The sequence below is a fragment of the Thiohalophilus sp. genome (assembly GCF_046483665.1).
Taxonomy (GTDB): Bacteria; Pseudomonadota; Gammaproteobacteria; order UBA6429; family Thiohalophilaceae; genus Thiohalophilus.
The window spans coordinates 1-56,004 of sequence record NZ_JAWOCR010000022.1; the positions used below are offsets into that span (position 1 = coordinate 1).

The following is a 56,004-nucleotide window of genomic DNA, read 5'->3' on the forward strand; positions in this document are numbered from 1 at the left end:
ATGGATTATTCCGCGTCGGGCGGAACCTGAAGCCAGAAGGTAACCGGCCCGTCATTGACAAGGCTGACCTGCATATCCGCGCCAAAACGTCCCGCGGCGACCGGGGCATGTTGCTGTCGGGCCTGTGCCAGCAACAGGTTGAACAGCCGCTCACCCTCGTCAGGCGCCGCGGCCCGACTGAAACTCGGGCGCATCCCCTTGCGGGTATCCGCCGCGAGGGTGAATTGCGGCACCAGCAGCAGGCCACCACCGGTATCGCGCAATCCCAGATTCATTTTACCCTGCGCATCGGCAAATATCCGGTAGCCAAGCAGGCGTTGCAAAAGCCGCTCGGCCCGGGGCTCGGTGTCACCCTGCTCAATACCGATTAACGCCAGCAGACCGGGACCAATCTCGCCGGTCAGCTCCTCCCGGACATGCACCGCGGCCGTGGTCACACGCTGGATCAGGGCAATCATGCCGGGGCAAGTTCGTCGGCCATGTTGCGGGTTGCCCGCACCAGGGCATCGACCATGCCCGGTTCCGAGGCCGCATGGCCGGCATCGGCAATGATCGACAACTCGGCACGCGGCCAGGCGCGATGCAACTGCCAGGCACTTTCCAGCGGACAGATCATGTCATAACGACCGTGCACGATATAGCCGGGGATGTCCTTGAGACGCCCGGCATCCTCCAGGATCTGGTTATCGCGCAAAAACGCGTTATGCATGAAATAGTGGGCTTCAATCCGGGCCAGGCTGAGTGCGGTATGGGTATCCCCGAAATGGTTCAGCACCCCTTTGCTGGGTCGCAGCGTCGCCGCGCGCCCTTCCCACAACGACCAGGACTTGGCCGCTGTCAGCCGGGCAATATCGTCATTGCCGGTCAGGCGCTGGTAATAGGCGCCCAGCATGTCGTTACGTTCCTCCGGTGGAATCGGCCGCAGATACTCTTCCCAGTAATCGGGAAATATGCGGTGCGCACCGTATTGATAAAACCACTGGATTTCCTCAGATCGGCACAAAAATATACCGCGCAGAATGAGTCCCAGCACCCGTTCGGGATGGGCTTCGGCGTAAACCAGGGAGAGGGTTGAACCCCAGGAACCGCCGAACAGGACCCACTGTTCGATGCCAAGATACTCGCGCAGCGCCTCCATGTCCGCCATCAGTGCCTGGGTGGTGTTGTTTTCCAGCGACGCGTGCGGGGTGGAATGTCCCGCACCGCGCTGGTCGAACAATATGATGCGGTATTTTTCCGGATCAAAAAATTGCCGATGATAGGCCTCACATCCGGAACCCGGCCCACCGTGGACGAACAGCACGGGAATGCCCTCGGGACTGCCGCACTCCTCCACATGCAGGATGTGCGGTGCCTCGACGGCAAAGCTGTGCGTTACATAGGGCTTGATCGCCGGATAGAGGTTCTCCACTCGGTCGTCCTAGTCCTTCACCGGTTCGCCCCGATAGCCCATGGCGGCGGCAATGCCGGCCAGAGCCAGACCGATCAGGATCAGAAACGGACCAATCCCGGTGTTCAGGATCGTATTGGCCCAGCCCAGACCAAAGACAGTCCCCAGATAGAGCATGCCCGAATGCAGCAGCGCGCCGGCAATGAAAATCCAGCTGATCACCTGCTTGAAGATGACATTCACCGCCAGAAAACCGAGCACCACGCCGACGGCAATATTCAGCAACGATTCAAGGTTGCCGTGGGCGTGCGCACCGCCCTTGATGCCGTCGATCTCACTTTCCAGGTTCAGCAACTTGTTGATCGACAGGACGCCGGCTGTATTGGCCTTCGCAATTTCTTCGCCGCTGAGTGGTTCCAGCATCTCCTCGAAATCATTGGTCTGCAGCTGCTGCAGACGGCCAACAGAGGTCTGTTTGTCCTGTACCGCCGCGCCATAGGCGTCATATTTGTCAACCATGACAAGGCCCAGTGCCGCGGTAAAAACCAGATAAATAAAACCGAAAACGATATTCTTTTTACCAACCATGACCGCCTCCTTGTGCTACTTGCTTTTTATTGATGGGGATCCATCATAAAGCCTTCACCAGACGGCGCCAAGGTGTCACAAGGGGAAATACGGCTTAACTGCCGGGGCGACGTCGACGATCGACAAAAATCCGGCTGCCCTGAAGTGCTTTGGCCTCCCGCTTGGCAGCGGTGGCCATGGCGGCAACATCATGGTGAGAATAGCAATACTCGATGTCCGGCGAGACCAGCCCGATAGAGACGGTCAGCAAGGGAAAGAAACTTTCCTGGCCCTGTCGATTCCGGGCCCGAATTCCTGCGGCTTGCTGGTCATCCGCACTGTAAAAGCGGGGTACCCGGCTGTGAAAATCCTGCTGGATATTACTGCAGATCTTTTGCCAGTCGTCGCTTTGCAGAATCAGAATAAAGTCATCACCGCCGATATGGCCGACAAAATCCTGCTTTGCATCGGTCTGCTCCACCATCACCGTAGCCAGACATTGCAATACCTCATCGCCCGCCGCATAACCGTAAACATCATTGAATGGCTTGAAGTTATCCAGATCACAATAGGCCACCGCAAATGTAGCTTTTTGCCTGATCAGATCGTCCAGTAGTTCGTAGATGGGAACGTTACCGGGCAACAGTGTCAGTGGATTGGCATAACGGGCATTGCGGATCTGAAGATCCGTAATTTTACGCAACAGATCGACAACCCGCCCGATACCCAGCAACTTCTTACCATCTGTAATGATAAAATCGTCTTCCAGACGAACCTGCATGCTGTCAGTGACAAGCTGGCTGACTTCCTCTATCCGCATGTTCTGTTCCACCACAACCGGATCCTGGTCCATAAACCGGGCAATCGGTTTGCGTCCATATAATTCCCTGCCATACCGACTTGAAGCATATATATCCATTAGTTTAGACCGACGCACCATGCCGACAGGGTGGTTCTGTTCATCGATAATCGGCAGGGAATGCAGACTCGAAGTAGAGTGGAACAGGTCTACTACCTGATCCAGACTTGCGGATGGTGGCAGGGATGGGACATTACGCAAAATACTGGCCACGGTTTCGGAGAGCCGGGCAATTCCCATCCGTACAGCCCCACCCCGAACACAATCACACAACAGGTGTTCAATACTGGTCACCGGGTTTGGCGCGGGCCGGGCGAAATAATATCCTTGCCCGAGAATAATTCCCATATCACAAATTGTTCGATACTCTTCCTGGGTTTCGATACCTTCGGCAATCACCTCGCACTCCAGCCCCCGGGCAATATCCAGAATCGAGCGAACAAACTCTTTTTTGACCGGGTCCTCGTTAATTCCCTGTATAAAGTGGCGATCAATCTTGACGTAGTCGGGACGCAATTCGGACCACATGCGCAGACCCGCATAACCCGCCCCGAAATCGTCAATTGCAATCTCAAAACCCATGGAACGATAGTAATGCAGCGCTTCACGTAACAGTTCGTAATCATCCAGCGGATGTTGTTCGGTCAGCTCGATGACTACCGATTCGGGACTGATACCCAGCCGCCGCAGGCTAGCCAGCGTCTTACCATGCGGATGGTCCGCATCGAGTAGCACGGCAGGTGCACAGTTGATAAACAGCTTGCCCCTGAGCATCAGCCGATGGAACTGTTCGATAATGAACTGCCGGCAGGCCAGATCCAGCTCGCTCAAATGTCCCCATTGGCTGGCGAATTCAAACAGCGACTGTGGGTTGTGAAACACACTGGCCGAGGGCCCCCGAATCAGTCCTTCATGACCGATAATACGTTGTTGCTCCAGATCGATAATCGGCTGATACAACGAGGCAAAGCGGGATTGCTCCACAATTTCGACAAACTCCGCCAGCAGGGCAGGTTCCGGTTTGAGGGCAGAAGAATCGGTTGAGGTGGCAGAAACAGGCATCAGCAATCTGGTCGGGTGAACCACGCCCCGGTACGGGGCGTGCAAAATCTCACGCTAACTCTAGATTGCCGGTATGACAGCCGGATGACAGCAGACCAGGAAGACTTCTGGAATACACCGCACCCGGGATTGGCAGGTACCCCGCAGGTGCGGGCGTACCCGGCTCACTTCATTTAGCTGGCGCGTGCCGCCTTTTTGCGCTCGTGCTCCTTGAGGAACTTCTTGCGCAGACGGATATGATTGGGGGTCACCTCCACCAGCTCATCGTCGTCGATGAACTCCAGCGCCTGCTCCAGGGTGAGCTTGATGGGCGGGGTCAGCACGATATTCTCGTCCGTACCTGCTGCACGCACGTTGGTGAGCTGTTTGGCCTTGAGGGGATTGACCACCAGGTCGTTATCGCGTGAGTGGATGCCGATGATCATGCCTTCGTACACATCCGTCCCGTGGCCGATGAACATCCGTCCGCGCTCCTGCAGGTTATACAGGGCATAGGCAAGCGCCTTGCCGTTGGCGTTAGCAATCAGCACGCCGTTGTTGCGCTGGCCAAAATCACCTGTGCGTAGCGGACCATAGTGATCGAAGACGCTGTAGAGCAGCCCGGTACCCTGGGTGGCGGTAAGAAACTCGGTTCGAAAACCGATCAGCCCGCGTGAGGGAATCATAAAGTCGAGCCGCACCCGGCCCTTGCCGTCGGGTGTCATGTTGGTCAGTTCGGCGCCACGCTGGCCAAGTTTTTCCATCACGCCACCCTGATGCTGCTCCTCCACATCCACGGTCAGCTGCTCGTAAGGCTCATGACGCTGGCCGTCTACCTCGCGGTAGATGACCTCGGGACGGGAGACACCCAGCTCGTACCCTTCGCGGCGCATGTTCTCGATCAGGATCGACAAATGCAGCTCGCCGCGACCGGAGACCCGGAACTTGTCCGGATCCGCGGTCGGCTCGACGCGCAGGGCAACATTGTGGATCAGCTCCCGTTCCAGGCGTTCCTGGATCTGGCGCGAGGTGACGAACTTGCCGTCCTGTCCGGCGAAGGGCGAGTTGTTGACCACGAACATCACGCTCACGGTGGGCTCGTCCACCAGCAGGGCCGGCAGGGCTTCCACATTAGACGGATCACACAGGGTGTCGGAGATATTCATGCCGTCGATACCGGTGATGGCGACAATGTCCCCGGCCTGCGCCTCGGGCACCTCGTGGCGCTCCAGGCCCAGAAAGCCCAGCACCTGCTGAACCCGGCCGTTCCGCCGCTTGCCGTGACGATCCACAATTACGACATTAGTATTGGTACGCAGCTTGCCGCGGGTGATACGGCCGATGCCAATGACACCGACATAACTGTTGTAGTCGAGCTGGCTGATCTGCATCTGCAGCGGAGCGTCGGGATCCACATCAGGGAAACTGACCCGATCAACGATGGTCTGGAACAGCGGGGTCATATCGCCGTCGCGCACGTCGGACTCCAGACCGGCATAGCCGTTCAGCGCCGAGGCATAGACCACCGGGAAATCGAGCTGCTCATCAGAGGCGCCCAGGCGATCGAACAGATCGAAGGTCTGATCCAGCACCCAGTCGGGACGGGCACCGGGGCGGTCGATCTTGTTAATAACCACGATCGGCTTGAGGCCGCGGGCCAGGGCCTTCTCGGTGACAAAGCGGGTCTGGGGCATGGGTCCATCCACCGCATCCACCAGCAGCAGTACCGAGTCGACCATCGACAGCACCCGTTCTACCTCGCCGCCGAAGTCGGCATGCCCGGGGGTGTCGACGATGTTAATGCGATATTCGCCCCACTTGATAGCGGTGTTCTTGGCCAGGATGGTGATGCCGCGCTCTTTTTCCAGATCGTTGGAGTCCATGATCCGCTCCTGCACCTCGCCGCGGCTCTCCAGCGTGCCGGACTGGGCCAGCAATTTGTCCACCAGGGTGGTTTTGCCATGGTCAACGTGGGCAATAATGGCGATGTTGCGCAGATTCTCGATCACAAAAGTTCTCCAACGGGGTCGGCAAAAAGGGCGCATTATACGGGAACTGGACGAAAAACAGGCAAGATATTTCAGTCTCCCGGCAGGATTCCATCGCAACGGGAAAAGTCGCGCCAGAGCGGCGCGAGGTTTAATCCCCGAAATCACTGAAAACACTGAGAATAAGCACCAGCTTGGGCTCTTCGCCCGCCGGGCCGAGGGAACGAGGGAAGGCGGCTCAGCCGCTAGCGGAATGCTGTTCTTCGGGGGGGATCTGCTCCAGCCGGTAGCCCTGGTGGTAGATGGAACTCAGCCGCCAGCCCTGCTCGGGAAACAGTTCGAGTTTTTTGCGAATCCGGCTTATATGGGTATCCACAGTGCGGGTATTGAGACTGGCATCATATCCCCAGACCGAGGAGAGAATATGGTCACGGGAAAGCATGCGCCCGACATTATGGAAAAGGAGGATCACCAGCTTGAACTCCTTCTCGGTCAATTTCACCGGCTCGCCGTAGCGAGTGATCACACGGGAGTCCGGATCGATTGTAAATTCATTGAGGGTCAGCGCATCCTGCTGGGACGACTTGTTCGAGCGGCGTGTGACAGCATTGATGCGGGCCAGTAACACCGGCTGATGAATCGGTTTGACCAGGTAGTCATCTGCGCCCTGGTTAAGCATTCTGACCATATCCTCTTGGGAATCACGGGCGGTCACGAAAATGATAGGCGTATCCCAGTCAGGCTGACGCTTCAGGCGCGCAAGTACCTCTTCGCCGGACAGATTTGGCAAAAACCAGTCCAGCAGTACCACATCGAAGCTCTCGTGTCTGGCCCGACGGAGAAAATCCTGCCCTTCCTGATAGCCAAGGCATTCATGCCCGGCCTCTTCCAGCCACAGAGAAAGCAGTTCTGCCATAGCCGAATCGTCTTCTACCAGCGCGATACGCACGGTTACCCAACCCCCACAGACGCCAAGATTAATCCGAACTATTCTTTAATTTATATCCCGGCAATTGCTTGCCTGATAGATTCAATCACTTATTTTGTATGTATATAACAGATTTACACTGCCGTGCCAATGTTGGCTTGCTGCAACGACCACATACCCCGTAATCTGACAAACATTAACTTTTGCCCGCATTTTTACCCTCTCGATACGAATGACCGGGGACAGCGGTCAGGTATGGTCTATACTCTCTTCTCCTCATGCGGGAGGAATCGAACGACGGCCTTAAACAGCACGCGGGCCGGGTTCTCCGGCAGGTCGGTATCGGCATCACACATGCTTTCAATAATGTTATCATTGGTCTGTTGTCCGAATAGTTCGGGCTGCACTATTTTTACATGTTACCTGTCGTGACGCTTTCGCTATCTGTTGCTCTGCATCCTGACCTATACCCGTACAGGGAAAGACCCAAATAACTCGTCATGAGTCTCGGCCGCAAACTTTTCCTCGGATTTATCAGCGCTTCGCTGTTCGGTATAACCCTGTTTGGCTATATTACCTACCAGGCCACCCGCACTGCCCAGCTGGATGAACTCAAACACTCCACTTCCACCAGCGCCAGACAACTGGCCGTCATGGTCACCGGTCTGGAACTTGACGAGATGCACTCCCTCCTCGACCGGCTCCATCGGCACCTGCCAGATTATGCTCTGCTGGTTATCGACCGACAGGAAAACATCCAGTTCAGGTTTGTAAAACAGAAAATCGATACCCAAACGCTTCGATATATTATTGATAGTGGCATTGGTGAAGGCCACATAAATACCAACGAGCATTACGTCCTCTGGTCCAGACAGGCTATATCGGATAGCCCTCTCTTCCTTTACGTGTTACGCCGATTCGAAAAAAACAATTTTAACGCTCTTTTGAAAAGCTCGGGTCTCTCGCTGGCCATTGCCAGTCTTATTTTACTGTTACTGGCATTATGGGGGGCAATGATCCTGACCTCGCTTTACCTGCGACTTGAGCGCCAGCGTCAGGAACTGAAACACCAGACTCTGCATGACGACCTGACCGGCTTGCCGAATCGGACTTTTCTGGTGGAACAGACCGAGCAACGCCTGAAACGGAATCTGCCCGAAGGCGAGTGTATTGCACTGGTCATTATTGATATAAACCGTTTCAAGGAAATTAATGACACGCTCGGTCATTATGCCGGCGACACTTTACTTTGCCTGATAGCCGGTCGTCTGCGCGACGTAATCCGATCCGACGACATCCTGGCACGTATCGTCAGTGATGAATTTGCCTTGCTGCTTGACGGCGTGTCACAACAGGCCGTGCTGGCCACCACCACGCGAGTCCAGGAAAGCATGAGCAAGGGTTTTTTACTCGAAGGACATGAGTTTTATCTGGGTGCCAGTATCGGCGTGGCGTTTTATCCTGACCATGCTCTGGACGCAATCAATCTCATTAGCCAGGGAGAGATGGCTATGTATGCGGCCAAGCGTATTGGCACCGGCATCGCAATTTATGATGAGACGCACAACACCAGCACGCTCGAACAACTCAAACTGGTCAACGATTTGCGCACCGATCTGGAAAACAGGAATATACAACTCTATTTCCAGCCCAAGGTGAATCTCAACAGCGAACGTTCAGTCAGTCTGGAAGCCCTGGCTCGCTGGGAACACCCCGACCATGGTTACATCGCTACCAGTCGGTTCATTCATATCGCCGAAAATACCGGTTTGATCAATCCGTTGACCTGGTGGGTCATGGAAGAGGCACTGCGCGTCAGCCGTTTGTTACAAGAACAGGGACTCGATCTGAAAATGGCGATCAACCTGTCGGTCTGGAATTTGCAAGACCCTGAGATCGTCGAGCATTTACGTCGGTTGCTCGAACAGTACCGGGTGGAACCTTCGCGCATCATACTCGAGATTACCGAAACCGCCATGATGGTCAATCATAAACGCGCTCTACATACCCTGCACCAGCTGCATGATCTCGGGATTCGCTTCTCGATTGATGATTTTGGAACCGGTTATTCATCCATGGCCTATCTCAAGCGCCTGCCCATCAGTGAGGTCAAAATTGACAAGAGCTTTATCAAGTCAATGGACAGACAACCGAGCGACTCATCCATGGTACGTGCGATTATCGATCTGTCTCACGATCTGGGGCTGACAGTGGTCGGCGAAGGGGTCGAAAACCGCGAAGTTGCCGATTTGTTGCGCGAGCTCGGCTGCGATCAGGCGCAGGGCAGTTACTATTCCGACGCCCTGCCGTTCGATGAATTACTCACCTGGCTGGCGCGGGAGCATCAGCACAATCAGCAGTAACAGTACCAGATACTAAGTACCGGACACTGGAGGTATTCAGGCGGATTTGTGCTTGCGCCGCTGGCGCACCGCGCTGGCCAGTTCCCGGAGCAGTTCCTCACTCTCTTCCCAGCCGATACAGGCATCGGTGATGCTCTGGCCATAGACCAGAGACTTGTCATCCTCGACATCCTGACGCCCGCCAATCAAATGGCTCTCGATCATTGCTCCCATAATACGCTGATCGCCGGCGGCAATTTGCCCGGCGACATCACGGCCTACATCGAGCTGACGCATATGCTGCTTCTGACTGTTGGCGTGACTGAAGTCGATCATCACTTTCTCTTCCAGGCCGGCTTCACGCAGCTCGTGGCAGGCCGCATCGATACTGGCGGTATCGTAATTGGGCTGTTTGCCGCCGCGCAGAATGATATGACAATCCTCATTGCCGGTGGTGGCGAAAATAGCCGAATGACCTGCTTTGGTCAGTGACAGAAAATTATGTGGCTGGCTGGCGGCGCGAATCGCATCAATGGCGATCTGGAGCGTCCCGTCAGTGCCGTTTTTGAAACCGACCGGTGAGGAGAGGCCAGAGGCCAGCTCACGGTGTACCTGACTTTCGGTCGTACGGGCGCCGATTGCGCCCCAGCTGACCATATCGGCAATGTACTGCGGCGTAATCAGATCCAGAAACTCAGTGCCGGCCGGTACACCCAGGTTGTTCACATCCAGCAGCAGCTTGCGCGCCAGGTGCAACCCCTTGTTGATGTTGAAGCTTTCGTCCAGGTCCGGATCGTTGATAAGACCTTTCCAGCCGACGGTAGTGCGTGGCTTCTCGAAATAGACCCGCATGACGATGAGCAGATCTTCACCCAGTTGCTCGCGCATCGCCTTCAGCCGCCCGGCGTATTCGACCGCTGCTTCCGGATCATGGACCGAACAGGGACCGATGATCACCAGAATGCGGTCGTCGCGAGCCCGCAGGATGTTATGGATCGCGGTGCGGGTCTCGAATATGAGTTTCGAGGCGGCATCGGTCATCGGACAGTCGCCATGCAGCTGCACTGGCGGAATGACCTCCTTGAGCGCGGTAATACGCAGGTCGTCGGTTTTGTATTTCATATTCATAACTGCCAATTCTAACTTAATCGGGGAACAAAATGTTCATCTCATAGGCCGGATCCGCGGCTTCCTTCCACTGGCGTGCGAGCCGGGGCAGAACAGAAAAACCACCGAAGACATCGACTCAGGAGCCGCCTCACTGAATGACAGGCGTATCCTCCGGGTGTTTTCGGTGACTGTTCAGTGTTGCCGGTGATTCCCTCCCCGGACGAAGACTAATCGGCGCCCAGGTGTCGTCGCATGAAGTCGGCTGCACGCTGGATGGCATCCTTCGAGGCCAGATCATCGGCGAAGGTGCGCACACTTTCGGGACGAAAATCAAATCCCCGCCCGACACCGGGATAAACAATCAGTTGCGCAGGTTTGCCGTCTTTTTGCAGGGACTCCAGGCTGCTTTCGATGACCCGCCGGCGCTGATACTGTTCCTCCTCGCCGATAAAGACCAGCACGGGAATTTCCAGCTGCTCGACCTCCTCGGCAAACCCGTAGACCTGTAGCGGCTCCGGCGCATTGGGATCCTGCAGGTGCGGATAATAGGAAACATAACAGGCCACATCCGATTTCTGACGCCCGAAAGTAGTTGCCACCTTCAGTGTGTAATATCCGCCACGGGTATGGGAATAAAGGCAGATCCGGTCACTGCTGATATCCTTGCGCGCCAGCAGGGCGTCGACGCCGCGGTTAACATCCGCCTCCAGCTCATAGTCATGTTCGATGGGGTGGGTGCCGATAAAATGAGCCTGATAAATATCCGGCGCCAGCACTACGAACCCCCGGGCCGCCAGCCGCTTGACATGACGTCGGATCAGCTCATCCAGCCCGCGCCGGCCGTGCTGAAACAATACCGCCGGGAACTTGCCGGCCTGTTTCGGTCGCGCCAGCATGGCGGGGATCGTCACCCCATCGCTTGTATAGCTGTGCTCTTCAACCACAACCTCGTAATTGCGCGGCGCCTCGATCACTCCCTCGTTCCACCAGGCCTCGCTCCACCACAGTTCCTTATCGATCTGTGGCTCCTCATGCGCCCCGGCTGTCTGCACGAGAGCCATTAATATCAGGCCTGTTAAATACCGCATTACATCTTCTCCACGTCTCAATTCTATTCTCATAAAGCGGGTGATCTTAGCGCGCCGGGTAACCAAGGTAAACGGTTCTTATGTTCTGGAAAGATATTAACGCAGAGGCGCAAAGATGCAGAGTATTTATTCTGGTTGCAGGATTAGCTGTTACACAACAAAACTGATAGTAGGCGATATATTGCCGATTACCTTATAGTTTGTATAAATATCTTTCTAACATTTTTGCTCTTTTCTTTGCGTTCTCTGCGCCTTTGTTGCGCTATGTACAGGGATGTACAAGTGTCGCGGGAGGCAGGATGCCGGGAGCGACCCTCTGCGTTAGATTTGAATATCAGAAAAAGCACGACAGTTCATTTAAGATCGAAGCGGTTACGGCGCTGGACAAGTTCGTCGTTTTCCTCGAGTTCGTTCAGGTAGGTCGTAAAATCCGGCGGGATAATATTCTCGGCCTGGATTTTTTTCTGCAGTCTTTCGGCGTGTTTAATCACCGGTTTGTAAATCTTCATTACCCGGACATTGGAAAGCCATTTGAGCGCGTCCAGCGCCCCGGGGCGGGACGTTGTCGCCAGTTTATGAAACAGTTGCATGACATTCCGCGAGTTGACATCGATACCGCCCATGTGTCCGTAGGAATGTTCCTGCGGGGGAAAGATAGGTGCAATGATACGCAGTAGCTGGGCATCCATCATCGGAGTAAATTCAACACCGGTATCCGCACCTGTCGCGCCGACACGCATCATAAAATCGAGCAGGGGTAAGACTTTCTGTTTTTCCCGGCCAATAAAATTGGCCAGGTGCTGCGCGAATTCTTCCGGGGAGAGTAAAAATGCCATCGACAGCCAGTAGAGACGCCGTGTTTCATCTTTCAAACCATTCTCATCGTTAAGCAGATCACGTGCAACCTGTAATATCTCGTCATGGTCCACATACTTCAGGGTGGCGAAGACCAGTTCCCTGAAGGTCTTCAACTTGCAATTTTTCCAGTGGATCAATACCGGTAACAGAACTTCGCGGTTCAGGTCGGCATATTTTGAATCGGCCATGATGATACGCAAGCCGGGTAGCATCTGGGCATTATTGTTGATCAGTCCCTGCCAGAAACCGTTAAGCGCAGGTGCCGAAATAGACGCATCAGTCAGCAAACTGTCAAACCATTCATCCTGGTGATCGGTTTGATTGGCGAAGTGAAAGCAGACTGCCGATTGCAACACCAATGGAGGAAGTTGCTCTACTTTGTCAGGCTCGGTCTGCATCAGCCTGTCGAGACCGGCCAGCACCACATAGCCGGCGGGAGAGCTTTCCTCTTTAGCCAGCTGTTCTCCGATTTCATAGGGAGTCGGGATATCATTGCGTTCGAGTGCGGCAACAAAACCGGATAACACGGCTTCGCTGACTTGCTGGTTGGCGAGCATGGCAACCTTGTCCGCAGGAGCAATGGCATCCTCTATTTCGTAAAACATACCAAGATAGGCGCGGGCAAAAGGTTCCAGCACCTGCATGTCCGCACCATTGCGCAGGGTATCGAGTTGCCCGAGCAGTCGCTCGTCATTCTCCTTGCGGGCCTGCTCGAAGGTATAATCAGAATCACTCATTTAAATCGCCACAATCGCTGAAAGTTGCCAGGTCACGAAACAACTATTATAGATAGCGACGCGGCAACATGACAGCCCGTCACGCCGATAGCGAGAATGGCCCTCTTTCTATCAGGGAAATAAATTCTTCTATGCGTATCGGCTTGCTGAATAAAAAGCCCTGTACGCTGTGCGCTCCGTAGGTGCGCAGAAATTCAAGTTGTCCCTGTCGTTCGACTCCTTCACCGACGACTTCCAGCTTCAAACTCTCTGCCATGGCAATGATTGCCTGGCATAATTGCTGATCGCCATTATTGGACTCAACGTCGCGAATAAAACTGCGATCGATCTTGATCTCGGTAAACGGAAAACGTTTCAAATAACTCAATGAGGAGTAACCGGTACCAAAATCATCCAGCGACAGGGATATTCCCATCTGGCGCAATTCACCCAGTACCTCGACCGTATGATTATCCTCTTCCAGTAACAATGACTCGGTAATTTCGATTTTTATCTGGTTTGGCGCCACAGCATGCTCGCGCAATATATCTGCCAGATGCCGGGCAAAATCCTGATTGCGAATTTGACGCGAGGAAATGTTAATTGCCACTCCGGCATCACCAAACCCGTGTTCGGCCATGGCAGCCAGATCGCGACAAACCTGATGGATGGCCCAGTCGCCTATCTCCACGATCTGGCCACTCTCTTCCGCCAGCGGAATAAACTGGGCTGGCGAGACAGACCCCATTTCCGGACTCTCCCAGCGCATCAGGGCTTCGGCACCGGTAATATAGCCGTTTTTAACATCCACTTTCGGCTGGTAAACCATATATAACTCGTCATTGGACAATGCCCGCCGCAAGCGGTATTCCATGGCCAGGCGTTCGGCAGCCCGCTCATTCATTCCTTCGGTATAGAATCGATAGGTATTCTTGCCGGTTTGCTTGGCCAGGTACATCGCCGCATCGGCATTGCTCAACAGGGTATCCACGCTCGCCCCATCATCCGGATAACCGGCAATACCGATGCTGGCAGTAATCAGAAACTCACGATCTTCCACGTAAACGGGTTTTGCCAGACGGGTGAATATCTTGCTAACGAGTCGTTCCACATCCGTCAACTGCATCAGCCCGGGGATAATAATCAAAAACTCATCGCCTCCCCAGCGGGCTATGGTGTCACTCTTTCGCACACAATTTTCCAGGCTGTGTGCCATGCGAATCAGAACCCGATCGCCAAATTTATGCCCCAGCGTGTCATTGATATCCTTGAAGTTATCCATATCCACAAACAATACAGCGGTATGCATATTAAATCGTCGGGAATGGTTGATCGCCTGCTCCAACCGATCAAGGGCCAGCATCCGGTTGGGGAAATCCGTCAGGGGATCATAATAAGCGTTATGAACCAGTTCGGCCTCGGCCTGTTTTTTTCGGGTAATGTTGTGCATGACATGCACCATCGCCCTGGTTTCTGACTGATAGTCAAAAGGGGTCAGGGTAATCTCCCGGTACTCACCGCTTTCGGGATAATAAATCTCGACATTCTCCAGTGGCGTACCGAAAATGATATTATGACATATCGCACATTCGTCTTTTGGCATTCTGCGCGGATGAAAAATTTCATGGCAGTCCTGTTCCAGCATCTCCTGCCGGGGCCGACCGGCCTCCTTTTCAGCCGCTTTATTCACCTGGATGATGCGTCCACCGCTATCGAGCACAATGGCAGGATCGGGGACAGCATCGTAGGTACTCGAGGCGCGGGTCAATACCTGATAAGGCTCGCTCAGGCTGGTACGAACCACTGCCATAAAGATAAGCCAGTAGGAAAGAAACTTGAGAATATGTCCGACGAGGATCGGCAGACTGACAAGATCCATATACAGGGTAAAAACCAGTTCGGCTGCGATGGTGCAAATGATCGAAGCGATCATAAGACGATAGATATGCCTGTCCAGAAACAGGCTATAGTGCGTTAGCACGGCGATCGCGCCAAGCAGCAAGCCGACAATCAGGTACTCACTGACAATTTTGGCCGGGGTCAGCCCGACTCCGTCCACAAACATGACCGGCAGGTGTTCCTGGAGCACCAGATAAATCACCACGACCGAGACACCGCCAAACACCAGCTGCAGTGACCGTTTCGGTAGCCGGTAACTGAAAAACAATGGCGCAGTCAGCAGCAGGATCGCCTCCAGATAGCGGGTCACAATCCAGAACTGGATGCTGGTATTGCCGCTCTCCAGCGCCAGCACTCCCATTCCCGAGTAACTCAGGGTATGCATCAGATCCAGCACCCCGATCCAGAGATACCCGGTACCCAGATACATCAGAAAATGGTTGCGCGAAAACCCGTAGGTATACCAGGCAACCATTGCCAGCACGATAGCCACCATCACGGCAAACAGCTCGGCCAGGGTATGAAAGAGCAGGAAATTATAGCGGCTGACGATCACCAGCACGGCAATCAGCAACAGGGGCACGAGCCAGCCCTGTATAGCCAGTATCTTATGGAGCGTGGGGAACCGGCTTCGAAGAAGGGAGGTGAATATCACAGTTGTTATTGTAACCGTTATTGCCTGTGTTGAAATAATAACGGCAGATACTTGATATTTCTTGAATAATTTCCCGGCAGAGCGGCAACGGGGAGAACCCGTAAAAATGTTCCACGCCCCTCTTTCGGGCGTGGTAAACAATTGGCAAGGGTCAGACAGCTCGCGGCAGGGCAACCTGCTGACCGCTGGAGGCCCAGGCAATCATCCCCCCGCGCAGGTTATATACACGATCGAAGCCCTGCTGCTGCAGATACATACAGACCTGGGCCGAGCGTGCGCCGCTGCGGCAAACCACCACCAGCTCGCGGTCTTTTTCCAGTTCATTGAGGCGCACCGGGACGGTCGCCATCGGCAGGGGATCCGCACCAGGGACCGTCCCGCCGTTGATTTCATTCATTTCACGCACATCAATAATGCGAAACCCTTCGGGCTTGCCTGCGTACCATTGGGCCAGTTCAGAGGCATCGATTTCCTTGATATTCCAGTGCATGCATTTCTCCGATTTTGTCATCTATGAAGATAGTATATTAGTACTTTCTTATATTTCAACCCCGATTGTTCCGGAATATGACCCGATTCTGATTGGGGTTCAGGTCCCGCTCTGTCTTCGGAACCGGACCGCAGAGGCAGCAGAGTCGTGTAGGATCGAGCTCATTGTTCAAATTTGACCAGGCCATGCCGCTGATCGCCGACACAATCCCCGGGAGACTGCTTGATGCCGTCGAGGCCCTGCAGCAACAGGCCCGCAATGCGAATCAGCGGGCCCTGGTCATCGCTGCCGGCCCCCCGGCCTGGAGCCGGCCACTGGCCAATCACCTCTGGTTGCAAACGCCCGCCGGGCAGCGCCTGTGGCTCGGCGAAACTTCCGGCCAGGCGGAGCAGCTGGCCCCGCGGCGCGCCGGACTGCTGCTCGGTCAGGAACGTCAGCTGGTCATCCTGGACACCCATGAAGGCTTCTCCGCCGATGCTTTCGGTGCCATCAGCGGGACACTGACAGGCGGGGGGGTGATGCTGATGCGGGTGCCGCCTCTGGCCGACTGGTCCACTCAGACGGCGGCCAATCCCTTTGCCTCTGACGATTCCCGTTTTATTCGCCACCTGATCCGTCATATCCAGCGTGATCCTGCTCCGCTGTTGATCGAGGCGCCGGATCGACTGCGCCCCGGCAAGCATGCCTACCCCGCCAGCGGGCCCCGTCCTGCGCTCTCACCCTGCCGCACTCGCGATCAGCAGGACGCGGTGGCAGCTTTGCTCAACCTGGCCAACCAGTCGTCCCCCGACCCGCTGGTCATTACCGCCGATCGGGGCCGGGGCAAATCGGCAGCGCTGGGTATCGCCGCCGCCCGGTTGTTGCAACAACGCCAGGGTTACCGCATCGGGGTCTGCGCGCCACGACCGGCGGCCTGCGAGGCCCTGTTTGAGCGCGTCCGTGCCCTGCTGCCAGAAGCCCGGTCAGCACGCAATCGCCTCGAGTATGCCGATGGAAAACTGCAATTTCTGGCGGCTGACGCGCTGCTGGCGCATCAGCCCCCGCTGGATATGCTGTTGATTGATGAGGCCGCGGCTTTGCCGGTGGCCGTGCTGGAAAAGCTGCTACGCGCCTATCCCCGCACGGCCTTTGCCAGTACCGTACATGGTTATGAGGGCACCGGGCGCGGTTTCAGTCTGCGCTTTGCCCGGGTGCTCGATCAGCTCGCCCCCGGCTGGCAGGCGCAGCAACTGACTCAACCGATTCGCTGGGAGGCCGGCGATCCGCTGGAGCAATTTGTCTTCGACGCTTTGTTGATGAACGCCGAGCCCGCCGATCCGGACCCGGATATCACCCCGGCCGATTGCCGGTTTGTCGAACTGGATCGCGCTGTGCTGATCGACTCACCCCGTTATCTGCGCCAGCTGTTCGGCCTGCTGGTGCTGGCCCATTACCGCACCCGACCCGAGGATCTTTACCGCCTGCTGGATGCCCCCGAGCTGCGTCTGTTTGCCCTGGAGCAGAACGGGCAGCCACTGGCGGTGGCCGTACTGGCTCACGAAGGCGGCTTCGATGCTGTCACCGCCGGGGCCATCTATCAGGGCCGGCGCCGACCGCGCGGTCACTTGCTGGCCCAGAGTCTGGCGTTTCATGCCGGCGTACCTGATGCGGCCCGCTATCAGTACGGGCGCATCCTGCGCATCGGCGTGCACCCGTTGTTGCAGCGCCGGGGGCTGGGCAGCGCACTGCTCGATAAACTGCTGCACACGCTCGTGCATGAAGCCAGCCTCGATGCCATTGGCGCCAGCTTCAGTGCCGGCGCGGAATTACTGGCGTTCTGGCAGCGAGCCGGATTGCAGCCGGTACGTATCGGTCTGACCCGCGAACACACCAGCGGCCTGCCGTCGTTACTGGTTTTAAAACCGCTGACCCACGCCGGCCAGGCCGTCTTCACGCGCGCCCGTCAGCGGCTGGAACAACACTGGCCCGCACTGCATGACAGCGTGTTGCGGGATCTCGATCCGGCCCTGGTGACGCAACTGGATCTGCCTGTCTTTTCACCGTCAGAGCGGGAGTTGAATAACGCAGACCGCGAAGACATCGATTCCTTCGTTCACGGCCAGCGGGGTTACGAAGTTTGCGCCTGGCCGATTGAAAAACTGATTGCCCGCGTACAGGAGAACCCTGATTTGTTTGGCCGGCTGAATAGCGCTGACCAACAACTGCTGATACACAAGGTGGTCAACAAATGTGACTGGCCGACACTCTGTCGCACGTTTAAGCTGGAGGGGCAAAAGGCCGCCCGCCGGCAATTACGCCAGGCCGTCCGCCGGGTCTGGCAACAATGGCAACAGGAGCATTCATGAATCAGGAAGAAGAGATCATGCAGATGATCAATCTGCTGGCCGGCGCTGCCCAGGCCGGGGCGCAGGGAGTGCTGGCCCAGGCCGCCTTCAACCTGATGCGTGCCTCCGAGGCGGTGGTCAAGGCGCGCAAACTTCAGATGGATGAAACGTTCCAGCAGGCGGTCATGGATCAATTACTGTCTGCCCGCCAGACCCTTTTCCAGGCCCTGGAACTGCCCGATGCTATGAACGAGGCTCGCCAGGACATCATCAACACTGGCCGGGTTACCTACAACCCCGAGAAATAGGCCAGTCACGAGTGCGCATGCACTCGCACTGATATACACGTTTTAGCGCGCGCTGATTTAGGCTAAGCTGCAGGCGCGTTTTCTTGGCGAACCAGGATCATGAGCCGCATACTCTGTACGGGCATTGCCACGCTGGACATCATCAATCAGGTCGATCACTATCCGGCCGAGGACGAAGAGTTACGCGCCACGGCGCAGTTCGTCCGCTGCGGCGGCAATGCCGCCAATACTGCCTGTGTCATCAGCCAGTTCGACCACCAGGTCGAGTTGCTGGCGACCCTGGGGAAAGATGCGGCCGGGCAAATGATTTGCCAGGAGCTACAACATTCCGAGGTGAATACCCGACACCTCGTTACTCTTTCGCAGGGGCGCACTCCCACTTCCTGTATCACTCTCAATCAGCACAATGGCTCACGCACGATTGTCCATTACCGGGAGCTGCCCGAGTTGCGGCCCGGGGATTTTCCGCTTGATGAAGTGGAACGTTATGACTGGTTTCATTTTGAAGGGCGCAACATCGAGAATCTGGGGGACATACTCGAGCAGCTCGACGGACAGCGGATTGATCAACCGGTGTCGATCGAAATCGAAAAACCTCGCCCCGGCATCGAACAGTTATACCCTTATGCGGATCTGCTGCTGTTTTCGCGCGCATTTGCCAGAGCCTGTGACTATACTTGCGCGGACGCGCTGTTCGACGATCTGCGCCGGCACAATACAAGCGCGGTCCTGATTTGCGCCTGGGGTGATGAAGGCGCCTTCGCCTGCGACGCGCAGGGTCAGCGTTATCATGCATCGGCTTTGCCCCTGACGCCGGTGGTTGACACCCTGGGTGCCGGCGACACATTCAATGCCGGAGTGATTCTGGCATTGCTCGAAGGTCGGCCGCTCGACAGTGCATTAACTGCAGCCTGTGAACTGGCCGGGCGCAAGGTGGGTCAAATCGGTTTGGCCAACCTCAACTCGTCACAGGAGATTAAAAGCCCATGAAGTTCAGTCTGCTAGCGGTGGGACAACAGTTTGACTATGAGGGTGAGAGGTATATCAAGTCCACGCCGCTCATCGCCCATCAGGTGGATACCGGCGAGCAACGTTTGATACCGCGCTCGGCCAATGTTGTCAGCACTGACACACCTGCCGTGGCGCCAACACCGGCCAATACCCGGATTGAAGCGGACCAGCTGCAGGCCGCCTTTGCCGAACTGGAACACGCTCTTCACCAGCAGCTCGGGGAGGAGGCGCGTTTTGTCCTGGCCTTCGAACAGGCCCGGCAACGGTTTTTCGAACGCCTGGGACTGACGGCAGCCGTGTCGCCACGGCCAAAGGATCATTCTTCCTCGTAGTAATAATCATCCAGCAAGCGGCGCAGGCGCATCATTTCCATGTGCTCTTCGAGTTTTTTTCGCGCGCTATGACTGTAACGCGCGCGGGAGCTCTCATTATCAAAAATTTCGCTGGCACTCAGTTCGTCGTCCAGCAACGCGTCGTCTTTATCCAGCATACCTTCACCCTGTACAACATACATAGCGGTTAACCTCCAGCAGGACACCGGACCTGAATGCCGGCTTCGTCCCGATTTATCTGCGCTATTTAGTGCCCGCCAGGAGCTTCGTAAAGCAAAATAAATTAATTGACACCATCAAAATTTTGAATTGATATTGGCGCTATGACACCCCGCCCGGGGTCAGCGCGGGATTCCCGACCGGTACCGAATCGATGGATATTCACGACTTCGCCACCTTCCTGGAGGTTAGCCGCACGCGCCATTTCGGCCAGGCCGCCAGAAACCTGTGCATCACCCAGTCCACAGTCAGCGCCCGGATTCGCCAGCTGGAACAACAGCTGGGCACACCGCTGTTTATTCGCGAACGCAACAACATTCAGCTGACTCCGGCCGGGGAAAAAATGCTCGGCTATGCCGAAATGATCACCACGGCCTGGAATCGGGCCCGACAGGAGGTCGGTATCACCCAGGCCGGGAAACTGCCGTTGAGTATCGGCGGCATTGTCAGTTTGTGGGATATCCTGTTACAACAGTGGATACAGCAACTGCACCAACAACACAACGAACTCGCCCTGCAGGGCGAGACCCACGGCAACGAAGTGCTGATCCGCCGTATTCTGAATAACACCCTGGATATTGCCGTAGTTTTCGATGCGCCACAAAACGATACGCTCGTTGTGCATGAGATTGCCGTCATCAAACTCATGATGGTTGCTTCACGGCCGGGCAGCGCAGCCGACAACCTGTTAGAGAATTACATTCTGGTCGACTGGGGTACCTCGTTTTTGACCCGTCACGCCCGGGAATTGCCCGAACAACCCACGCCGACTCTGCGCATCGGTCAGGGCCGCATTGCCCTGGATTTCATATTGAACTGTGGGGGCAGCGCTTATCTGGCCGAGCAGATGGTGCAACCTTATCTGGACACAGGACGTCTGCATCGTATCGAAGACGCTCCGGTGATCGAGCGCAGTGCCTACGCGCTTTACAACACCCAGAACGAAAAGTCGGAACTGATTGAACAACTTCTTGAGGAGTGGTGAGCATTGCTCGCAACTGACTGGAATCTCTGAACGCGCGAAAGTCACCGAAAACCCCGCACTCCTGTCAGTAACTGTTTTATTTGTCGGTGTTTTCGCTGACTTCAGTGCTTTCGCTGGTAACCTCTGTCCTTTCCTGCTACTGCCGCGTGAAACAACCGTTTACCGTTATCAGCTACTTATTCAGTAATGACGCAGCCACGATCTGCGCGCCATCCGGCGCCTGACGCGACTGTTATCAGATGGCAATCCTTTGTTAGACTTGTGACTGAATCAGGGTGCGTCCATACAGCTATCCCTAATTTAATTAGCTACAATTTAATTTCAGGACAAGGTTATGAGCGAGCAAGATATCGACATCGAGAATCTGCGCATGAATACCGACGAGCTTTATCGTGAAGAGGTCTTCACCGATCAGCAGGTTGGCACGCTGCGGCGCCTGACGCCGGTAACCTCCGACGGCAGCGACGACGCTTCCCGGTCCGTACGCTATCTCGGCCAGTCACAGATGATGACGCCAATGGGCGCCCTGCCGCTGAATTTTGAAATCGAGGCCGAATCCCTGCAACAGGCTCTCGCCGGCTATGCTGAAGCCGCCAGGCAGGCGGTGGAACGCACGCTGGAAGAGCTCAAGGAGTTGCGTCGCGAAGCGGCCTCGCAAATCGTTGTCCCCGAGACCGGCGGCGGACCGGCGGGCCCCGCTGGCGGCATGGGTGGCCCCGGCGCAATGCCCGGCGGCGGTTTCAAGCTGCCCTGAATCTGAATCGTTTCAAAGCCGGATCGTTCCCGGGTCTATTCCAGTCCGGCCAGATAAGCGACCACTACCTCGATATTCTCATCACTCAGGCGACCGGCAATGGATTCCATGATCGGACTGCGCCGCACATCTTCGCCATCCTGCTGTTCGCCTCGCTCATTGGCGCGAAAGCGTTCCAGCGTCAGGTGTAAATATTCCGGCCGCTGGCCCGCCAGCCGGGCATACTCGGCACTGCCATGGCCCTGTTCTCCATGACAACTCATACAACGTTGCGTGTAAATCCGCTGTCCCCGTGCGGCCAGGCTTTTATTCTGCGGCCGCGGCTGTACTGTCTGATCGGCGTAATAAATCGCCAGATTCACCTTGTCATCCAGGGTAAAATTTTTCGCCAGCGAGTTCATGACAAAGTTTTTTCGCTCACCCCGGGCGAACTTGCCGATCTGATCCAGCAGATAGACCGGGTTCTGACCCGCCAGGTTCGGTACATCCGGTTTAACGCTGTTACCGTCATTGCCGTGGCAATAACTGCATAACAGCGCCCGATTGCGCCCGGCCTGCATCGCCTGTTGCCTGGCTCCCGGATCGTCCAGTTGCTGCTCGATGATCAACATCAGTCCCTTGACCTCATCCTCCACCGCGATCGACGGCGATGCCAGCATCCCCAGTACAATCAACAGGCCAAGTCCCTTCGTCAGTTTCCGATACACCATTTTCCCTCGTTAAAATACTTGGTGACAACAACACGACATTACTGCGCCACGATACGTCCTGTATCGATGCGTCGCCAGGATTGCTTCAGGGAAAATCAAGCGGGATTGATCCAGATCAACTCCGGCAAGGTTCTGCGATATAGCAGGAATAATTTAACCGTCTGCTGCGCCAGTCGGTCCTTTAATACGGGCAGGCGGGAAGGATGTCCCGCCAGAAGTGGAACAGTTCAACCCTGGTCGTGACGATCGCAGGGCGCCCGATATTTATCCGGAACGTTCTCCGGACAGGCACCGCACAACTCGTTACCGGGGACGGCAAAGTCGATCTTGCGTGGATAGGGCAGTTCCATGTTATCCATCATCTCAACAAACTCTTCCAGACTCTTGTTGCTGCCCAAACGGGGATTGCGGATTTTTTCCTGGGCAATGGTGGTGACAAAACGCCCCTCGTAATCATGGCAGGGATAAACCAGCGTCTCATCCGGCAGGGTAAAGAATTTATCATGAATACTGCGATACAGTGTTGCCGCGTCGCCGGACTGAAAATCAGTGCGCCCGCAGGCCTCGATCAACAGGGCATCGCCACTGAACAGCATTTTTTGAGTACCGTTATCGATCAGATAGGCATGATGGTGATCGGTATGTCCCGGCGTATACAGGGGATGAATTTCGATATTGCCCAGACGAAACAGCTCGCCTTCGCGAACACCGATATCGGTACACGGTAACTGGTCGATCGCCGGGCCGACAATCTGGCTTCCGGTCAGTTCCTTGAGACGCTTGGCACCCGTCAGGTGATCAGCATGCACATGCGTGTCGAGCGTAAAATCCAGCTCCAGCCCCAGCTCGTTTAACATTTTCAGATCCCGTTCCACCGTATCCAGTACCGGATCGATGAGCGCGGTTTTACCGCTATCTGGACAATGCAACAGGTAAGTGTAGGTGGAGGAATCCGGTTCAATGACCTGGCGAAATAACATAACGGCTCCTTTAAAAACAGGCAGGTTTATTAACCCTGCTCAAATCATGCACAGATATTTACCTCATCCGCCTTTTCAGGGTGAGGGCATATCACCCCGTTTTTCTTCGGCGGCAATCCGTTGGACCACCCGTTCATTCAGTTGTTTCAATATCCGGGGTCGGCCCGGCGTGACATGCTCCCCCGCCAACCATTCCAGTTCGTACGGTTCGCGTAACGCACCATGCAGGGCAACCACACTGGCCGGGGGATAGGCATTATCGCCACGGGAACTGATGACCACCACCGGCCGGGGAGCGATTTTCCCCAACCAGCGCTCCGGCTTCAAATCTTCGCTGGCCGTCAGCACACCAAGTATCCCGGCCACGAGCACACGGGCCGGTTCAAAGGTGATCTGCTTGCGCAAGCGATATTCATACACCGCGCGCGGGTCAGCCGCTCCCTGCACCAGCCAGACTCGACGAAAGCGCTCTTCCAGTGCCCCTGCCGTTCCCGCAAAGAAGGCCCCGAGACTGACGCCCACCAGCTCCATCCGCTCGGAATCGACGTAAGACTGCCGGGCCAGGTAATCAAGGGCCAGTAACAGCGCCGGGGTGGTATCCAGTATGGCCCGCTGAATCTCGTCGAAATGCCACAAAACTTCCCAGCCAGCCAGATCCTCCGGTCCCTGATAGGGATAGGAGATGGCCGCGACGACCATGTCGCCAGTGTCCTGAACCAGCTCCGCGGCCTGGCGGCCGGTACCGGCCCCGCCCAGCAATAACATCAGGGGTCGTTCGCCATTATCCGTCCGCGGTCGACGCACCGTCATCTCAACCTGTAATTCGCTGCTCGAGGTCAGCGTCAGGTGCTTATAGCGTGACTCGTCCGTCTGCCACTGACGGGTGATCTGCACCTGTTCGACCTCACCGCGACGATCGATAAACCGCTCACTGGGATCCCCGCGTACGGGCCAGCCAAGCCATACCAACGGTGACACCACGATAATAATCAGCAGCGCGACGAACAGCCATTTTCCCCGGCCACGGCGATCTCGGTGCCATAAACCACGTTGGGCAAAACTCATACACTGTAACCGTGTTGTTCTGTTAAAGGGCACCCTCGGCGCCGGCCTGCATGATATCCATCAGCGCATCACGCACACGAGTAGCCTCGGCTTTGAGTTCTTCTGTCAGGGTTGCGCCGTTGAGCATCATGTCGAGATTCATCATCACCAGCCAGCCCTGGCCTTTTTCATCTTCAACCAGCGCAATCCGGCATGGCAAATAGGCGGCAAAATTGATATTTGCTTCCACCATGCGCTGCGCGGTCAGTGCATCACAAAACTGGAAAATCTCCATCCGCCGGGCTTTTTTACCCATGGCTTCGACCTGTCTGGACAGTGGCAATTCAGCGACCAGATTCATGTTATGCCTGTTGGCACGCAGTTTCATCGAATCGACTGCATCACTCATCGTGACCCCTTCCTGCAGGGGCATTTTTACTACGGTCTGTTCCAGCTTGATATCGGGCAGCGAGGCTGCCTGCACAGCACCTGAAGCCATCAGGCCGACAGTTAATAATAAGAGAATCATGTTTTTCATTTGCTGGCTCCTTTGTCCGTATAGCAATACAGCTTTTAATAACATTACCTTATGCTAAACCTCTCGTCATCTTCACCCGTTGTTCCTTCTCAAAAAAACCTTTTCAACTCCGGGTTTATGGTCTAGATTGTAAACATGTTATGCCTGTGATTTCTTGCCCTGTCTTAATTGACTGAATCTTATAAGGAGGTAACACATGCCCCACTTGCCCTTGCCTGCGACTCTATTGTTAGGCGTCGCCGCACTTTTCGTTTCAACCACGGCACCCGGCGCCGAGATCAGCCAGGGTGCCATGTTGAGCAATTCCTGTGCCGCCTGTCACGGCACTGATGGCAATAGCCCAGGCTCCATGCCCAGTCTGCACGGAAAATCGGCGGATTTCATCGAACGAGCATTAAAAGATTTCCACTCCGGTAAGCGCGACTCGACAGTGATGGGTCGCCATGCCAGCGGCTACAGCGACGAAGAAATCGCGCAGATTGCCGAATATTTTGCCGGTCTGAAATAAATTCCAGGGAGTTGCCATTATGAATCGTGTTAATCGTAGACAGTTTATCCAGTTGCTCGGCGGGGCCGGTGTGCTGGCATCCTCATTCGGCCTGACCGCCTGCTCCAAACAACCCACGGCCTCCGGCCGGGTCGTCATTATTGGCGGGGGGTTTGGCGGCGCGACCTGTGCCAAATATCTGCAACGTTTCGACCCTGACCTGGATATCACCCTGGTCGAACCCAAGCAAAAATTTGTCACCTGCCCCTTCAGTAACCTTGTACTGAGCGGAATGCGTGATTTGAACAGTATCAGCCATGATTATAATGCTCATGAACAACGCGGTATCAAGGTCGTTCATGCCATGGCCCGTGAAATTGATCCCGCCGGAAATAAAGTTGTTCTGGATGACGGAAAACAACTTGAATACGATCGACTGGTAGTATCCCCCGGTATTGATTTTCGCTGGGAAGATGTCGAGGGTATGAGTGCAGCGGAGAGCGATAGCATCCCGCACGCCTGGAACGGTGGTCCGCAAACAACCGCTTTACGCAAACAGCTGACCGCCATGTCCGATGGTGACACGGTCATTATCGCACCGCCGGCCAATCCGTTTCGTTGTCCTCCCGGACCGTATGAACGTGCCAGCCTGATCGCCAACTATCTGAAACAGAACAAGCCCAAATCCAAGGTACTGATCCTGGATGCAAAAACCAAGTTTTCCAAGCAGCCGTTATTCATGCAGGGCTGGGAAGAACTTTACGGCGATATGATCGAGTGGGTCAGTGGAGATGCCGGAGGTCGTATCATACGCGTCGATGCTGCCGGAAAGACACTTTATAACGAGCTGGGTGAAGGACATTCCGGCAGCGTGATTAACTTTATCCCGCCGCAGAAAGCCGGCAAAATTGCGCACGATGCCGGGCTGGTCGATAAAACCGGCTGGTGCCCGGTAGATCAGCGTACCTTCGAGTCCACTCTACACGCGAATGTACATGTAATCGGTGATGCTTCCATCGCCGGCAGCATGCCTAAATCCGGGTTTGCCGCCAATAGCCAGGGCAAGGTCTGTGCTGCGGCTATTGTATCGGCTCTGCATGGTAACCGCATGCCCGAGCCATCGTATGTGAATACCTGCTACAGTCTGGTCGGACCGGACTATGGTATCTCTGTAGCGGCGGTCTACCGCTATTCTGACGAAAAGGGTATTCATGGTGTAAAAGGTGCCGGCGGCGTCAGCCCCAAAGATGTGGGCCCGGACTTCCGCCAACAGGAAGCTCGTTACACGCGTGGCTGGTACGACAGTATCGCCATGGATACCTGGGGTTAGAAACAGGGGCTGGGTTCCAGAGGCCAGATTCCGGTCTCCTGGAACCTGGCGCCCTGACTACTCTCCGGCTTAATGCCGCTGCCAAAGTAACTTTGAAATCGCTCAGAGCTCAGAACTTTTGTACTCTGCCAACTGCCATCTGCAAACTACGCTCCCCTCGATAACACCAGCACCTGATACGGCTCCATAATCAGCTCCTGGGTGGCCGTGATGGTATGCCCGCCGAACAGGTCGACCATGGTTTTACGCAACCCCAGCAATCGCAAACGCCTGGCCTCCAGACGTTGTTCATGTTCACTGAAATTGGCCAGCACAAACAGACTGTATTGACCATTATTGCGAAAGAAACTCAAGACATGCGCATTACCGCTATCGGTAAATTCGGTTTCGGCATGACTGAAAGCCGGATTTTGCTGGCGCAGCTGGATCAGGCGCAAAATCCCCTGATAGATCCTTGCTGTTACCGAATTGCTCTGCCTGCGTTTTTCGGCCAGTCCCCAGTCGAAGTGGGATCGATGTAGCCAGCGAGTATCCCCCAACTTGGCACTGTCCTGACCGTAGTCGTAATTGTTCAGCGTTCCGAGCTCATCTCCGATATATAATAAAGGTATGCCTCCCAGCATGATAATCACACCATGCAGTAACAGGATTCGCTGAATCGCCAGCTCGATTTCCGCCTGATTCTGTTCCGCCAGCGCTTTTTCCAATCCGCACAACGATGCACAGGTACCGGATATACGCGCATCACCGGTCTGTTTGTTTTCCTGAAACGGCGCGCCACTGGCAAAGCTGCCGGGATAACGACCTGTATAAAAATTGGTTAAAAACCGCCGGTGCTCGGCCGGTTCGAACCCGGAAGCGATAATATCCTCATCAGAAAACGCCCAGCCGATATCATCGTGGCTACGAACATAGTTGACCCAGGCACACCCTGCCGGAATATTGAAATCATCCTGCATCGCCCGCAGCAATGCTCGTATGTCACGGGTAGCAAGAGCCTCCCACAACAATGCCATCAGCTGCGGATGATAGGACAGTGGGCATTCTTCCTCGTCTATATACTTTTTTACCTCGTCAGGATGAACGATGGCCTCGGACTTGAATACCATCGCCGGTGCCGCGATACTGACAATAGCATTGAAGGCCTGTATCACCCAGTGAGCTTCCGGGAGATTCTGACAATCGGTTCCCAACCGTTTCCATAAAAAAGCGACCGCATCAAGACGTAATATCTCGACCCCCTGATTGGCAAGAAACAGCATCTCCTCCAGCATCCGGGTAAACAATACCGGGTTCTCGTAATTGAGATCCCACTGGTAATTGTTAAATGTCGTCCAGACCCACTTTTTAATCCGGTTGCGATAGGTAAATGCGCCAGGATGATCTTCGGGAAAGATTTCGCCCATGCTGCGCTCATAGGCATCCGGCAGGGCGCGATCGGGATATATACGATAATAGGCCTGATATTCGGGATCGCCGGCCAAAGCCGCCTGTGCCCACTCATGCTCGTCCGAGGTATGGTTAAAAATGAAATCCAGCACCAACGATATCCCATGGTGGCGTAATTCAGTAGCCAATGCCTGAAGATCGTCCATACTGCCCAGGGAAGGATGAACCTCACGATAACTGCTGATGGCATAACCACCGTCATTATCCCCTTCGGGCATTTGGAATAACGGCATCAGATGCAGATAGGTGATTCCCAGTTCGGTCAGATAAGGAATCCGGTCTCGCAACCGCTGCAGATCACCGGCGAACAGGTCCACATAGCACATGGCACCGACCATGCGATTGGAAAGATACCACTCACGATTTATCTCACGCATGGCATCCAGTGCCCGAAGCTCGTCCGGACGTGCCAGCCACATATGTGTGGTTGACTTCAGGATTTTTTCCAGATGATAAAAGAAATCGTAATTATGGCCGTACAGGCGGTAAAGTCTCTCGAACAGACGCGGGAAATGACGTTTCAGTCGTTCAAGATAACCTTCCCATTCGGCGCTATCCACCTGCTCGCGAAATGCGGCCTCCAGACGCGGCAGCAGACGCTCGAGCGTGGTACGACTCTCCTTTTTCAACCATAGCGGGTCTATATCGTCGGTCATCATGACAGGCTTCTTTGCTTAAGCGACTCGGGCAGGATCAACTATATGCCACTGCGGGCCATATTTAAACATTCAGGGGATTTTGCCGATAGAATTGCGCAAGTTGTTGATACACTGCCGGATATGTTTGATGGACAAGCCGGGGCTGCTCGAAAAAGACCTCGCTCAAAACAGCAAAAAACTCTGCCGGTGCAGTGGCCGCATAATGATCGATAACGATTGATTTGCCATGCGCTATGCGATGTTGCAGGTCCGCATAGGCGGCACTGAAAGCTTTGCTCCATTGTGGTGCTGACATTCCCCTGTGCAGAGGCGGCATGCCATTGGCCACGCCGTTCTGCATATCCAGCTTGTGAGCAAACTCATGTATCACCAGGTTATGCCCGTCAATAATACCCCCATCCAACGATTCCTCAGCTGATAACACCACCGGTCCTCGTTCCCAGGACTCGCCGCTCAGAGGTTTTCTCACTTCGTGGACGACACCGTATTCATCCATCTCGGTATGTATCGGTGTAAACCCTGCGGGATATATAATCACAGAGACCCAACCGTCGTACCAGTCCAGCCCCAGATTCAGAATCGGCAAACAGGCTTGCAGGGCGATAACCAGCTTTAGTTCAGTGGTAATATTCAGACCACCTGCACTCTCAAGTGATTTGTGATGCAAAAACAGCGTTGCCATTCTCTTCAGCCTGTGCAGATCCTCCTGACTCAGCCTTTCGAAAAAAGCCAGGCGCGACAACGCCTGTTGCCAGTCCGCGTCGGTATATGGCGAACGACTAAGGATGCGTTTTTCACGCCACTTATGAAGAAAATCCAGCACTGTTCTTCAGGACAGGATGCCACGGGTTTCGAGTATTTGTTGCGTCAATTCCGAAGGTGAGAATATATAATCATCCTGATATTCCTGGTTGAACTCTTCTGCATTGTTCAACTCGATGACCCCGCCAGTCGTTTTGAAAGCGACAATATTATAGTCGAGCTCGTGCAATATGCGGATTATCGCATCAATACGTTTTTTACGTTCCTCGAACTCACCAATATCACTATGCAGGTTCAATACTTCACAGAAAACAAACGGTCGATAATCCTTGAGAACTCCCTTGATGCCGTCGACCACCTCATATTCGGCCCCTTCGACATCAATTTTTATCATGGAAATTTCTGACAGCGGCAGGCGACGAATAAATTCCTCTCCCTGTACGGTTACCATTTCAAACGAATAACCGAGCTTTTCATTTTTACGCATGAATTTATGCATGGAAGCGCGTTTTTCGCCCAGCTTCCTCGCATAGAGCGTGCGCATGGAGTTTTCATTTGAAATGGCCACAGGATAAAAACGGCTGTTTTCAAAACCATTCAAACGGATAAGTTCCTGCACGTAGAAATTGCATACCGGGTTGGGTTCAAAACCAAAATATTCCCGTTGCTGATCGATAACTCTCAGTTTGACCAGGAAGACACCCACGTTACCGCCAATATCCAGCACCGCGCCCGGCTTCAGCCCCGTCAACAATTCCATGCAGTGGGACATCCACATTTCCCCTTCGGTCAGATAGCCTCGCCCCATGCCGTATATTAACGGCACATGCAGTTTCATCCCCAGATAATTGACCGACGTTTTACGACGACAGAGCCTGGAGAGTGCGACATTAACCTCGCGCCTGAATTTCTTTACAATTCCCATTGACCGCTGTTTTGTTATTTAATCCGACGGCTAAAATACCATACTTGTCTGCCATATCCCTAACCCGACAGAGTTCTAACGAACGCCATTCGCGACTGATGGTGGGTACAAACGATTACCCTGTCAGCTGCCTGAGGGGTCGTCTGCGACAATCCGGTTTCCTGTCCCGTCGGCTATGCTGTCACCTCTGCAGTGAACAGCTGCAGAACCCTGATAATCGGGCCCGGCTTCACAGCCAGATGCCGGGGCATCTCAAACTCACCGGATTGCGCGGCCCTTGCCTTGCAGGCAGTTTTGACACCCCGGGTCGCCGCAAAATAATGTCCGTTATCATTAAAAAAGCCAGTGCATCGCTGCACTGGCTTTTTGTCTGCCGGGAATGTCTGTCCCGTTTAGTCGGCATCATAGCCGAGGCTCTGGCCCAGCCAGCGTTCGACTTCGGCCACGGACATGCCTTTGCGTTTGGCATAATCCTCGACCTGATCGCGGTTGATCTTGCCGACCCCGAAGTAGCTGGATTCGGGGTGACTGAAGTACCAGCCACTGACTGAGGCCGCCGGCCACATGGCCATGGAGTCTGTCAGCTTGACGCCAGTATGGGTCTCGGCATCCAGTAATTCCCACAGCTTCAGCTTCTCGGTATGTTCCGGGCAGGCCGGATAGCCAGGTGCCGGACGGATTCCCTGGTACTCTTCGCGCACCAGTTTGTTGCTGTCGAAGTTTTCGCTCTTCAGACCATAATCCGGTGTCCAGCCATTGGGCTCGTAACCCCAGTTAATATGCCGCATGCGATCGTGCATGTGTTCGGCAAAAGCCTCGGCCAGCCGATCGGCCAGCGCCTTGAGCATAATCGAACGATAATCGTCGTTCTCCTTCTCGAAGCGCTCAACATGCTCGTCAATGCCGAGTCCTGTGGTTACGACAAAACCACCGATATAATCCGGCTTGCCAATGTCTTTGGGCGCAATGAAATCGGCCAGACAACGGTTGGGTTTGCCCGGCGGACGCTGGGTCTGCTGACGCAGGTGATTCAGGGTCAATCTCACTTTATTGCGTGAATCATCCTCGTAGAGCTCGATGTCGTCATCGTTGATGCTGTTCGCGGGCCACAGGCCAACGATGGCTTTGGCTTTGAGCCAGCGCTCCTCGATAATCTGATCCAGCATCTGCCGGGCATCCTCGAACAGCTTCTTCGCCTCGGCGCCCTTCTCCGGATCGTCCAGGATCTTGGGATAGGACCCCTTCATCTCCCAGGTATGGAAGAACGGTGTCCAGTCAATGTACGGGCGCAGGAACTCCAGAGGCATATCATCAAACACCTGGATACCCGGCTGCTCGGGAATAGGCGGCGTGTAGTCGGACCAGTCGATCTTGGTCTTGTTGACACGCGCCTGCTCCAGCGTGATCCAGTTGGTCTTGGCGCGGCGACCCGCGTGATTCTCGCGGACCTTGTCATACTCGGCACGCAAATCCGTGACGAATTTTTCCCGATGCAGTTCGCTGATCAGATTCTGCGCCACACCCACGGCCCGTGAGGCGTCTTTTACCCACACAGTCGGTGCATGATAATGCTGCTCGATCTTCACCGCGGTATGCGCCTTGGAGGTGGTGGCGCCGCCAATCATCAGCGGGACATCGAAACCATTACGTTCCATCTCCTTGGCCATATGCACCATCTCATCCAGCGACGGGGTAATCAGGCCGGACAGACCAACAATATCGACGTTTTCTTCTTTGGCTTTTTTAAGAATGTCGTTGGCCGGCACCATAACACCCATATCGACGACTTCGAAGTTGTTACACTGCAACACTACGCCGACGATATTCTTGCCAATGTCATGCACGTCGCCTTTCACCGTAGCCATCAGCACCTTGGCATCGGCCTTGGCACCTTCTTCCTTCTCGGCTTCGATGTAGGGGAACAGGTAGGCCACAGCCTTTTTCATAACACGGGCCGATTTGACCACCTGCGGCAGGAACATCTTGCCGTCGCCGAACAGATCGCCGACCACATTCATGCCGTCCATCAACGGGCCTTCGATCACTTCCAGCGGCTTGTCGAACGCCTGACGCGCCTCTTCGGTATCTTCATCCACATAGGCGTCGATACCCTTGACCAGGGCGTGTTCCAGTCGCTTGGCCACCGGCCAGCTGCGCCATTCCAGATCTTCTTCCTTCTTGGCGCTGCTGCCGTCGCCCTTGTACTTGTCGGCCAGGTCCAGCAGGCGTTCGGTGGAATCGTCACGGCGATTGAGCACTACATCTTCCACCGCCTCGCGCAACTCTTCAGGCAGATCATCGTAAACCGCCAGCTGACCGGCGTTAACGATACCCATGTCCATGCCCGCCTTGATGGCGTGATACAGGAACACCGCATGGATCGCCTCACGCACCGGGTTGTTACCGCGGAATGAGAATGACACATTGGAGACACCGCCGCTGATCAGCGCATAGGGCAGTTTCTGTTTTATCTCGCGGGTCGCCTCAATGAAGTCAACGCCGTAGTTGTTGTGCTCCTCAATACCGGTAGCGATGGCAAAGATATTGGGATCGAAGATGATATCTTCAGGCGGGAAACCAATCTGCTCGGTGAGGATCTTGTAGGCCCGCTCGCAGATCTCGACCTTGCGTTCCCTGGTGTCGGCCTGACCGGTTTCATCGAAGGCCATGACCACCACGGCGGCACCGTAACGGCGACACAGTTCGGCCTGGCGAATAAACTCTTCCTCACCTTCCTTCATGGAGATGGAATTCACCACCCCCTTGCCCTGAACACACTTGAGGCCAGCCTCAATGATATGCCACTTGGAAGAGTCAATCATGACCGGCACGCGAGAGATGTCCGGCTCGCTGGCGATCAGGTTGAGAAAGGTGACCATGGCATTCTCGCCATCGAGCATGCCTTCATCCATGTTGACGTCGATGATCTGGGCGCCGTTTTCTACTTGCTCGCGCGCCACATCCAGTGCCGTGTCGTACTGCTCTTCAAGGATCAGACGCTTGAACTTGGCCGAGCCGGTGACGTTGGTACGCTCACCGACGTTGACGAATAGCGAATCCTTGTCGATATTACACGGCTCGAGGCCACTCAGGCGGGTCGTGTGATCGTCTTCGGGTAACTTGCGTGGCTCATAGGGCGTTACGGCTTCGGCAATCGCCTGGATGTGCCCCGGTGTGGTGCCGCAGCAACCACCGATGATATTCAGAAAACCGCTCCTGGCCCATTCTTCTATCTGTGATGCCATCTCTTCAGGTGACTCATCGTACTCCCCGAATTCATTCGGCAAACCGGCGTTGGGATGCGCATTAACGTGACAGGTCGCGATGCCGCTCAGCTCTTCAATATGCTGGCGCAATTCACCGGCACCCAGGGCACAGTTGAAGCCGAAACTGATCGGCTTGATGTGGCGCAGCGAGTTATAAAACGCTTCGACTGTCTGACCGGAAAGCGTACGCCCGGAAGCGTCGGTAATGGTCCCGGAGATCATTACCGGCAGGCGCTTGTCTTCCTTCTCGGCAAAATAGCTCTCGATAGCAAACAACGCCGCTTTGGCATTGAGGGTATCGAAAATCGTTTCCACCAGGATCAGATCCACGCCACCGTCAACCAGACCACCCAGGGCTTCGGTATAGGATTCGACCAGCTGATCAAAATTAATATTACGGAAACCGGGATTGTTCACATCCGGGGAAATACTTGCGGTGCGATTGGTTGGTCCCAGTACACCAGCGACAAAACGCGGTTTATCCGCTGTTGCCACGGCTTCGCAGGCTTCGCGCGCCACTTCGGCGGAGACCTTGTTCATCTCGTAGGACAACGCTTCCATGTGATAGTCGGCCATGGAAATGGAGTTGGCATTAAAGGTGTTGGTCTCGACAATGTCGGCACCGGCCTCGAGATAAGCGATGTGAATATCGCGAATGATCTTGGGCTGGGTCAGTGACAACAGGTCGTTGTTGCCTTTGAGATCCGATTGCCAGTCGGCGAACCGATCGCCGCGATAATCTTTTTCTTCGAGTTTATAGGTCTGGATCAGGCTGCCCATGGCGCCGTCCAGGACAAGGATACGTTGCTTTAAAGCTTCTTCAAATTGACTCATAACTTATTTCTTTTAGCCGTTATTAATTGACTGATATGCGTGAAAAAAACGGGGAGTACGCGGATAAAGAGCAGATGATTATACCAGAAACAGCGTCATCCGCCTATTTCCCACGATAATGGTATGGGTGCTGACAGAGCCAGAGCGCGAAAACCGCTTGATTATGCGCATTGCAGCGCCGGTCAGGCGGTAGCCGAAAACGAAAAATTAAACTCTGTCTGCTCAGGCTGTCAGTCTGATCAGGATGAGCAGTTCTCGATACAACAACAACAACGAGACCAGTATCAGTAACATGCCGAACATCCGTGCGGATTTGCCTTTCAATATCCGCACAGTGAACGGTGATCGTGTACCGGCTGGTGGAACACGCAGCGAGGCAATGATTCGCCAGCCATACCAGAGAAAGAACAGAATCGGTAGCAAACGCCAGATACTGTAGACATAGCCGGTCAGGATCTTCTTCTCGTCAGCCAGTTCCATCACCTGATAAGGGTTGGCCGATCCGGGGTCGGGCACCAGCAAAAAATCGATCAGCGGCTCCAGCAAAACCGCTATCAGAAAATAAGCGGCAATCACCAGGGCCAGGTTCAGCCGCAATGATTTGTCGCCGGATTCAAATTCGGGCTCGGGGCGTTGCTCCTGCATCCTGACAACATAACATATTGCCCCGCTTTGGCCGTAGCGAAAACCCGACAAAACGGGTCATATAATGGTGATGGCGGCAAACACCGGTTACACTGGCGGGGTTATGTCCAGAAGCGTACCGATTGTCGAAGATAGCCGTAACCACCCTGCGCCACTGCTCAAGGTACCCAAGGCCATCCTGCGACCGGTGGGTCGGGCAATTGCCGACTTTGGCATGATCCGCGAGGGGGATCGGGTTTTACTCGGACTCTCCGGCGGCAAGGATTCCCTGTCGCTATTACATATTCTGCGCCATTTGCAGCGCCACGCGCCCATCCGGTTCGAGCTGGGAGCCCTGACCGTGGACCCGCAGATCGAAGGCTTTCATCCCGAAACGCTCAAGGAGTACCTGGCCCAACTGGGCATTCCGTACTTCTTTGAAAGCCAGCCAATCGCCGAGAATGCCAAAAGCCAGATGAAAAACGATTCCTTCTGTGCCTACTGCTCGCGCATCAAACGCGGCATGATGTACTCCACCTGCCGGCGCGAGGGTTACAACGTACTGGCCCTGGCCCAGCACCTGGACGATCTGGCAGAAAGCTTTCTGATGTCGGCCTTTCGCGGGGGCCAGCTACGCACGATGAAGGCCAGCTACACCAATCGCGAAGGCGATGTGCGCATCATTCGTCCACTGGTTTATGTCCGCGAACGACAGACTGGCGACTTTGCCAATCAGCGGATTCTGCCGGTCATTCCCGACTCCTGTCCGGCCTGTTTCGCCATGCCCACCGAACGGGATCATATGAAGGAACTTCTGGCGCAGGAAGAAGCCCACAATAAGCAGCTTTTCAAGAGCCTTTTGACGGCCATGCGGCCACTTTACTCAAAAATTACCGCAGAATAGAAATAATTTCCCACATAGGAAATATTTATACTTTTAATCCCCGGATTTTCCCTGATTTTAATAATTATGGGAAATATATAACTTAATGCCTGACTAAACCAGCATCGAGTGGGAAATAATGATCTCGCCGAGAAAACGAAAAGGTCACAGATTGTGAATTAATTCACACTTCCTGTATCAGGGCGCTATGATTACCCATAATGTCTCGAGGCAGACCCGGGAAGGCGGGGAGATTCAGCCCGAAATGTTGTCCAGATTGTGTAGCAAGATAAACCTGTCGGGAGGTGTCAGATGAAACACGTCAAACGTGAAGCCCCAGCGATAGTCCAGTGCGGTGAGCTCTGGTGTATTGAAACAGCGGCCGGGATAGAAGGCCCGGTGGACAGCCAACAGGATGCGGCTGTTTACCTGAACCTGCTCAACCGGGTGAACGCCGCCCGCAATGAACAGGCTGGCCTGGATTGCGAGACCCCGTAAGCAACACCTCAATCACCCCCCACGGCCTTATCCGGCTCGCCTGCCTGAACAGGCCGAGCCGCCACAGGGAAAAGCCTGTATGCTGCCCGGCGTACGGGACTTTTATTTTTCACTTCTGATAAATGACCCATGCGTGAATTTTTGCTGTTGTTCCTGGCCCGTTTACCGCTGGCAATGCTGCACAGTGCCGGCTGGGTGAGTGGCCAGTTATTGTGGCTGATGCGAACCAAACCGGCGCGGATTGCGCTACGCAATCTGGAGGTTTGCCTGCCACAGCTGAGTGACACAAAACGCCGGCAACTGGCGCGCCACAGCCTGATTGCCACAGCTTACACCCTGCTCGAATCCTTTCGCCTGTGGCACGGCCGCGCCGATCGGGCCATCAAGCTGGTACGCCGCGTCGAAGGAGAACCCGCCTTGCGCACGGCACTGGCCCGGCAACAGGGCGTGATACTGCTGGTACCGCACCTGGGTAACTGGGAGATGGTTGGCCTGTACTGTTCCCGTCACTATCCCATGACCAGTCTCTATCGAACCCAGCGCTCGCCGTGGTTCGACGACTTTATTCTGCGCGGTCGCCAGCGCTTCGGCGCCGAACTGGTTACTACTACCTCACGCGGGGTACGCGCCGCGGTGCGGGCGCTCAAACAGCAACGGATTCTGGGCATCCTGCCCGATCAGAACCCCGGTGCCGGCGCCGGGGTGAGCGTACCGTTTTTCGGCATCCGCACCAACACGCCGGTGTTGCCCGTCCGCCTGGCCCATCAGCACCAGACGCCGGTGTTGTGTGCCTGGGCCGAACGTCTGCCTCGCGCGCGTGGCTTTGTCCTGCATTTCGAACCGCTGGATAATGCCATCGCCGGCCCCGATCCCGAACAGGCCGCCGCACTGATGAACCGCGAACTGGAACGCATCATCCGCCACAAACCCGAACAATACTGGTGGAGCCACCCGCGCTTCCGCCACCGCCCCGAAGGCGAAGAACCGATCTACTAAATTTCAGGAGAATAAACCCAACGCAAAGGCGCAGAGATGCAAAGAACGCAGAGGAAAAATTGTTTATCTTAACTTGTACGGCTTTTCGTAAACCTGGTGGCAAACGTCAAAAATCGATTAGCGATCAGTTTTTCCCGGGTTAGCTACTTATCAACCATCGTACGATAACTCCTGCTGCTTCCGATCCAGGGCAAAATTACTTTTTAATTTTCTTTGCGGTCCTCTGCGTCTCTGCGCCTCTGCGTTAATCTCTTTTCCCTAATCAACACACTTCACTCAACAGCTGGTCGATCATACGGCGGGCCTGTGAGGCGTAGCCGCCGCCGAACAGGTTGTAGTGGTTGAGGATGTGATAGAGGTTGTAGAATATCTTGCGGGTGGCATAGCCGGGATCGAGGGGCCAGGTGGCAGCGTAGCCGCTGTAGAATGAGCGCGAGAAGCCGCCGAACAGTTCCGTCATAGCCAGATCCGCTTCGCGATCGCCGAAGTAGACCGCCGGGTCGAAGATCACCGCCTCGCCGTCGCGGGTGAAGGCATAGTTGCCGGACCAGAGATCGCCGTGCAGCACCGAAGCGACCGGCCGGTAATCGGTAAAGAAATCGGCGACCCGTTCTTTGAGCTGCTGGCCGCGCTCATACAGGGCGCTGTCGGCACCATGACGATGTGCCAGATCAAGCTGGAACCCGAGCCGCTGTTCCTGCCAGAAGCGGACCCACTCGTTATGCCAGCCATTGGGCTGGGGGGTGGAACCGATGGTGTTGTCGCGGTGCCAGCCATATTGTTCGCGGGTGTAGCGGTGCATCTGGGCCAGCTGTTCGCCGAAGCGGTGCATGTCGCCGCTGCCACCGGTCTCCAGATATTCCATCACCAGATAGGCCTGCCCGTCACTGACGCCAGTTGTGACCGGTTGCGGTACGCGCACGGCATGGGCTTCGGCCATCGTGGCCAGCCCCTCGGCCTCGGCCTCGAACATCTCGAGCAAATCGGCGCGATTGAATTTGACGAAATAATGGCGCCCGCCGCTGTCGATGCGACTGGCACTGCTGATACAGCCGCCGCCAATGCCACTCATATTATCAATGGTGAACGGTTCACCCAGCGCCTCGCCAATCGCCCGGGCCAGCTTTTCCTGGTTCATGAATATCAATCCTGCTGCGTTAAAAGCCTGGGCGCATTACACTTGCAGTTCCCGTGCCGGAGTGCAAGTTGCCATTATGAAAGTCTTTGACCATATCAGCCCCGAGCTGGCCGAGTGGATCGGCCAGCAACCGCTGTTTTTCAATGCCACCGCGCCGCTGAACGGCGAGGGGCACGTTAACCTGTCGCCGCGCGGCCTCGACACACTGAGGATTATGGACCCCAATACTGTCCTCATTCTCGATCTGACCGGCAGCGGCAACGAAACCGCCGCGCATCTGGGCGAGAATGGCCGCATGACGCTGATGTTCTGTGCCTTCAGCGGTCCACCGCGCATCCTGCGTTTGTATGGTCGGGGCGAAGTGATCCTGCCGGTCAGCCCCGACTGGGAGGCACTGCGCAACCGGTTCGATGACAGCCTGCCCGGGGTGCGGCAAATCTTCTGCCTGCAGGTGGAACGGATACAGACCTCCTGTGGCTATGGGGTACCGTTGATGGATCTGGTCGGCCAGCGCGAGGCACTCATCCGTTGGACGGAAAACAAAGGTCCCGGGGGAATTCGCGGGTTCCGTGACAAGCATAACCGGAGCAGTATCGACGGCCTGCCAGCCCCCGTCGTGGACGAATCCTGGTGAGATTTTGCCCGGATTACAGGCTTTTCAGGGTGCCGATCAGCAATGCATTGTCTGACTTTATGCACAGTCCCTGAAATAACAACGTGTTAGGACGAAGTACCTGTTAACCGGCAAAGCCAAAAACAGCAAAAATAATATAACTAACTGATTATGATATGTTTTTCTGTGCGTACAAAATATGTTCAATTTAACAATAGTATAACAGTGCCGGGTAGTTGGCCCGGTTTACCCCATTTCATCCACACAGTTATCCACAGAAACTGTGGATAACAGCCATTCTTAAAACACCTCAAGGACTTAGGTGATTTAACCTAGAATTGATCTGAACGTATGCGGCTAACTGACATGTTTTATCACCCCGATCTACCCACCCGACAGCCATGAGCGAGCCGATTCTACAGATCGCCATCCCGACACCATTGCGCCGGCATTTCGATTACCGGCCACCGGCCGGTATCGATCCTGCCTCCCTGACACCAGGCAGCCGGGTCGAGGTATCTTTTGGTCGACGCCGGATCATCGGCCTGCTGCTGGGTGTCGCAGAACACACCGACGTCCCCTCTCACAAGCTCAAGCGGGCTGCTGCCCTGCTCGATAAGTCACCGGTCGTCAGCACCGAACTGCTCGAGTTACTGGGCTGGGCCAGCCGTTATTATCAACATCCCATCGGCGAGGTGATGCAGCACGCCCTGCCGGTCTTGCTGCGTCGCGAGTCGCAGCCGGCCCGCCGCGGCAGTGAACACTGGCAGCTGACCCCGGCCGGCCTCGCCGCCATGGAACAGACGCAGAAGCGAGCCCCGAAACAGGCGGCATTACTGGCCAGCCTGCAGGCGCGCCCGGAAGGTGCCAATGCCGCCGAACTGGACAGCGAGCACGTCAACTGGCGACCGATACTGAAAAAACTGATCGAAAAAGGCCGGGTCGAAATGAGCCTGCGCGCCACCCTGCCGCCGCCGAGCGAACAGCGCCAGTCGGCCCCGACCCTGACCGGTGCGCAACACACCGCCGTGGAGCAATTGCTGCAGCAGCGCGACAGTTTCCACTGCACCCTGCTCGACGGGGTTACCGGCAGTGGCAAAACGGAAGTCTATCTGCAATTGATCGAACGGGTCCTCGCCGACAAGCGCCAGGCCCTGGTACTGGTACCGGAAATCGGCCTGACCCCCCAGCTGGTTGAGCGCTTCCGGGCCCGTCTGAATACACCGGTGGCGGTACTGCATTCGGCACTCAACGATCAGGAACGCTATAACGCCTGGCTGGCGGCGCGCGAGGGCGAGGCAGGAGTCATCATCGGGACCCGTTCGGCGCTGTTCTCGCCCCTGCCCAGCCCGGGAGTGATCATCATCGACGAAGAGCACGATCTCTCTTTCAAGCAACAGGATGGCTTTCGCTATTCGGCGCGGGATCTGGCGATCCTGCGCGCGCAGAAACTGGACATTCCCATCCTGCTCGGTTCGGCCACGCCGTCGCTGGAGTCCTTGCACAACGTGCGCCAGGGTCGTTACCAGCATTTGCGCCTGCCGGAACGGGCCGGTGCGGCGGTTTTTCCCCGCTTTTTGATCCAGGATGTGCGCGGCCAGAAACTCGAACACGGCCTTTGTGCCCAGTTACTGGCACGCATGCAACAGCATCTGAATCAGCACAGCCAGGTGCTGTTGTTTCTCAACCGCCGCGGCTTTGCGCCGGTGTTGATGTGCCATGAATGCGGCTGGCATGCCCGGTGCGCCCGCTGCGATGCGCATCTGACCGTGCACCGGCGCCAGCACAAATTGCGCTGCCACCATTGCGGCAGCGAACAGACCCTGCCCGAGACCTGTCCCGAATGCCAGACCGGGGAACTGCTGCATATGGGGCTGGGCACCGAACGGGTGGAAAGCGCCCTGCAGGAACACTTCCCCGAGGCGCGCATCGTACGCATCGATCGCGATACTACCCGGCGCAAAGGCGCCTTGCAGGAGTTACTGCGCCAGGTTCATGCCGGCGAAGTCGATATCCTGATCGGCACCCAGATGCTGGCCAAGGGGCATCACTTTCCCGACGTGACTCTGGTCGGGCTGCTGGATGCCGACTACGGTCTCTATAGTGCCGACTTTCGCGCCAGCGAACGCATGGGCCAGCTGATTTTGCAGGTTGCCGGACGCGCCGGCCGCGCCGAGCGCCCCGGCGAGGTGATGATCCAGACCCACCATCCTGACAATCCCCTGCTGACGCAGCTGGCCGCCCACGACTATCCCGCTTTCGCCGAGACATTGCTACAGGAACGGGCCCAGGCCGAACTGCCGCCCTATGCCAGTCTGGCCCTGCTGCGGGCCGAAGCTGTCGATGCGCGTGCCGCACTCGACTTTCTGCAGGCCGCCCGCGACAGCGCCGGCCCCACCGGGGCCGATCAGCCGTTACTGCTCGGCCCCGTTCCCTCGCCAATGGAACGCCGCGCCGGGCGTTATCGCGCCCAGCTGCTATTGCAGGCCAGCGACCGCCAGACCCTGCAGCGCTTTTTGCAACACTGGCTGCCGCGCGTAGAACAGCTGCCCGACAGCCGCCGGGTGCGCTGGTCGATCGACATCGACCCGCTGGAGATGTTCTGACCTAACAGTGACGAGGGCCGAGGGACGAGTAACGAGGTTTTGCCTGGGACTGGTTTTAGATCACCCCTCCCTAACCCTCCCCTGGAAGGGGAGGGGATGATTTTGCGAGTAGCAAAGAGCCATTCCCCCTCCCTCAGGGAGGGGGCTAGGGGGAGGGGATATAAATAAACCTCGTCCCTCGTCACTCGTACCTCGCCCCTGCGCGTAGCGCCTGCGCTAGGCGCAGGCGGGCGGGTGGTTTACAATCGGCACCCCAGTAACGACTTACGCAAGCGACTTGAATTTTTCATGAAAAACCAGCTTCAGGCCCTGATCGCACAGGCCGTCGAGGTCCTGCGAGCCGACGGTACTTTACCCGCCGATGCCAATCCCGCCATCCAGATCGAGCGTACCCGCGATCCGTCTCACGGGGATCTGGCCTGTAATGTCGCCATGCTGCTGGCCAAACCGGCCAAAGCCAGACCGCGAGATCTGGCCGAGAAGATCATCGCCGCCCTGCCGGACGATGCCAGTGTCATCCGCGTGGAGATCGCCGGGCCCGGGTTTATCAATTTCTTTTTAAGCGACGACGCTTTTCACGCGGTGATTCCGCAAATCCTCGAAACCGGTGAGACTTACGGCCACTCCACCATCGGCAACGACCAACGGGTGCAGGTAGAGTTTGTTTCGGCCAATCCGACCGGCCCCCTGCATGTAGGCCACGGTCGGGGGGCCGCCTATGGCGCTGCAGTCGCCGATCTGCTGGCCGCCGCCGGTTTTACCGTGCATCGCGAATATTATGTGAACGACGCCGGACGACAGATGGACATCCTCGCGGCCAGTGTCTGGTTACGCTATCTGGAGCTGGCCGGCGAAGATCTGGAATTCCCGGCCAACGCCTACAAGGGCGATTATGTCTGGGATATCGCCGCCACCTTGCACCGGAAGCACGGCGATCGCTTTCGGCATGCCTGGAAGGTAATCCGCCAGACCCTGCCGGCCGACGAGCCCGAAGGCGGCGACAAAGAGGAATACATCGATGCGGTGATTGGCCAGGCCAAACAGTATCTGGGCGAGGACGATTACCGCTTCGTGTTCGATACCGGACTCAATTATATCCTCGCGGATATTCGCGACGATCTTGCCCAGTTCGGTATTACCTACGAAGAGTGGTTTTCCGAACGATCCCTGACCGAAACCGGTGCGGTGAGCAAAGCTCTGCAGCGGCTGCGCGACAGCGGACACACTTATGAGCAAGACGGTGCGTTGTGGTTTCGTTCCTCGGAGTTTGGCGACGAGAAAGACCGGGTACTGGTACGCGATAACGGCCAGACTACCTACTTCGCCTCGGATATCGCCTACCATATGGACAAGCTGGAACGGGGCTTCGATCGGGTCATTGACGTGTGGGGCGCCGATCATCATGGCTATGTACCACGGGTACGGGCGGCCCTCAAGGCACTGGGAGACAATCCGGAAAAACTTGATGTGCTGCTGGTACAGTTCGCCATTCTTTACCGGGGCGGCAAGAAGCTGCAGATGTCGACTCGCTCCGGCGAGTTCGTCACCCTGCGCCAGCTGCGCAAGGAAGTCGGCAGCGATGCGGCGCGTTTCTTTTATGTCATGCGCAAATGCGAACAGCACATGGACTTCGATCTGGATCTGGCCAAGTCCGAGTCGAAAGATAATCCGATCTATTACATCCAGTATGCCCATGCCCGGGTCTGCAGCGCGCTACGCAAGCTGGAAGAAAAAGGCTGGCAATATGATCAGGAACTGGGCCTGCAGCAGCTGGCCCTGCTGAGTACCAATCACGAATTGTCGCTGTTAACCAGCCTGTCCCGCTATCCGGAAGTGATCGAAGCGGCGGCCCTGGCCCATGAGCCACATCAGGTGTGCCATTATTTGCGCGAGCTGGCCAATGACTTTCATACCTATTATAACGAGCACAAGATACTGGTGGACGAGGCGCCACTGCGTAATGCCCGCCTGGCATTGAGTCAGGCGACTCGCCAGGTGATTGCCAACGGTCTGGGTCTGCTGGGCGTTTCGGCGCCGCAGTCCATGTAATACTAACAGCCCCGACGCTGTAACACTCACACGTTCGGTGATAGGCTTGTCTCATGCCACGCGATTACGCCAAAACCCCCAAACCCAAACATCCCCACTCCCTGCCTGGCTGGATATGGATGCTGGGCGGGTTATTTATCGGCCTGTTTATTGCGCTACTGGTTTATTTGACCAATAACGCCGGTTCCGATCCGGATAAGGACATCGGCAGCTCGGTCAACGAGTTGATCGGCAAATTCAAGGATGGTCGCCAGGATACCCGCGATGTGCGTCGTGATAACACGCAGCCCCCCCCTTCGCCGGACGAACAGAAACAGGACAAAGACAAACCCCGATTCGATTTTTATACTATTTTACCGGAACTGGAAGTGGTCATACCCGAATACAATCTGTTCGGTGAAAAATCGGATAAGAGCGAACAAAAACCGGACGGATCCGATCAGCCCGTCCCGCAGACGGAGGATGATACCCGCTATATCATCCAGGCCGGCTCGTTTCGCAATCCGGAACAGGCCGACCGCCTCAGGGCGCAACTGGCGCTGCACGGTATCGAAGCGTCGGTACAGACCGTGAAGATCAATGACAACGATACCTGGCACCGGGTCCGGGTCGGCCCCATCAACAATCTCTCCACCGTCAACCGGACCCGAAAGCGCCTTCAGGACAACGGCATCGCCACCATCGTGGTCAAGGAAAAAAGCTGAGCGTCCCGTGCCGCCATGCCCTATGTACTGATACTGTTGTTGCTACTGGGGCTGTTCTTCGGTCCCGGCCTGTGGGCCCGCTATACCTTCAAACGTTACAGCACACCGCGCAAGGATATCCCTGGCACCGGCGGCGAACTGGCCCGGCATCTGCTGGATCGTTTTGGCATGCAAAGTTTTCAGGTCGAGGTAGCCGGCACCGAGGGCGATCACTTTGACCCCACCAGCGAGACGGTGCGCCTCAGCCAGGACAACTATGACGGCACATCACTGACGGCCGTGGCCGTGGCAGCACATGAAGTCGGCCACGCCATCCAGCACCATCGCGGTGAGCATAAACTCAAACTGCGCACCCGCCTGGCACAAACTGCCAATAGCGCACAGAAGATCGGCGCCGTCGTAATCCTCTTTGCTCCCGTCGTGGCACTGTTATCACGAGCGCCTTCAGCCATGGCACTCCAGATTATCCTCGGGCTGGGCACCATGTTGCTCGCCACTATCGTGCACCTGGTAACCCTGCCCGTGGAATTCGACGCCAGCTTCGGCAAGGCGTTACCCATCCTCAAAGAAGGCTATGTCCAGCCCAAAGACCTGCCCAAAATCAAACGCATTCTGCGCGCTGCCGCCCTCACTTATGTTGCGGCCTCTTTGTCGAGCCTGCTCAGCCTGGGGCGCTGGATCGCCATCCTGCGACGCTAAAACTAGCGTCAGGTTAATCTGAATAATCGCTGGTTTCTGGCAGCTGTATCAATATACCATGTGATGTTGTTCACTGTTTATCGCTTTGCGACTCTCTACTATAGCCGCCACAAGATAAATACCCCCCTGACTCTATTTCCGAGGTGCGCTATGAAAACCCTGAAAACATTAACTGCCGTCAGCCTATTGGCAATAACAGGCGCCAGTTACGCCGAATCCGGTGACTACATGAACCTGCAATTGGGTATCAGTGACGTGGATGGATTCGATGAAGGCCTTGCCGCTATTGCCACTTTTGGCCGGCCGGTACCGAACGTGCATGAAAACTTTTCCGTGGAAGGTGAGTTCACCACGACTATTGCCGACCCGGATACCAATGGTGCCGAGATTTCTTATTTTAGCCTGGGTGCCTACGGGGTCTACACTCATCCGCTCAACCAGTACGCCAGCCTGCGTGGCCGGGCCGGACTGGTTTATTACGATACCGACGTTTCGGGCGACGGCCGGCGCGGTTCCGATGACGGGCTGGATCTCAGTGTTGGCTTCGGTGTCACCTATAACCTCAACCAGCAGATGGATCTGATCGCCGAATATACCCTCATCGAATCCGATATATCCCACCTCTCGGCCGGTATCCAGTATCGTTTTTAGTAAAGCTAACTGGCAGCCAGTAATTCATTGCTGGCAGCTACTGAAAATCGTAATGCTTTGTGACCGGCTTGCGTATTTCCCAGGTACAACTCATGCCGGCCGGAAAGGTCACCAGATCACCGCGTTGAATCTGTACCGGTTCACCGTCATCGGGTGTAACGATGACATCGCCTTCGAGCAAATAGCAGGTTTCCTGGCGGTCATATTGCCAGGGAAAGGTCGATACCTCTTTTTCCCAGATGGGCCAGTCATATACACCGATCACATCGAGTTTGGCCGGTGAGGGATTACGTTCTACCAGAATCTGCATGGTTATCACCTTTACATCACATTGCTTTGTGGAGTTTTTACAGCGCCTGATCGGCGTTGCGATTATTCGTCTTCCAGGTAGGTATAGCCCTTGAGCCCGGATTCAAGCTGACTCAGGTATTCCCGGGATTCGCTTTCATCCAGATCGGCCTGGGCCAGTTTTTTCTGATAGCTGTCGAGCAGCAAGTCAGCGCGGATATGCACATAATCAAGAACTGAATCGACCGTATCCCCGTACAGGACCTGCTCTATCTGATGATTGCCATCATTATCGAGCACGACATTGATCGAGTCGGTATCGCCGAACAGGTTGTGCATATCGCCCAGTATCTCCTGATACGCGCCGACCATGAATATCCCGATCAGGTAAGGTTCACCGGATTTCAGAGGGTGCAGCGGCAGGCTGCTCTCGACGCCTTCACCATCGACGTAGTAGTCGATACGACCGTCCGAATCACAGGTAATGTCTTCGATCACGCCCCGGCGCGTCGGCTTTTCATCCAGCCGATGTAACGGTACTACCGGAAAGATCTGATCAATGGCCCAGACATCGGGAATCGACTGGAACAACGAGAAATTGGCAAAATATTTGTCCGCCAGCTTGTCATGCAACTCGTCCAGTACTTCACGATGCACCCGGTTGCTTGCGGATAACAATTCGTGCACCCGCTGACAGATAACGTAATACAGCTCCTCGGCATAGGCACGTTGGTCGAGTGTCAGCACGCCATGGGTATACATACTTTGCACTTCGCTTAGCCAGTGTTTGATGTCGTGATAAATCTCCATTGCCGCGCGGCTGGAGGTTTCATTCTGGACCGCTTCGTAGCATTGCCACATATCCTGCAGTACCAGCGGGTCATCACTCTGCGGCTCCAGCATGGCGCTGGCATCGGGGACCTGCTCGGTGTCAATAATATTGGTAATCAACACCGCGTGATGGGCGGTCATAGCCCGGCCTGATTCGGTAAAGATATCCGGGTGCGCCAATCCATGTTCCTCGCACGCCTCCCACAATACATGCACAATGTTATTGGTGTAGGACTGTACGCTGTAGTTCATGGAACAGAAACTGCGCGAACGTGAACCTTCATAATCAACCCCCAGGCCACCACCGACATCCACACAACGGATGTTGATTCCCATGCGATGCAGTTCGACAAAATAGCGTGCGCATTCGAGCATGCCGCGCTGGATATCGCGGATATTGGCGATCTGCGAGCCGAGATGGAAATGCAGCATTTGCAGGCTATCGCTCATGCCGGCCTCGCGCAGCCGCTCGATAACCCAGATCACCTGCGCGGCGGAGAGACCAAACTTGGCTTTTTCGCCGCCAGTGTTCTGCCACTTGCCCTCGCCGATAGAGGCAAGCCTCACCCGTACACCCAGCAGCGGTGTAATACCCAGGGCCCGGGACTCGCTAATCACCAGCTCCAGTTCGGAGTGCTTTTCAATTACAATATAAACCTGATGCCCGAGCTTGCGGCCGATCAGGGCCAGGCGGATATATTCCCGGTCCTTGTAACCGTTACAGACGATCACTCCACCCGGATGGGACAACCCCAGCACCGCCATCAACTCCGGTTTACTGCCCGCCTCCAGCCCGACCCGCTCCTGACCATGCTCAACCAGCTGCCGGATCACGCTGGCCTGCTGATTGACCTTGACGGGATACACTGCGGTGTACTTGCCCTGATAGGCATCACTGGCCATGGCCTGGTGAAAGCTCTGACAGAGAGTATCCAGACGATTGTTCAGGATATCGGTAAAACGGACCACGATCGGCAGGGTCACACTATGTTCGCGTACCGCCCGGGTCGCCAGTTGATAGAGATCGATCCCTCGATTGTGCGCCTGGCGATCAGGATGGGCCAGCATGTGACCCTGCTCGTTGATGCCAAAGTAACCTTCGCCCCAGTAGACCACGCTATAGGTGGCAAGCGCCTGTTGTCTGTTCCAGTCTGACATGATCACCTGATGTTGTTTTATTCGGGGCCGGGGTTTCAAGTATAATGGCAGTTTCCCTGCTCACGCCAAGCATTTTCCGGAGTGCTGTTATGTTATCCGATACAGAATGGTTTACCGAGATCTGCGCTGAATCGGGCTCGGCCTTTTCTTTCAAAATAAAGGAAAAGCTGGCCGAGGTGCAGACCGGGTTTCAGAAAATCGAGATCTTCGACACCGAGAAATGGGGCCGATTGATGGTCATCGACGGCTTTATTATGCTCACCGATCGGGACAACTTTCTGTATCACGAGATGATGGCCCACCCGGTACTGTTCACCCACCCCGCTCCGAAACGGGTGCTGGTGATCGGCGGCGGTGACTGCGGCACCCTGCGCGAAGTCCTGCAGCATCCCGGGGTAACAAGCTGCGAGCAGGTAGAGATCGACGAGCAGGTCACCCGCTTGTCAGAACAATACTTCCCGGATTTGTGCACTGCCAACGACGACCCCCGCGCCGCGTTCCATTTTGTCGACGGTATTCAGTGGGTCAAGGATGCCGGGGCCGGTCATTATGATGTGATTATCGTCGACAGTACCGATCCTGTCGGTCCGGCCGAAGGCCTGTTTACCGAGCAGTTCTATCGCGATTGCCACCGCGCGCTGGGGGCAGACGGTCTGCTGGTACAGCAAAGCGAATCCCCGCTGATTCATCAACGCCTGTTAAAAGAGATGCATACTGCCATGGCCGATGCCGGTTTTGCCGCCGTCAATACGCTCGGCTTTCCACAGCCGGTCTACCCCAGCGGATGGTGGAGCTGCACCGTGAGTGGGAAGGTGTCGGATCTGACCCGCTTCCGTGAACAGGATGCCGCGCAGCGGCCGTTCGAAACCCTTTATTACAACCCCGAGATTCACCGCGCGGCGTTTGCCCTGCCCGGCTTCCTGCACCAGCAGCTGGACAAATAATTCATCGCTCCGCGGGGATAAAGTAAAAATCAAACAAACAGCGTTTAAAAAAACCTCGTATCCTGGTCCCGACGGACGGGTTTTTAACTTGTAACCTCAACTTAATCACACCACCGGCTGACATCCTGCGCGGCGCGGGCCTCGGCCTGCTGGCGCTGGCTGTCAGTGAGAATTTTTCGATCACCCTGCTCATCAATATCATATAACCGGCCTGCCTGCTGATAGCTTCGCAAACGATCCCGCGCCCGGGCGCAACGTTTGTGTCGTTCGGCGGCTTCGGCTTCCTTGCGTTGCTCCCGCTGTTGTTTGATGCGCCGCTCTTCTTCATAGGCGCGTAACAGGCGACGGGTTTTTTCACGCCGTTCGGCATCACCGGATTGCGGGCTGCCGCGGGAAGGGCCGGGGTCCACATCCATGGAACGGGCTCCTTTCTCCGGCGGTTTATCGCCATAATGCACCTGCCCCTGTTCGTCGGTCCATTTATAGACGCCGGCTCCGGTGGATACGCTTACCAGGGCCGTGAGTAACAGGCCGCTAACCAGCTGTTGAATATTCCATTTCATTATTTTGCCTCCCTAAGGCGATCCAGTCGTAAACGTTGCCGCTCGTCGAACAACCGTCGGGCGCCCAGCCAGCTGGCCAGCAAGATAGCAAACCCGGTGCCGGCTGCGATCATAAACATGATCAGAATCTGGTATTTGACCGCTTCCACCGGCGCCGTGCCCGAGAGAATCTGGCCGGTCATCATTCCCGGCAGGCTGACGATCCCCGCCGCCGCCATGGCATTGATGATCGGAATCAGCCCGACGCGGACGCTCTCGCGGACCGTCTCGCGCAGTGCATCCTGCCAGCGCTGTCCCAGGGCAAGGCGTGTTTCGATCACCGCCCGCTGCTGCCAGGCGTTATTGGTCAGCCGATCCAGCGACAGCGCCACCCCGGTCATGGTGTTACCCAGCATCATACCGAGCAGGGGAATGGCGTACTGGGGCTGATACCAGGGATCGTTATTGATAATAATCAGCAAGGCAAACAACGTGGTGGCAAAGGCCGAGACAAACATCGACAGGGTGCCCAGGGCATAACCCCAGCGCCCCCGGAACGGTCGGTGCTGGCGGGCCATCACCTCACGGCCGGCGATCAGCACCATCACCGAGGCAATCAGTATCACCCACAGCAGGGTGACATTCTCGAATAACACCTTGAGAATCAGACCGACCAGCAACAGCTGCAGGGTCGTGCGCAGGGCCGCGATCAGCAACCGTTGCGTCACCCCCAGTTTCAGCCACAGCGATATCCCGGCCAGCGCCACCACCAGCAGTGCGGCCAGTCCCAGATCCAGCGGGGTCAAACTGATAATATTCACAGCATCTCCTCTACCAGCCGGTCATTCCGAATCACCAGCCGACGCCGGGCGAGACGCTGTTGCTGTTGCGGATCGTGGGTCACCCAGATTGTCGGTGCGCCAGCCTCACGCACGTAATTGTGTAACAACGTCTCCGCCTGGCTGACACTGCCGGGATCCAGACTGGCGGTAGGTTCATCGAGCAACAACGCTCTGGGCCGTTGACACAACAGGCGCAGGATCGCCAGGCGCTGCTTTTCCCCGGTCGAGCAACGGGCCACTTCCCAGCTCAGCACCTCCATCGAAAAACCCAGCTGCTCAAACCAGGCTGGCTCGGGATCGGTAAAATGTTCGCCCACCTGATCGTGCCACCACTGTGACTCCGCCGGTAACAGGCCGACCCGATGCCGCCACTGATGGGCGGGCAGTGTGTCGCACCAGATATCATCCAGGCGTACCCGGCCCTCATGGGGTATCAGATCGGCAATGGCCCGCAGCAACAGGCTCTTGCCGCTGCCGGAAGGACCGCTCAGACAAACAATTTCCGCGTCATTGACAGTTACATCCAGTCTCACCTGCTGCACCTGCAGCGCCTCGATCCCCAGTTCACTCAATCCCGTATCCCCTCGCCAGGCACGGTTAAAGCCTGACTCATTGGCTGTTTTATTTTGCCGTAGCATTGTTATGATGCATAGCGATTATAATGAGAAGGAGAAACCTATGTCCGACCCGGTTATTGCTCAAAAAGCCCCCTACGCCGTCGAACTGGAAGCGGGAGATTATTTCTGGTGCGCCTGCGGCAAATCCGCCAACCAGCCCTTTTGCGACGGCTCGCACAAGGATACCGACTTCGAACCGGTCAAATTCACCATCGACGAAAAAAAGACCGTCTACCTGTGCGGCTGTAAACACACCGCCAACAAGCCCTACTGCGACGGGACGCATAACAAATTATAGGTACGAGTGACGAGGTACGAGTGACGAGGTAAAACAAGAACAATTTCCTTCATCATAACTATTTAGTTCCTCGTCCCTCGTACCTCGTCACTCGTCCCTGAAAAGAAAAAGGGCGCCCGAGGGCGCCCTTTTGGTTTTGGCTTCCTGCCGTTGTTGTTACATACCGGAACCGCGTGTGCCGGTGAACTCGGGATAGGCTTCCATACCACATTCGGCAAGATCCAGGCCTTCGTATTCCTGCTCCTCGCTGACGCGTACGCCCATTATAGCCTTGATGACCAGCCAGACGATCAGGCTCGCGACAAAGACCCAGACCAGGATCGTCAGCAGACCCGCCAACTGCCCGCCGAAGGTGGCATCGGCGTTGGTCAGGGGTACCGCAAGCAGACCCCAGATGCCGACGACACCGTGGACCGAAATAGCACCGACCGGATCGTCGACCTTCAGCTTGTCCATGGTCACGATAGAGAAGACCACAATAACACCACCGACAGCACCGATCAGGGTAGCACCCAGCGCACTCGGGGTATCCGGACCGGCGGTAATCGCTACCAGACCGGCCAGGGCACCGTTGAGGGCCATGGTCAAATCGGCCTTGCCGAACAGCATGCGAGCGATAATCAGCGCGGCGATGACACCACCGGCTGCCGCGGCATTGGTATTCAGGAATACCATGGCCACATCATTGGCACTGGCCATATCACCCAGCTTGAGCACGGAACCGCCGTTGAAACCGAACCACCCCATCCACAGGATGAAGGTACCCAGGGTCGCCAGCGGCAGATTGGCACCGGGGATAGCGTTGATCTTGCCATCTTTGGTGTATTTGCCTTTACGCGGACCGAGTACCAGTACGCCGGCCAACGCCGCTGCGGCACCCGCCATATGCACAATCCCGGAACCGGCAAAGTCAGCGAATCCGAGGTCACCCAGGTTGTACATGCCGAACACGTCGCCACCGCCCCAGGTCCACAGACCTTCCATCGGATAGATGAAACCGGTCATAACCACGGCAAACAGCATGAACGCCCACAGCTTCATACGCTCGGCCACCGCACCGGAAACAATCGACATGGCGGTTGCCACGAAGACCACCTGGAAGAAGAAGTCCGACGGTGCCGCATAGACTGAATCACCACCAAACCCGTTTTCGGCGGAAGCGCCCAGGGCATCGGCAACCAGCGATTCACCACCGGCGATTCCCGACAGGAACCAGCCACCGCCATACATGATGGCGTAACCACTTATCATGTACATGGTGCATGAAATTGCAAATAACGATACATTCTTGGTCAGAATTTCCGTGGTGTTCTTGGAACGTACCAGACCGGCCTCGAGCATCGAGAATCCGGCGGCCATCCACATAACCAGCGCACCACAGACCAGGAAGTAGAAGGTATCGATGGCATACTGCAATTGGAAAATTTGATCTTCCATCTTAAGCCTCTCCTCTAGTCTTACAGCGCATCTGCGCCGGTTTCACCGGTACGGATACGAACTGTCTGTTCAATGTTGGACACAAAGATCTTGCCGTCACCGATCTTGCCGGAATTGGCGGCTTTGCTGATGCCCTCGATAACCTGATCTACCAGGCCATCGTCAACAACAGCTTCGATCTTCACCTTGGGCAGAAAGTCTACGACGTATTCTGCCCCGCGATACAACTCGGTATGCCCTTTCTGACGGCCGAAGCCTTTTACTTCCGTTACGGTAATGCCCTGCACACCAATATCGGAAAGCGCTTCGCGCACATCATCCAGCTTGAAGGGCTTGATGATTGCCATAACCATTTTCATGGTCTTGCCTCCTTAAAAAGTGCCCACCCGAAGGTGGGCGAACGGTTTCGAGCTTACTCTAGCAAATCTTTTACAGATCAAAGCTCTTGCTGTAGGAAACGGTGAAACGGGCATCCCCATCGGCACCATCCAGATCAGTCGCGTCATAAGCGAAAGTGAAATCATCCTTGCTGAGACTGACCTGGTAGTGAGTGTAATCAGTAGAAGCCGGGTCATCCAAATCATAGTCGCCTATGGTAACGCCCAGACCCAGGCCTTCCTTGATTTCGAAGTCGGCACTGGCATAGATATACAGATCATCCTCATACTGGGTAGTTGCTTCCTTGTCCATGGTCAGTGCGGCACCGAAAGTCACCATCTCATAGCTGGCGCTGACATACGCTTCGTCGAAGTCAAGCGTGGCATCACCAACCGGGTACGTATACATGATGTAGCCGACATCCATGCCAACCGGACCGGCATCAAAGCCGTAACCGGCATACCAGTCCTGCTCGTACTGGCCGTCTTCGCTACCAATCGAGGAAACCCAGGTACCGGCGTAAATACCGGAATCATGAGCATAGTCGAGTCCACCAGAAATAGCAGAATCACCACCGGACTGGTCAACACCACGCCACAAGTAGTTAGAAGTAAATCCGATATTGCCGCTCAGCTCGGCTACAGCCACGCTGCTGGCAACGGTAGAGGCAGCCAGGATGGTGCCGACGAGTAATGCATTGGCTTTTTTCATTTGTCTCTTCCCCATATTGTGAGAGTGTTAAAAGAAAACGGTTGCTGTACGGACTATTGCGAAGTGCGTGCCAACTTTTATTTGTCATTAAAAACAATGACTTGAAGACACAACCAATGGCGGGCGCACCCTATTTGTGCACGGATAACGATCATGGGGCGGGGGATCGCACTATTGCGGTGCGAAAGGCGGGGCATTTATGCAAAGAGTGATTAAATAACGCAGAGAACACGGAGGCGCAAAGTCGCAGAGAAAGTCACATTTACTTTCCTGACACAGGTCATGCAAACAGGCGCCAGCGTGGCCCTGCATAGGGTACAGTGCGTCAGCAAAAAATCTATTCACTCTCACAGAGACGCAACGGCGCCAGGAAACCTTCACTGTTTAATTCTTCGCGGCTTTGCGTCTCTGCGAGAGTTAATTTTATTATGATGCACCAGGCAGGCCCGATATTGCGTTGGGGGTATCAGGCAATAGCCGGTTTGACGGACATCGCTAACGCAATGCCCGCACCCTCCGTTTTTGTCTGGGAACGAACCAATAACGGTAAGTTAAACATCGCAACATAGAACACACCGAAATCACTGAAAAGATCAGCGTATTACTGCCTCGATGTATTCAGTGTTTACGGTGTTCCGGTGGTTATGTTCACTTCGGCACAACCACGGGCAGGTCTTTATCTGAGATCGAATTCACGTGTCCAGGAGATGGAAATGCGCATTGCACCCGGATCGTCTCCGACCGGCCGGTCCTTGTCGTTCTTGTCCAGGGCGAGGGTGAATTCATCCTTTTTCAGCCCGACATGGATATGATTGTAGTCCTCTTCGCCCGAGTCATCGAACTCATACATGCCGAACAGTAATGTGGCATAGAGCTCGTTACCCAGCTCGGCATCGGTGCCAATACTCAGATAGATGTCGTTATCCTGGCTCGTACCGTCTTTGGACAAAGTGTAGGCGCCCATGATGGAGAACAGATCAAAATCGAACTTGCCATACAACTCCGTGGCATCGGTACCGGTATTGTCGACCGGGAACCGGTACATGATGAGCCCGGCATCGAAGGGGATATCACCGACCCGACCCCGGTAGCCGCCATACAGATCCAGCTCGTAACCGTTGCCGTTACCGTAATTGGAGGTCCACACTCCGGCATACAGATTTGCATCATGGGTGTAATCGACCCCGCCCTGCACGGCGGCCTGGTCATCAGTCTGGGTCACCCCGCGCCAGATGTAATTGGAGGTCACGCCCAGGTTTCCGCTCAGTTCGCCCTGTGCCTGGGCCAGCCCGCTCAGGCCGGCGCCCAGCAAGATGGCGGTTGCAATCTGTTTCATGGTTTTTCTCCCGTGATGGTTGTTATTCCCCTGGCGGGATTGTCCCGCCGGGCAGAAACATTATAATGATAGTTTCACTCATCTCCACCTGCAGGCCACGCATCCATGGCAAGCCCCGATATCGAACAACTGGTTGAACGCGTCATGGCGGCTCTGCCCGACGGCGTTAAGGAAATGAAGCAGGAAGCCGATCAGCAACTGCGCGCTGCCCTGCAACGCACCCTGTCTCAAATGGACCTCGTCACCCGCGAAGAGTTCGACATCCAGCGCGAGGTGCTGCTGCGCACCCGCAGCAAACTCGAGGCCCTGGAAC

General features: G+C 55.6%; 52 protein-coding genes. 21 read left to right on the plus strand and 31 right to left on the minus strand.

The genetic code is table 11. The features are described from left to right. Positions 1 to 5: 5 nt before the first annotated feature. The 6 genes from dtd to R6U90_RS06090 all read right to left on the minus strand — a co-directional run bounded on the left by dtd (position 6) and on the right by R6U90_RS06090 (position 6,794). Entirely contained in the window at positions 6 to 458 is a 453-nt protein-coding gene (gene dtd, locus R6U90_RS06065) for a D-aminoacyl-tRNA deacylase (protein ID WP_410351774.1), read from the minus strand. Further along, complete coding sequence (gene pip, locus R6U90_RS06070) at positions 455 to 1,411, minus strand: prolyl aminopeptidase (protein ID WP_410351775.1); 957 nt, start codon at positions 1,409 to 1,411, stop codon at positions 455 to 457. The genes dtd and pip overlap by 4 nt, the downstream gene beginning before the upstream one ends. A gap of 9 nt (positions 1,412 to 1,420) precedes the next feature. Next, positions 1,421 to 1,978 carry a hypothetical protein gene (locus R6U90_RS06075; protein ID WP_410351776.1) on the minus strand — a complete coding sequence of 186 codons (558 nt, stop codon included), beginning with the start codon at positions 1,976 to 1,978 and terminating at the stop codon, positions 1,421 to 1,423. A gap of 94 nt (positions 1,979 to 2,072) precedes the next feature. Then, positions 2,073 to 3,878 (minus strand): GGDEF domain-containing protein, encoded by a 1,806-nt coding sequence (locus tag R6U90_RS06080; RefSeq protein ID WP_410351777.1) that lies wholly within the window; start codon positions 3,876 to 3,878, stop codon positions 2,073 to 2,075. A 173-nt stretch (positions 3,879 to 4,051) separates the two neighbouring features. Further along, the gene (typA, locus tag R6U90_RS06085) at positions 4,052 to 5,902 is read right to left on the minus strand and encodes a translational GTPase TypA (RefSeq protein ID WP_410351778.1); all 1,851 of its coding nucleotides are present in this window, start codon (positions 5,900 to 5,902) and stop codon (positions 4,052 to 4,054) included. 181 nt (positions 5,903 to 6,083) lie between these two features. After that, a complete protein-coding gene (locus R6U90_RS06090) occupies positions 6,084 to 6,794 on the minus strand; it encodes a response regulator transcription factor (protein ID WP_410351779.1) in 711 nt (236 codons plus the stop codon). 479 nt (positions 6,795 to 7,273) lie between these two features. On the opposite strand from R6U90_RS06090, the gene R6U90_RS06095 reads away from it, so the two are divergent. Beyond that, the gene (locus tag R6U90_RS06095; protein ID WP_410351780.1) at positions 7,274 to 9,136 is read left to right on the plus strand and encodes a putative bifunctional diguanylate cyclase/phosphodiesterase; all 1,863 of its coding nucleotides are present in this window, start codon (positions 7,274 to 7,276) and stop codon (positions 9,134 to 9,136) included. A gap of 36 nt (positions 9,137 to 9,172) precedes the next feature. Here the strand turns inward: R6U90_RS06095 and aroG are convergent, their stop codons facing one another. The 5 genes from aroG to R6U90_RS06120 form a co-directional block, all read right to left on the minus strand. Next, entirely contained in the window at positions 9,173 to 10,243 is a 1,071-nt protein-coding gene (aroG, locus tag R6U90_RS06100) for a 3-deoxy-7-phosphoheptulonate synthase AroG (protein WP_410351781.1), read from the minus strand. 209 nt (positions 10,244 to 10,452) lie between these two features. Then, on the minus strand, positions 10,453 to 11,286 hold the full coding sequence (locus R6U90_RS06105) for a dienelactone hydrolase family protein (RefSeq protein WP_410351782.1): 834 nt from the start codon (positions 11,284 to 11,286) through the stop codon (positions 10,453 to 10,455). Positions 11,287 to 11,666: 380 nt separating this feature from the next. Next, on the minus strand, positions 11,667 to 12,908 hold the full coding sequence (locus tag R6U90_RS06110) for a hypothetical protein (protein WP_410351783.1): 1,242 nt from the start codon (positions 12,906 to 12,908) through the stop codon (positions 11,667 to 11,669). Between the two features lie 79 nt (positions 12,909 to 12,987). Beyond that, the gene (locus R6U90_RS06115) at positions 12,988 to 15,369 is read right to left on the minus strand and encodes a putative bifunctional diguanylate cyclase/phosphodiesterase (protein ID WP_410351784.1); all 2,382 of its coding nucleotides are present in this window, start codon (positions 15,367 to 15,369) and stop codon (positions 12,988 to 12,990) included. A 223-nt stretch (positions 15,370 to 15,592) separates the two neighbouring features. Continuing rightward, entirely contained in the window at positions 15,593 to 15,931 is a 339-nt protein-coding gene (locus R6U90_RS06120) for a rhodanese-like domain-containing protein (protein ID WP_410351785.1), read from the minus strand. A 164-nt stretch (positions 15,932 to 16,095) separates the two neighbouring features. On the opposite strand from R6U90_RS06120, the gene R6U90_RS06125 reads away from it, so the two are divergent. The 4 genes from R6U90_RS06125 to R6U90_RS06140 all read left to right on the plus strand — a co-directional run bounded on the left by R6U90_RS06125 (position 16,096) and on the right by R6U90_RS06140 (position 19,906). Further along, positions 16,096 to 18,276: a tRNA(Met) cytidine acetyltransferase TmcA gene (locus tag R6U90_RS06125; protein WP_410351786.1), complete on the plus strand. Its 2,181-nt coding sequence runs from the start codon at positions 16,096 to 16,098 to the stop codon at positions 18,274 to 18,276. Then, entirely contained in the window at positions 18,273 to 18,563 is a 291-nt protein-coding gene (locus tag R6U90_RS06130) for a hypothetical protein (protein WP_410351787.1), read from the plus strand. The genes R6U90_RS06125 and R6U90_RS06130 overlap by 4 nt, the downstream gene beginning before the upstream one ends. A 99-nt stretch (positions 18,564 to 18,662) precedes the next feature. Next, complete coding sequence (locus R6U90_RS06135; RefSeq protein ID WP_410351788.1) at positions 18,663 to 19,553, plus strand: PfkB family carbohydrate kinase; 891 nt, start codon at positions 18,663 to 18,665, stop codon at positions 19,551 to 19,553. After that, entirely contained in the window at positions 19,550 to 19,906 is a 357-nt protein-coding gene (locus R6U90_RS06140; protein WP_410351789.1) for a hypothetical protein, read from the plus strand. Before R6U90_RS06135 ends, R6U90_RS06140 begins: the two co-directional genes overlap by 4 nt. On the opposite strand, the gene R6U90_RS06145 is transcribed toward R6U90_RS06140, so the two are convergent. After that, a complete protein-coding gene (locus R6U90_RS06145) occupies positions 19,891 to 20,088 on the minus strand; it encodes a PA3496 family putative envelope integrity protein (protein WP_410351790.1) in 198 nt (65 codons plus the stop codon). The genes R6U90_RS06140 and R6U90_RS06145 overlap by 16 nt on opposite strands. 191 nt (positions 20,089 to 20,279) lie before the next feature. Here R6U90_RS06145 and R6U90_RS06150 point away from each other — a divergent pair, with 191 nt between their 5' ends. Together R6U90_RS06150 and R6U90_RS06155 are read left to right on the plus strand one after the other, a co-directional pair. Beyond that, positions 20,280 to 21,110, plus strand: coding sequence for a LysR family transcriptional regulator (locus tag R6U90_RS06150; protein ID WP_410351791.1), 831 nt, complete (start codon positions 20,280 to 20,282; stop codon positions 21,108 to 21,110). 334 nt (positions 21,111 to 21,444) lie between these two features. Beyond that, positions 21,445 to 21,864 carry a hypothetical protein gene (locus R6U90_RS06155; protein ID WP_410351792.1) on the plus strand — a complete coding sequence of 140 codons (420 nt, stop codon included), beginning with the start codon at positions 21,445 to 21,447 and terminating at the stop codon, positions 21,862 to 21,864. Between the two features lie 35 nt (positions 21,865 to 21,899). Here R6U90_RS06155 and R6U90_RS06160 read toward each other — a convergent pair whose 3' ends face one another. From R6U90_RS06160 to R6U90_RS06175, 4 genes are all read right to left on the minus strand, one after another. Beyond that, on the minus strand, positions 21,900 to 22,574 hold the full coding sequence (locus R6U90_RS06160) for a c-type cytochrome (protein ID WP_410351793.1): 675 nt from the start codon (positions 22,572 to 22,574) through the stop codon (positions 21,900 to 21,902). Between the two features lie 227 nt (positions 22,575 to 22,801). Next, positions 22,802 to 23,554, minus strand: coding sequence for an MBL fold metallo-hydrolase (locus tag R6U90_RS06165; RefSeq protein ID WP_410351794.1), 753 nt, complete (start codon positions 23,552 to 23,554; stop codon positions 22,802 to 22,804). Positions 23,555 to 23,629: 75 nt separating this feature from the next. Beyond that, complete coding sequence (locus tag R6U90_RS06170) at positions 23,630 to 24,619, minus strand: alpha/beta hydrolase family protein (RefSeq protein WP_410351795.1); 990 nt, start codon at positions 24,617 to 24,619, stop codon at positions 23,630 to 23,632. Between the two features lie 22 nt (positions 24,620 to 24,641). Then, complete coding sequence (locus R6U90_RS06175; RefSeq protein ID WP_410351796.1) at positions 24,642 to 25,136, minus strand: DUF302 domain-containing protein; 495 nt, start codon at positions 25,134 to 25,136, stop codon at positions 24,642 to 24,644. Positions 25,137 to 25,332: 196 nt separating this feature from the next. Between R6U90_RS06175 and R6U90_RS06180 the strand changes: the two genes are divergently transcribed. Together R6U90_RS06180 and R6U90_RS06185 are read left to right on the plus strand one after the other, a co-directional pair. After that, positions 25,333 to 25,644: a c-type cytochrome gene (locus R6U90_RS06180; RefSeq protein ID WP_410351797.1), complete on the plus strand. Its 312-nt coding sequence runs from the start codon at positions 25,333 to 25,335 to the stop codon at positions 25,642 to 25,644. A 19-nt stretch (positions 25,645 to 25,663) separates the two neighbouring features. Further along, positions 25,664 to 26,953, plus strand: a complete 1,290-nt coding sequence (locus tag R6U90_RS06185; RefSeq protein ID WP_410351798.1) for an FCSD flavin-binding domain-containing protein — start codon at positions 25,664 to 25,666, stop codon at positions 26,951 to 26,953. A 146-nt stretch (positions 26,954 to 27,099) separates the two neighbouring features. Here the strand turns inward: R6U90_RS06185 and R6U90_RS06190 are convergent, their stop codons facing one another. The 5 genes from R6U90_RS06190 to R6U90_RS06210 all read right to left on the minus strand — a co-directional run bounded on the left by R6U90_RS06190 (position 27,100) and on the right by R6U90_RS06210 (position 35,493). Continuing rightward, a complete protein-coding gene (locus R6U90_RS06190) occupies positions 27,100 to 29,061 on the minus strand; it encodes an alpha-amylase family protein (protein WP_410351799.1) in 1,962 nt (653 codons plus the stop codon). A 61-nt stretch (positions 29,062 to 29,122) separates the two neighbouring features. Next, the gene (locus R6U90_RS06195) at positions 29,123 to 29,884 is read right to left on the minus strand and encodes a zinc-dependent peptidase (protein ID WP_410351800.1); all 762 of its coding nucleotides are present in this window, start codon (positions 29,882 to 29,884) and stop codon (positions 29,123 to 29,125) included. 6 nt (positions 29,885 to 29,890) lie between these two features. Beyond that, entirely contained in the window at positions 29,891 to 30,748 is an 858-nt protein-coding gene (locus tag R6U90_RS06200; protein WP_410351801.1) for an FkbM family methyltransferase, read from the minus strand. A gap of 392 nt (positions 30,749 to 31,140) precedes the next feature. Further along, the gene (gene metH / locus R6U90_RS06205; protein WP_410351802.1) at positions 31,141 to 34,848 is read right to left on the minus strand and encodes a methionine synthase; all 3,708 of its coding nucleotides are present in this window, start codon (positions 34,846 to 34,848) and stop codon (positions 31,141 to 31,143) included. 222 nt (positions 34,849 to 35,070) lie between these two features. Beyond that, entirely contained in the window at positions 35,071 to 35,493 is a 423-nt protein-coding gene (locus R6U90_RS06210) for a hypothetical protein (protein WP_410351803.1), read from the minus strand. 103 nt (positions 35,494 to 35,596) lie between these two features. Here R6U90_RS06210 and R6U90_RS06215 point away from each other — a divergent pair, with 103 nt between their 5' ends. The 3 genes from R6U90_RS06215 (at position 35,597) to R6U90_RS06225 (ending at position 37,849) form a co-directional block, all read left to right on the plus strand. After that, the gene (locus R6U90_RS06215) at positions 35,597 to 36,376 is read left to right on the plus strand and encodes a tRNA 2-thiocytidine biosynthesis TtcA family protein (RefSeq protein ID WP_410351804.1); all 780 of its coding nucleotides are present in this window, start codon (positions 35,597 to 35,599) and stop codon (positions 36,374 to 36,376) included. A 291-nt stretch (positions 36,377 to 36,667) separates the two neighbouring features. Continuing rightward, on the plus strand, positions 36,668 to 36,853 hold the full coding sequence (locus tag R6U90_RS06220) for a hypothetical protein (RefSeq protein ID WP_410351805.1): 186 nt from the start codon (positions 36,668 to 36,670) through the stop codon (positions 36,851 to 36,853). A 129-nt stretch (positions 36,854 to 36,982) separates the two neighbouring features. Then, positions 36,983 to 37,849 (plus strand): lysophospholipid acyltransferase family protein, encoded by an 867-nt coding sequence (locus tag R6U90_RS06225; protein ID WP_410351806.1) that lies wholly within the window; start codon positions 36,983 to 36,985, stop codon positions 37,847 to 37,849. 262 nt (positions 37,850 to 38,111) lie between these two features. Here R6U90_RS06225 and R6U90_RS06230 read toward each other — a convergent pair whose 3' ends face one another. Then, positions 38,112 to 38,987: a fructosamine kinase family protein gene (locus R6U90_RS06230; RefSeq protein ID WP_410351807.1), complete on the minus strand. Its 876-nt coding sequence runs from the start codon at positions 38,985 to 38,987 to the stop codon at positions 38,112 to 38,114. Positions 38,988 to 39,060: 73 nt separating this feature from the next. Here R6U90_RS06230 and R6U90_RS06235 point away from each other — a divergent pair, with 73 nt between their 5' ends. The 6 genes from R6U90_RS06235 (at position 39,061) to R6U90_RS06260 (ending at position 46,309) form a co-directional block, all read left to right on the plus strand. Continuing rightward, positions 39,061 to 39,621, plus strand: a complete 561-nt coding sequence (locus R6U90_RS06235) for a pyridoxamine 5'-phosphate oxidase family protein (RefSeq protein ID WP_410351825.1) — start codon at positions 39,061 to 39,063, stop codon at positions 39,619 to 39,621. 380 nt (positions 39,622 to 40,001) lie between these two features. Further along, positions 40,002 to 42,206: a primosomal protein N' gene (locus tag R6U90_RS06240; RefSeq protein ID WP_410351808.1), complete on the plus strand. Its 2,205-nt coding sequence runs from the start codon at positions 40,002 to 40,004 to the stop codon at positions 42,204 to 42,206. 288 nt (positions 42,207 to 42,494) lie between these two features. After that, entirely contained in the window at positions 42,495 to 44,255 is a 1,761-nt protein-coding gene (argS, locus tag R6U90_RS06245; RefSeq protein ID WP_410351809.1) for an arginine--tRNA ligase, read from the plus strand. 53 nt (positions 44,256 to 44,308) lie between these two features. Then, the gene (locus R6U90_RS06250) at positions 44,309 to 44,959 is read left to right on the plus strand and encodes an SPOR domain-containing protein (RefSeq protein WP_410351810.1); all 651 of its coding nucleotides are present in this window, start codon (positions 44,309 to 44,311) and stop codon (positions 44,957 to 44,959) included. Between the two features lie 15 nt (positions 44,960 to 44,974). Next, positions 44,975 to 45,658, plus strand: coding sequence for a zinc metallopeptidase (locus R6U90_RS06255; protein WP_410351811.1), 684 nt, complete (start codon positions 44,975 to 44,977; stop codon positions 45,656 to 45,658). Between the two features lie 150 nt (positions 45,659 to 45,808). Further along, a complete protein-coding gene (locus R6U90_RS06260; RefSeq protein WP_410351812.1) occupies positions 45,809 to 46,309 on the plus strand; it encodes a porin family protein in 501 nt (166 codons plus the stop codon). A gap of 37 nt (positions 46,310 to 46,346) precedes the next feature. On the opposite strand, the gene R6U90_RS06265 is transcribed toward R6U90_RS06260, so the two are convergent. Both R6U90_RS06265 and speA read right to left on the minus strand, forming a co-directional pair. After that, positions 46,347 to 46,619, minus strand: coding sequence for a cupin domain-containing protein (locus R6U90_RS06265; RefSeq protein WP_410351813.1), 273 nt, complete (start codon positions 46,617 to 46,619; stop codon positions 46,347 to 46,349). Between the two features lie 62 nt (positions 46,620 to 46,681). Beyond that, positions 46,682 to 48,586 carry a biosynthetic arginine decarboxylase gene (gene speA / locus R6U90_RS06270; RefSeq protein ID WP_410351814.1) on the minus strand — a complete coding sequence of 635 codons (1,905 nt, stop codon included), beginning with the start codon at positions 48,584 to 48,586 and terminating at the stop codon, positions 46,682 to 46,684. Between the two features lie 89 nt (positions 48,587 to 48,675). Between speA and speE the strand changes: the two genes are divergently transcribed. Continuing rightward, entirely contained in the window at positions 48,676 to 49,530 is an 855-nt protein-coding gene (speE, locus tag R6U90_RS06275; RefSeq protein ID WP_410351815.1) for a polyamine aminopropyltransferase, read from the plus strand. A 101-nt stretch (positions 49,531 to 49,631) separates the two neighbouring features. On the opposite strand, the gene R6U90_RS06280 is transcribed toward speE, so the two are convergent. From R6U90_RS06280 to R6U90_RS06290, 3 genes are read right to left on the minus strand one after another with little or no spacing between them, the layout of a single operon-like run. After that, the gene (locus R6U90_RS06280; RefSeq protein WP_410351816.1) at positions 49,632 to 50,093 is read right to left on the minus strand and encodes a DUF4124 domain-containing protein; all 462 of its coding nucleotides are present in this window, start codon (positions 50,091 to 50,093) and stop codon (positions 49,632 to 49,634) included. Continuing rightward, entirely contained in the window at positions 50,093 to 50,893 is an 801-nt protein-coding gene (locus R6U90_RS06285; protein WP_410351817.1) for an ABC transporter permease, read from the minus strand. Before R6U90_RS06285 ends, R6U90_RS06280 begins: the two co-directional genes overlap by 1 nt. Continuing rightward, positions 50,890 to 51,552, minus strand: coding sequence for an ATP-binding cassette domain-containing protein (locus tag R6U90_RS06290; RefSeq protein ID WP_410351818.1), 663 nt, complete (start codon positions 51,550 to 51,552; stop codon positions 50,890 to 50,892). Before R6U90_RS06290 ends, R6U90_RS06285 begins: the two co-directional genes overlap by 4 nt. Before the next feature lie 40 nt (positions 51,553 to 51,592). On the opposite strand from R6U90_RS06290, the gene R6U90_RS06295 reads away from it, so the two are divergent. Beyond that, entirely contained in the window at positions 51,593 to 51,829 is a 237-nt protein-coding gene (locus R6U90_RS06295) for a CDGSH iron-sulfur domain-containing protein (protein ID WP_410351819.1), read from the plus strand. A 156-nt stretch (positions 51,830 to 51,985) separates the two neighbouring features. On the opposite strand, the gene R6U90_RS06300 is transcribed toward R6U90_RS06295, so the two are convergent. The 4 genes from R6U90_RS06300 to R6U90_RS06315 all read right to left on the minus strand — a co-directional run bounded on the left by R6U90_RS06300 (position 51,986) and on the right by R6U90_RS06315 (position 55,691). After that, positions 51,986 to 53,266 (minus strand): ammonium transporter, encoded by a 1,281-nt coding sequence (locus R6U90_RS06300; protein ID WP_410351820.1) that lies wholly within the window; start codon positions 53,264 to 53,266, stop codon positions 51,986 to 51,988. Between the two features lie 20 nt (positions 53,267 to 53,286). Beyond that, the gene (locus tag R6U90_RS06305; protein WP_410351821.1) at positions 53,287 to 53,625 is read right to left on the minus strand and encodes a P-II family nitrogen regulator; all 339 of its coding nucleotides are present in this window, start codon (positions 53,623 to 53,625) and stop codon (positions 53,287 to 53,289) included. 70 nt (positions 53,626 to 53,695) lie between these two features. Beyond that, positions 53,696 to 54,355 (minus strand): TorF family putative porin, encoded by a 660-nt coding sequence (locus R6U90_RS06310; protein WP_410351822.1) that lies wholly within the window; start codon positions 54,353 to 54,355, stop codon positions 53,696 to 53,698. 676 nt (positions 54,356 to 55,031) lie between these two features. Next, a complete protein-coding gene (locus tag R6U90_RS06315) occupies positions 55,032 to 55,691 on the minus strand; it encodes a TorF family putative porin (protein WP_410351823.1) in 660 nt (219 codons plus the stop codon). A gap of 105 nt (positions 55,692 to 55,796) precedes the next feature. Between R6U90_RS06315 and R6U90_RS06320 the strand changes: the two genes are divergently transcribed. Beyond that, a partial coding sequence (locus R6U90_RS06320) for an accessory factor UbiK family protein (RefSeq protein ID WP_410351824.1) occupies positions 55,797 to 56,004 on the plus strand: 208 nt, incomplete at its 3' end.

What these genes read in the sequence shown, in the direction of transcription:
- argS (WP_410351809.1), top strand. Translation starts at nt 42,495, where the DNA reads ATGAAAAACCAGCTTCAGGCCCTGATCGCACAGGCCGTCGAGGTCCTG.
- R6U90_RS06295 (WP_410351819.1), top strand. Translation starts at nt 51,593, where the DNA reads ATGTCCGACCCGGTTATTGCTCAAAAAGCCCCCTACGCCGTCGAACTG.
- R6U90_RS06135 (WP_410351788.1), top strand. Translation starts at nt 18,663, where the DNA reads ATGAGCCGCATACTCTGTACGGGCATTGCCACGCTGGACATCATCAAT.
- speE (WP_410351815.1), top strand. Translation starts at nt 48,676, where the DNA reads ATGTTATCCGATACAGAATGGTTTACCGAGATCTGCGCTGAATCGGGC.
- R6U90_RS06230 (WP_410351807.1), bottom strand. Translation starts at nt 38,987, where the DNA reads ATGAACCAGGAAAAGCTGGCCCGGGCGATTGGCGAGGCGCTGGGTGAA.
- R6U90_RS06260 (WP_410351812.1), top strand. Translation starts at nt 45,809, where the DNA reads ATGAAAACCCTGAAAACATTAACTGCCGTCAGCCTATTGGCAATAACA.
- R6U90_RS06105 (WP_410351782.1), bottom strand. Translation starts at nt 11,286, where the DNA reads ATGGCTCTCGTGCAGACAGCCGGGGCGCATGAGGAGCCACAGATCGAT.
- R6U90_RS06255 (WP_410351811.1), top strand. Translation starts at nt 44,975, where the DNA reads ATGCCCTATGTACTGATACTGTTGTTGCTACTGGGGCTGTTCTTCGGT.
- R6U90_RS06190 (WP_410351799.1), bottom strand. Translation starts at nt 29,061, where the DNA reads ATGATGACCGACGATATAGACCCGCTATGGTTGAAAAAGGAGAGTCGT.
- R6U90_RS06170 (WP_410351795.1), bottom strand. Translation starts at nt 24,619, where the DNA reads ATGAGTTTTGCCCAACGTGGTTTATGGCACCGAGATCGCCGTGGCCGG.
- R6U90_RS06300 (WP_410351820.1), bottom strand. Translation starts at nt 53,266, where the DNA reads ATGGAAGATCAAATTTTCCAATTGCAGTATGCCATCGATACCTTCTAC.
- R6U90_RS06290 (WP_410351818.1), bottom strand. Translation starts at nt 51,552, where the DNA reads ATGCTACGGCAAAATAAAACAGCCAATGAGTCAGGCTTTAACCGTGCC.
- R6U90_RS06165 (WP_410351794.1), bottom strand. Translation starts at nt 23,554, where the DNA reads ATGTTATTTCGCCAGGTCATTGAACCGGATTCCTCCACCTACACTTAC.
- R6U90_RS06200 (WP_410351801.1), bottom strand. Translation starts at nt 30,748, where the DNA reads ATGGGAATTGTAAAGAAATTCAGGCGCGAGGTTAATGTCGCACTCTCC.
- R6U90_RS06210 (WP_410351803.1), bottom strand. Translation starts at nt 35,493, where the DNA reads ATGCAGGAGCAACGCCCCGAGCCCGAATTTGAATCCGGCGACAAATCA.
- R6U90_RS06075 (WP_410351776.1), bottom strand. Translation starts at nt 1,978, where the DNA reads ATGGTTGGTAAAAAGAATATCGTTTTCGGTTTTATTTATCTGGTTTTT.
- R6U90_RS06140 (WP_410351789.1), top strand. Translation starts at nt 19,550, where the DNA reads ATGAAGTTCAGTCTGCTAGCGGTGGGACAACAGTTTGACTATGAGGGT.
- R6U90_RS06155 (WP_410351792.1), top strand. Translation starts at nt 21,445, where the DNA reads ATGAGCGAGCAAGATATCGACATCGAGAATCTGCGCATGAATACCGAC.
- R6U90_RS06315 (WP_410351823.1), bottom strand. Translation starts at nt 55,691, where the DNA reads ATGAAACAGATTGCAACCGCCATCTTGCTGGGCGCCGGCCTGAGCGGG.
- R6U90_RS06080 (WP_410351777.1), bottom strand. Translation starts at nt 3,878, where the DNA reads ATGCCTGTTTCTGCCACCTCAACCGATTCTTCTGCCCTCAAACCGGAA.
- R6U90_RS06130 (WP_410351787.1), top strand. Translation starts at nt 18,273, where the DNA reads ATGAATCAGGAAGAAGAGATCATGCAGATGATCAATCTGCTGGCCGGC.
- metH (WP_410351802.1), bottom strand. Translation starts at nt 34,848, where the DNA reads ATGAGTCAATTTGAAGAAGCTTTAAAGCAACGTATCCTTGTCCTGGAC.
- R6U90_RS06240 (WP_410351808.1), top strand. Translation starts at nt 40,002, where the DNA reads ATGAGCGAGCCGATTCTACAGATCGCCATCCCGACACCATTGCGCCGG.
- speA (WP_410351814.1), bottom strand. Translation starts at nt 48,586, where the DNA reads ATGTCAGACTGGAACAGACAACAGGCGCTTGCCACCTATAGCGTGGTC.
- R6U90_RS06265 (WP_410351813.1), bottom strand. Translation starts at nt 46,619, where the DNA reads ATGCAGATTCTGGTAGAACGTAATCCCTCACCGGCCAAACTCGATGTG.
- R6U90_RS06120 (WP_410351785.1), bottom strand. Translation starts at nt 15,931, where the DNA reads ATGCACTGGAATATCAAGGAAATCGATGCCTCTGAACTGGCCCAATGG.
- R6U90_RS06175 (WP_410351796.1), bottom strand. Translation starts at nt 25,136, where the DNA reads ATGAAAAACATGATTCTCTTATTATTAACTGTCGGCCTGATGGCTTCA.
- dtd (WP_410351774.1), bottom strand. Translation starts at nt 458, where the DNA reads ATGATTGCCCTGATCCAGCGTGTGACCACGGCCGCGGTGCATGTCCGG.
- R6U90_RS06250 (WP_410351810.1), top strand. Translation starts at nt 44,309, where the DNA reads ATGCCACGCGATTACGCCAAAACCCCCAAACCCAAACATCCCCACTCC.
- R6U90_RS06110 (WP_410351783.1), bottom strand. Translation starts at nt 12,908, where the DNA reads ATGAGTGATTCTGATTATACCTTCGAGCAGGCCCGCAAGGAGAATGAC.
- R6U90_RS06180 (WP_410351797.1), top strand. Translation starts at nt 25,333, where the DNA reads ATGCCCCACTTGCCCTTGCCTGCGACTCTATTGTTAGGCGTCGCCGCA.
- R6U90_RS06280 (WP_410351816.1), bottom strand. Translation starts at nt 50,093, where the DNA reads ATGAAATGGAATATTCAACAGCTGGTTAGCGGCCTGTTACTCACGGCC.
- R6U90_RS06220 (WP_410351805.1), top strand. Translation starts at nt 36,668, where the DNA reads ATGAAACACGTCAAACGTGAAGCCCCAGCGATAGTCCAGTGCGGTGAG.
- R6U90_RS06310 (WP_410351822.1), bottom strand. Translation starts at nt 54,355, where the DNA reads ATGAAAAAAGCCAATGCATTACTCGTCGGCACCATCCTGGCTGCCTCT.
- aroG (WP_410351781.1), bottom strand. Translation starts at nt 10,243, where the DNA reads ATGAATATGAAATACAAAACCGACGACCTGCGTATTACCGCGCTCAAG.
- R6U90_RS06225 (WP_410351806.1), top strand. Translation starts at nt 36,983, where the DNA reads ATGCGTGAATTTTTGCTGTTGTTCCTGGCCCGTTTACCGCTGGCAATG.
- R6U90_RS06215 (WP_410351804.1), top strand. Translation starts at nt 35,597, where the DNA reads ATGTCCAGAAGCGTACCGATTGTCGAAGATAGCCGTAACCACCCTGCG.
- R6U90_RS06185 (WP_410351798.1), top strand. Translation starts at nt 25,664, where the DNA reads ATGAATCGTGTTAATCGTAGACAGTTTATCCAGTTGCTCGGCGGGGCC.
- typA (WP_410351778.1), bottom strand. Translation starts at nt 5,902, where the DNA reads ATGCGCCCTTTTTGCCGACCCCGTTGGAGAACTTTTGTGATCGAGAAT.
- R6U90_RS06150 (WP_410351791.1), top strand. Translation starts at nt 20,280, where the DNA reads ATGGATATTCACGACTTCGCCACCTTCCTGGAGGTTAGCCGCACGCGC.
- R6U90_RS06095 (WP_410351780.1), top strand. Translation starts at nt 7,274, where the DNA reads ATGAGTCTCGGCCGCAAACTTTTCCTCGGATTTATCAGCGCTTCGCTG.
- R6U90_RS06145 (WP_410351790.1), bottom strand. Translation starts at nt 20,088, where the DNA reads ATGTATGTTGTACAGGGTGAAGGTATGCTGGATAAAGACGACGCGTTG.
- R6U90_RS06160 (WP_410351793.1), bottom strand. Translation starts at nt 22,574, where the DNA reads ATGGTGTATCGGAAACTGACGAAGGGACTTGGCCTGTTGATTGTACTG.
- R6U90_RS06305 (WP_410351821.1), bottom strand. Translation starts at nt 53,625, where the DNA reads ATGAAAATGGTTATGGCAATCATCAAGCCCTTCAAGCTGGATGATGTG.